Source organism: Pedobacter hiemivivus, assembly GCF_004331685.1.
GTDB lineage: Bacteria > Bacteroidota > Bacteroidia > Sphingobacteriales > Sphingobacteriaceae > Pedobacter > Pedobacter hiemivivus.
Genome location: NZ_SJSM01000001.1, coordinates 115,344 through 173,014, shown reverse-complemented (window position 1 = coordinate 173,014; position 57,671 = coordinate 115,344). Strand labels below are relative to the sequence as shown.

The window sequence follows — 57,671 nt, the reverse complement described above, 5'->3', positions numbered from 1 at the left end:
CTTGTCGAATTTTTTCGGTAGCCAATGGATACCATGAAATTGTGTTTGCTTAAAAGTCCAGTAAAATTCAGTCATAGGGTAAGCGTTTTATTGATTAGTCCATTGCTGGCAAGCCCATTGCAATCCATTCTTCTTTTGATGGTCCGTAAAGGCCTGGCACCGGTAAACCTAATATACGCATAATCACAGTCATTTGTCCACGATGATGCGTTTGGTGTAACAATAAGATTTGTAGAATTTTTCCTTTCATCCATTCATCACCATACATGGGCACTAGGTCTTCAAGTGAGGAGTCAGTCCATTTTAAACGTACCGCACGACAAAGTAGGCCTGAATTGGTCTTGTAGATTTCAGCTATTTCATTCATAGTCTCCGGAATAGCTTGATGCTCAAGTAAATCATCTGCAAGTAATCCGGCGCGTTTACCCATTTCCGTAATGGTTTGTGTTAAATGCCAAGCCAGCCTGTCTAATGCGCGCACATGCTCATGAACCTGTTCTGTTTTAGCCTCAACACTGATTAAACTAAAAATTTTTAAAGTAAACTCCTCTTCGTTTTTCCAGTCTTTCAGGAAGTCATCCATTTTCCGGTACATCTTAATGCGATTTTATTTGAATAGCTAATTTCCTAAAGATTAATCCTAACTGCAAATTTTTATATCAACAATGGTAATATTGAGATGGCTTGCCTATACGGTAATTCTTTCTATTTTTACAGATCACGATGTGATTATGCCAAACACCATTAGAATTGTACTGATACTACTTTTTATAATTGCTCAACCCAGATTTGTATTTGCTCAAAATAAAAAAACTGTTAATGGAAATGTGACGGATGCAAAAACCGGTGAAACCTTAATCGGTGCAAGCGTAAAGTTAATCGGTAGTATTACCGCCGGAGCGGTAACCAATGCTTATGGTTTCTATTCGATCAATACACAGGAGGGAATTTATGAGATTTCGGTCAGCTTTATTGGGTATAAAACTATAAAGCAAAATCTGAATGTAACTAAAGATACCAGGATTAATTTTGTACTGGAAGAAGATAACCAGTTAAACGAAGTGGTGATCGCTGCCAGCAAGAGAAACGAAAATGTAAGTAATCCGCAAATGGGCTTGCAAAAAATAGATATGAAAGACATCAACAATGTTCCGGTGTTATTAGGTGAACGTGATGTGCTTAAAACGCTGCAATTACTACCGGGAATAAAATCGGCTGGTGAGGGCAATAGCGGCTTTTATGTAAGGGGTGGGGCTACGGATCAGAACCTCATTCTTTTGGATGAAGCTCCTGTTTATAACGCGTCACACCTGCTCGGTTTCTTTTCTACATTTAATTCAGATGCGATAAAAGATGTGAGTGTGTATAAAGGTGGCATGCCGGCGCAATATGGGGGCAGACTGGCTTCGGTGTTGGACATTAAAATGAACGATGGCAATAGGAAAACGTATACTGTTGAGGGAGGTATTGGCTTGATCTCCTCAAGATTAAAGGCCGAAGGCCCCATTGTGAAAGATAAAGGTTCGTTTATGGTTAGCGCCCGAAGAACTTACCTTGATGCTTTTTTGAAGTTGTCACCCGATAGCTCGATTAACAGCAACACCCTTTATTTTTATGATTTTAATGCAAAAGCGAATTACCAGATAGACGATAAAAACACGCTATACCTAAGTGGTTATTTTGGGCGGGATAAGCTGGGTATAGCGGATACTTTTGGTTTTAACTGGGGCAATGCAACGGTAACATTGAGGTGGAACCATTTATACAGCAACAGGTTGTTCTCCAATACTTCTTTAATCTATAGTAATTACAATTATGTGATTCAGAATTTTATGGAAGAGAACGACTTCGAAGTAAACTCTTCTATTAAGGATTTTAATTTAAAGCAGGATTTTGAATATAGCTTAAGCAATAGTCATAATTTAAAGTTTGGGGTAAATGCGATTCACCATACTATAGCGCCCGGTAAACTTACCGCATCAGAAACTTCCAGTGTAAATCAAACGACTTATGAAGATCGTAAAGGCTTGGAATTGGCTACTTATATTTCGGATGAATGGACTGTCAATGATCGGATGAACATCGTTTATGGTTTGCGCTTAAGTAGTTTCTCGTTAATGGGGCCAGGCAATATCAAATCCTATAATGCAGAAGGAAACATCATTGATACTAAAGCTTATAAGGCGGGGGAGTTTGTGAAAAGTTATTTCAATCTGGAGCCAAGGGTATCCGCTAGTTATCAGTTAACCAATTCAAGTTCATTAAAAGGTGCTTATACCCGGAATATTCAAAATGTACACCTGATGTCGAACTCTACATCGACTTCACCTACAGATGTTTATATTATGAATAGCAACAACGTGAAGCCTGAAATAGCTGATCAGGTTGCTTTGGGATATTTCAGGAATTTTAACGACAATAGTTATGAGTTTTCTGCAGAAGTATATTACAAATGGATGCAAAATCAGATTGAATATCGTAGTGGTACCGATTTGCGGGGCAATGGGAATGTAGAGGCTGATTTGTTGTATGGCGATGGTAGGGCTTATGGACTGGAGCTATTTTTTAAGAAAAGATTTGGCCGCTTTAATGGTTGGGTAGGATACACCTGGTCGCGCACAGAGCGGCAGTTTGATGCGATTAACAATGGGAAATGGTTTTATGCGAAGCAAGATAGAACACACGATCTGTCGCTTGTTGGTATTTATAAAGCCAGCCAACGCTGGACCTTCTCGTCGGTTTTTGTTTACAACACAGGTAATGCAGTTACTTATCCAAGTGGTAAATACCAGATCAATGATCGAACCGTTTTTTATTATACAGAAAAGAATGGCTACAGGACACCTGCATACCATCGTTTAGATGTTGCTGCAACATTGGAAGGTAAACCTGGAAAGAGATTACAATCGAGTTGGTCATTTGGGATTTATAATTTATATAACCGACAGAATGCTTTTTCAATTGATTTTAAGGACAATCCGGATGACCCAACCAAAACTGAAGTGGTGAGAACCACTTTGTTTGGAATGATCCCTTCGGTGACCTGGAATTTTAAATTTTAGTAAGATGAGACCTATTTTATTTATAGTACTTTTTGCAGGAATGCTACTTAGCGGATGCGAGAAAGTGATTGAGCTTAAACTTGACAATTCGAATCCTGTACTGGTTATCGACGGTGGAATAAATGATCAGAACGAGAATCAGGTAGTCAAGATATCTAAGACTTATAGTTTTACCGAGCCAAATAAATTTAATGGGGTATCAGAGGCAAAGGTTGTAGTGACCAGACCAAACGGGTCAACCGTAACCTATACGGAAGTTTCGCCAGGTGTGTATCAATCTGTTAAAACTCGCGGTGTTCCAAGTAATAAGTATATACTGAATGTTACTGTCGATGGTAAAATATATACCGCAACCTCAACGATGCCAGCAAAGGTTGTACTGGACTCACTCACCTTTAAACAGTTTAATCTTTTTGGTAAATTAAGCACTTATATAGCTGTTAATTACAATGATCCTGTAGATGCTGTAAACCAATACCGCTATATTTTAAAAGCAAAAGGGAAGATAGAAGAAGATATGGTGAGTGATGATCGTTTTAATAATGGGAACAAAGTTGCTGACGCGATATTTTATAAGCTGGAGGATTTAAAACAGGGGGATAGTCTGGCGGTAGAGTTTCAATGTGTAGATCCTAATGTTTACCGCTATTTTTATAGTTTAAAGCAAAGTAGTGGCCAGGCTGGACCACCCGTGGCACCTTCAAATCCAATCTCAAATTTCAATAATGGTGCATTGGGGATTTTTAATGCCTATACAACGAGCAAGCGGACTGCAGTAATTAAGTAGGGGGATATTAATTTGTTTTACCAAGGAACAATGTTAACTTTATGGTATCTCTATTATGAATCTCATGGCTATACAAACAGATCAGGAACTGGTTTCCGTCGAAGAAGAAAGGGTTAAGGCCTTACACAGGTACGACATCCTTGATACTCCCCCAGACAATACTTTTGATAAATTAACTAAACTGGCTGCAAAGCTTATTAATGTTCCCGTAGCGGTGATTAGTCTGGTGGATACACATCGGGTTTGGTTTAAATCAAAGTACGGATTAGATGTACAGCAAATGGAACGTGAAGAGGGCTTATGTGCAAACGTAGTTTTAGCGGATGATTTTTATTTGATAGAAGATGCGGCTAATGATCCGCGCACATTGAGTCATAAACTAGTCGTAGGGCCCTTTGGATTGAGATTTTATGCTGCATTTCCACTTAAAACCAAGGACGGTTTTAACCTCGGATCTTTTTGTATAATAGATAAAATTCCAAGAACAATTTCTGCTGAAGAACAGGAAATTTTAAAAGATCTGAGAGACATTGTAATGGATCAGATAGAGCTGAAACTGGCTTCGAGGTTATCCTTGGCACAGCGCAATCAGATTTTAAATAGAACGGCTCACGATCTCAAAAATCCTTTAACTACTATCCCTGTTCGCGCGGATCTGATCAAACTTAAAAAAAATGATCACCTTGTGGTTGACGCGATGTGTGATCAAATCAAAATTGCCAGTTTAAATATGGTGAGTATCATTGACGAACTCCTGCAGTCGGGCAGCATGGAAGCCGGTGAGATTAGATTGCTGCTTATAAAATTAAATGTCTCTTACCTGGTGAGTAATGTGGTAGCCATGAATCAACCTTTGGCGGAAAGAAAGGGACAAGTCATCCATTTTACTCCTGAAATGGATATCTATATCAACGCAGATGAGGGTAAATTGAATGAGGTGATAGATAACCTGATCAATAATGCCATCAAATACGCACCCTTAAATACCAATATCTATGTACGGGTGAGTACCTTAAACGGTAAAGCTGTAATAGAGATTGAAGATGAGGGACCTGGTTTAACTGCTGATGATAAAATGCAATTGTTTCAGCGTTTTACTCGATTGAGTGCGCAACCAACTGCCGGAGAGCACTCAACAGGGCTAGGCCTTTCCATTGTGAAGGTTTTAGTTGAAGCTCATGGCGGTTGGATATTTGCCGAAAGTGAAGGCGAAAATAAAGGCGCTAAGTTTACGGTTCAATTGCCTGGCGTTAAATAATTAAAAACATTCTATTTCCCAACTTCTGCTCCAGGTTTTGCCTGGGGCCAGCGAGACTATTCCTTCTTTTTCTTCCAAATTTTGCTGATGATCAACACCGTCGGCAATGCCGCACCAAGGTTCCAGACAAACAAAGTCCGCATTTTTTGCTGCCCAGATGCCAAAGAATGGGAAGTCTTTAAATTTAAAATGGAGACCATGAGGATTCTTATCACAGGCAATAGAAATGCAATCACTTTTTAATGATTTAAAAACTAAGGCATCCTCATAGAAAAGCTCGTGCTGTAATGGTAATTTTCCGTCCTTTAGTTCAATCTCAACTGTTTCATTGGCAATGAGGTCTTCACTGATTTTATGGTAAGCCAATATCTGATCTTTATTAAATTTCAGAAAATAGTCGGTGTATTGTACATCGTCTTGAATTGGAACTTTAAATGCAGGGTGCGCTCCAATTGAAAACAACAACAAGTCATCCGCAGGATTGGTTACTTCGTAAGTGCAGGATAAGCCTAATTCAGTTAAGGTATATCGCAAATGGAGGACGAATCGGAAAGGGTATACTTTTAAGGTTTCGGCATTGTGTGTAAGTGTAAATACAACCTCAGTATTGCTTCGCATGATTGCCTCGAAATCATAATCTCTTGCAAAACCATGTCTGGATAGTTTGTATCCCTTATTCTCGAAATAATAGGTATTGTTTTTTAATGAACCTACGATAGGGAAAAGAATAGGACTAAACTTGCCCCAGTTGGTAGGATTTCCGTTCCATAGGTAATCTATGTTGTATTTTTTGCTTTTTAAATATTGTAGCTCTGCACCTTTATTGGCAAAGGAAGCTGTTAAATGCTCGTTTTCAAGGAAAATCATAGGAGTAAAAATATAAAAAACAAATTAGTGTAAAAAAAGTTTAATTAATACTATTAAAATAGTAGACTTTAATTACCTTGGCTTCCAATAAAAATATCCGGAATTTAAAAGACTCATTTTTGATATTACGTTTCATAAAATGTAATTTAGAGTTACGAATAGGATCTGTGGTACATAAACACTGGCGGATATTTATAGTTTTAATAAATAGGGACAAGGGATTCCTTTTGAAGTGCATTAATGGTAACTAATCTTAACATGAGCGATCAGGATCTACTGTCTTTATTCAAAGGCGGAGATACAGCTGCTTTTAAGATGATTTACGAGCGTTACTGGCAATTGTTATACGTATCAGCTTGTAAAGTTCTGAAGGATGAAGAAGAAGCTAAGGATGTAGTTCAGGAAGTTTTTATCTCTCTTTTAAATAAAGGTGCCACACTGGAAATCAATGTTTCTTTTTCATCCTATTTGTATACCGCGGTAAGGTATAAGGTGTTCGATTACATCAGTCGTAAGAAGGTAAGGCAGGACCATCTCGATACTTTGGATAATTATGTGTCGGCAGGTAACCTTTGCACAGATCATGCTTTGCTGGAAAAGGAGATCAATGACGAAATGGAAAAGGAAATTCAAAACCTTCCTGAAAAAATGAGAATTGTGTTTGAGCTGAGTAGAAAGGCTGAACTTTCTCATAAAGAGATTGCGGATATCTTAAATATCTCGGATAAAACAGTAAAGAAACAGATTAATAATGCGATAAAGCTGCTTAAGCCTAAGTTCATAAATCATTATTTTCTTCTTTTTTAACTTTTTTTAAATTCATCTACTACCAAAGTGCTTTTTGCCCGACATGTAGTAAATCAAAACTGTTTTTTGATGATTTAAAAAATGAAGAAACATATATCTAAAGATATTTTTGAACGTTATGCTGCTGGAAATTGCACTGAAGAGGAGCGAGCAATCATGGATGGTTGGTTTCTGAATGAGCTAAAGCAAAATGAAAGTAGGCCGGGGGTGGGACAATTGTTGTTGGCAAAGGAAGAGATGTGGAATAACATTAAGCCTAGGCGTAATATTGTTCCATTGATCAGATGGGCATCGATAGCCGCAGTAGCCATTTTAGCTATACTTTTCGTTTATAAATTTAAAAATAACACAACGTCTAAACCCGTTGTTGAGCAACAGACGGTTAAGCAACAAGGGACCGAAGAATTAAAAGATGAAGTGTTGTTTGCATCTAAGGTAGAGAACAGCATGGTTAAGCTACCGGATGGGAGTATAGTGATTATGCAAAAGGGAAGTAAGTTGACCATTTTGTCAGCATTTAATAAGAAGCATAATAGAGAGGTTGAGCTGGAAGGCAAAGCATTCTTTGATATTTCTCATAATCCTTCTAAGCCCTTCATCATTTATTCTGGAAAGGTGAGAACAACGGTCTTGGGAACTGCTTTTGATGTGACCGCTATTCCTGGGGATAAAATGGTAATGATTAATGTGATCAGAGGATTGGTGGAAGTGAAAAATATAAAGTCGGGTCGGATAACTTATCTGAAAAAGAACATGCAGGCCATAGTTGATGAAAAAACAGATAAGATTGCCCAGAAAAATATTGATGCTGAAAAAGAGCTGGCCTGGAACCATCAGGACCTTGAATTTAAAGATATTTCTATAGGAGATGCAAAAAGCAGGCTTGAGGATAAATTTGGCTATAAGATTTCTGTGCAGGATCCTGAACTAAGGAATGCGACTTTCAACTATTCAATGCGGGCTAATGAATCTGCAGAATCATTTATTAAAAGTATTTGTGCCTTTATAGGAGCATCTTACACGATAAATCATAAAAATAACACCATATCAATTCAACCTTTAAACCAATAAACAAATGAAGAAATTCTACTCAGACACTAAAAACTCAACATAAAAAAGGATAAGGTAATTGTTAAATATTGCGAGTATTCAACAATCTGCCTTATCCCGGGGCTATTCCATTTAGAATGGAAACCCATCATGTAATTCCAAGCAAAGAGTTTAGTAATCACATAAAAAAACTAAAATATGAATTTTTCTGCAAATGCAGCAAGATACGGAGATCCTATTTTCCGGAAATACCAACACGTCTTAATTTACTGTATGCGTATAACCTTACTTGTAAGCTTCGTTATATTGCTCTCACTCCAAATGGTCTATTCCTCATCGGCGAAGGGACAGGGTATGGAGAATATCAACGTAAGTATAAAATTAGAAAATGAAGACCTGATCGGTGCGATAAAAAAAATAGAAAAGCTAACTCCTTTTCGCTTTTTATACCGTACGGCCGATGTTAAAAGTATTGATAACCTAAATATCAATGCCAGATCGATTAGTGTAGCACATTTAATGGAACAATTGCTAGCGGGTACCTCCTTATCATTCAAGCAAATTGATGATAGAATCCTGATTACTAACCGTACCTCAGGGAAAGTTCCAAGCTTATCTGTACCCGAAAATAATGCAATTTATGCGGGGATAACAGGAACTGTTTTTGATGCTAAAACCAAAGATCGACTTGTCGGCGTTACGGTAAGGATAAAGAATGGTAGTACGAGGGCGCAGACTGATGCCAGGGGTAACTTTAGGATCAATGCGGAGATAGGGGATATACTTTTGATCAGTTATATTGGTTACGAAACCCAGGAAGTGACGGTAACTAAACCCGTAATGGAGATCCGTTTGGAAGAATCTGCACAATCACTGAAAGGAGTAGTTGTTACTGGTATCTTTAGCCAATCGAAATCTACATTTACGGGTGCAGCAAGAACTTTTAATGCCCAAGAGCTGTCTAAAGTGTCGAACAATAATGTGCTTTCTGCACTGAAGTCACTCGATCCGTCGTTTCAAATGCCTGAAAACCTGAATATCGGGTCCAATCCTAACATTCTTCCGGATGTAGTACTGCGTGGTGGAAATACACTTTTAGACATTAGCACGCCGGGAAACAGTAATCCTTTCAATTATCAGTCTGCACCAAATGCACCATTATTTATCTTGGATGGTTTTGAAACTACCCTGCAGCGGGTCAATGATTTGGATATGAATCGAATTGCAAGTGTAACCATCCTTAAGGATGCCGGTGCTACGGCTATTTATGGATCTAGGGGAGCAAACGGTGTAATAGTTATAGAACAGAACCGACCTGTAGATGGTAAATTGAGGGTAAGCTACAATGCCAGCATGACTTTTGAAGCGCCAGATCTAACGGGGTATAACTTGTTGGATGCGCAAGGGAAATTTGATTTGGAAGACCGTTCAAATGCTTTTATTACCAATTGGAATTACCAGCAGGATGAATTGGATCTTTACCGCGAATCACGGTTAAGAGCAGTGAAAGAGGGGGTAAATACGGACTGGATTTCTAAACCGCTTAGAACTGGTATTGGACAGAAACATAATGTTTATGTAGAAGGTGGTGCTGATGCCGTGTCTTATGGACTTAGTTTAACTTATGATCGGAATGTTGGCGTCATGAAATCTTCTGACCGGACCACCACCACAGCTAATTCTTTTTTATCCTACCGCATCAAAAACTTCCAATTCAGAAATGATCTGACCTTAAACTTTAACAAGGCTAATAACTCTCCGTATGGATCGTTTAGACAATACACGCAACTAAATCCTTATTGGAGTCCATACAATGTCGACGGTACTTTAAAGGTATTTCTGGAGACTATTATAAATCCGCAGACAGGAGTTAGGTTAGCTAATTTCGATAATTATAATAACCTGAATGATTATATAGGGCGACCGCTTAATCCCCTTTATAATGCTTCGTTAAATATAAAAGATCAAACTGCTTTTAGGGGAATTACCAATAATTTTGAAACGAGGTGGCAGGCTAAAGAATGGCTTCGTCTGACGGGTCGTTTATCTTATACGACCCAAAACGATGAGTCTGATATTTTTCTCCCTGCTCAGCATAGTTCATTTGCAGAAAAGCCAACCTTTGAAAAAGGATCTTATACGAAAGGATTGGGTAAAAACCAGCGTATGGAAGGGTTTTTGACTGCTGAAGCGAATAAGAATTTTGATAAGCATTTTCTCTCTGCTTCGGCTACGCTAAATGTAAAAGAAAACACATTCGATACGCAGTTTATAAGGGTAGAAGGTTTTCCAAATCCAACATTAGATCAATTGATTTTGGGTAATCAATACCCATCTGGCGGGAAACCAATCGGCACAGAAGGGATTTCAAGGTCTATCGGAACGCTTGCCCGTGTAGCTTATTCTTATGACAATAGATATCTTTTTGATGCAACTTTTAGATTGGATGGTTCTTCTCTATTTGGATCTAATCAGCGCTATGCACCGTTTTGGTCGTTGGGTGCAGGTTGGAACATTAAAAATGAATCCTACCTAAAAGATAATGATCAGGTAAATGAACTTCGGTTGAGATACACCATTGGTACAACCGGATCTGAAAGTTTTGAGAGCTTTAAAGGGGTAACCACCAGTCAGTATTATACCGATAGGGAATACCGCGGCGTTATCGCTACTTATTTACTTGGTTATGGAAATTCTGCACTGGCATGGCAAAAGACTTTTAAACAAAACATCGGTTTGGATCTGGCCTTGTTTAGAAATAGATTTTCACTAAATGCCAATTACTTTGTAGAGCGTACAAAAGGAAGTATTGCCTTTATTTCTAGTGCTCCATCTTCGGGTTTCTACGGTTATTATGACAACATGGGGGATGTGTTGAACAAAGGTTATGAACTTTATGGGCGCTTTAACATTATTGCGAACCCGGCAAACAGAAACAACTGGTCGGTATTTGCAAACGTATTCCATTTTACCAATACGATTGAAAAGGTTTCAAAAACAATTGAGGCATTGAACAACAGGTCTAATACCATCAACTCAACTACACCGCTACCGCGCTATGCCGAGGGGCAGTCTAAGAATGCAATCTGGGCAGTAAAATCATTAGGGATAGATCCAGCATCGGGCAATGAACTGTTTCAAACACTAAATGGAGAAATTACTACGGTATATAATCCTGCTGATCAGGTAATTGTAGGTGATGAAACACCAACGATGCAAGGAACCTTCGGTACTAATATGGAGATCAATGGTATCGGTTTTAACGTTTATTTGCGCTTCAATTTTGGCGGTGATGCCTATAACCAAACGCTGATAGATAGAGTAGAAAATGTAAATGTGAATTATTATAATGTGGACAGTCGGGTAGCCAACGACCGTTGGCAGAAGCCGGGTGATGTTGCCTTCTTCAAAGGGATTTTGGATTATACAGGAACACCGTTAAATAAACCTAGAACCTATGCTTCTTCCAGATTTGTGCAAAAGAATAATTTCATAGCTGGTGAAAGTGCATCTGTATATTATCGTTTTGCTGACAAACTAAATAAGCAACTTGGTTTACAAAATACCAAGGTTACTTTGTTTACCAGCGACCTGTTTAGGTTAGGCAGCATTAAACGAGAGCGTGGTTTGGATTATCCTTTCAGTCGCTCCTTTACCCTACAGTTACAAACCACATTTTAATTGGTAAAACACCTGAAAATTATGAAAAGTATAAAATATTTAATTCCTGTTTTATTTGGCTTAATGGCAGTGTTTAGTTCCTGCAAGAAATGGCTGGATGTGAGTCCAAAAACACAGGTGAGAGAAGAGGTGCAGTTTAGCACCGGGCAAGGTTTTATAGATGCATTGTTTGGTATCTATCAAACTTCGGCAAAAACTACAGGTTATGGCAGGAACATGAGTTTTGGATTTGTTGATATCCTGGCGCAGCAATATGCAGGCATGTCGGTGGGGTCGCCATTTGGAACCGTTGCTAGGTACAATTATACAGATACAGCCGCAGAAAAGAGGATTAGCGAAATATTTTCAAATAGCTATGGCGCTATAGCACAGGCTAATTATATCTTGAAAAATATAGACAATGGTGTGCTGGATCAAAGCAGCAAGCAGATGATACAAGGTGAAGCCTTAGGGATGCGCGGATTTTTACATTTTGACCTGGTGCGTTTGTTTGCTCCAATCTATAATGGCGGTGCGAACGCGTCTGTTTCGTCTTTGGCTTACCTAAAGGCCTTTACGGTAGTACCTCAGTCGAGACTCCCATTAAAGGATTACCTGGATTTAGTTGAATCAGATCTGAAAGCTGCAGAAGGGTTATTGTCTGCAAACCAGAATATAGATCAGATTGCAGGAAATCAAGGCAGCACAAGTTCGGATTTGTTTCTGATGTTCCGTCAGAACCATTTGAATTACTGGGCCGTAAAAGCTACACTAGCCAGGTTGTATCAATATAGGGGCGATAAGGTAAATGCCTTGAAGTATGCATTAGAGGTGATCAATAGCACCAAATTTAAGTTTGTAGCTCAGCCTACCCTAATAGTAGATCCGCTGGAAAAGACCTCAGATCTTACTTTTAGCTCAGAACATATATTTTCGTTTTATGTTTCTGGCTTAAAGAAACTGGCTGATGATTCCTTTAAGTCTTCTACCTCTTCAACTTTTTACGGAGATATACGTGATTTTTATACAGCTAAAGCTACGCTTGAAGCTACTTATCAGGGTGGGACAGTAGGTTATGGAACCGATATTCGCAAGGTAGGTGTTTCTAAAAGTTTATGGAATGAGATCAATACCAGTATAGTTTATACCAAGAAATATTATAGTGATAATGATAAGAGTCTAACTCAGCGGTTAATTCCAGCCATCAGGCTTTCGGAGATGTACTATATCGCTGCTGAAGCCGCACCAACGCTAGTGGATGGGATGAAATATCTGAACGTGGTAAGAGCTGCCCGCCTGATTCCTGAGCTTCCAACCCCCGCAAATCAGGCTAATCTTGAAACTGAGATTACGCTCGAATATCGTAAGGAATTTTATGCTGAGGGACAGTTGTGGTATTACTATAAACGTAAAAATGTATTGAATATTCCGAATGGTGTAGGTAACCCAATGAATGCTGCAAAGTATGTGTTGCCGCTTCCTAACGATGAATTGCAATTTGGAGCATCTGGTATTTAAATAAAAGAAAGAATTATGAAACTATTAAAATATAAAGGTTTATTCCTTTTCGCTTCACTGGTGATATTGGCCTCTTGTGGTAAGGACAAGCAATTGATGTTTAGTGAGCTGACTTCCGTGTATGTTGAGGCTTATGTAGACAGTACAGAATACACTTTCGCTACATCACCGATAACTGTAGTAAATGATACTATAGATATACCATTAAGGATTATAGGTACTGCCGCAACAACAGATCGTGAGGTAACTTTTGTACCAAAAGGAGGAGCGACTGCTAAAGAAGGTTATCATTATAAAATTGGTAAGACAGTGATCAAAGCAAATGAATTTAGTGCCACTGTCCCCGTGTATGTTTATCGCAAACCAGGTTTAAAGGATAGTGTGGTAAGGGTGGTCTTAGAGCTGAAGAAAAATGCTGATTTTAATCTGGGTTTTTCCGACCGCTTAGATTACAAGATTACTATTTCTGATATTTTATCGAAACCAACATTATGGGATGCTGTATGGAGTGCATATTTTGGGACCTACTCTGTAGTGAAGTTTAGGTTTTTGTTGCAAGTTACCGGAAGAACAAATTGGAATTCTTATCCTTTTCCTGCCGATACCCGTTTCATGTCGCAAAGAGCTAAAAATGCTTTACTGGAATACAATCAGGCACATGGTGACATGATTGATGAGTTTGGTCAAGTGGTGGTGTTTCCTTAATTAATGTTATTTAAAGATCAACAGATGAAAATGATAAATAAAAAGATTTCAGGTGTTTTGCTATTAACAGGAATGGTATTTCTGAGCAGCTGTTATAAAGATAAAAGCACACTGGCTTTAACCGAATTGAACAAGGTAGGACTCTCAGATCCTAAAACTTTAACTACCCTAAACGTTTTCCAGGGACAGGTATTGAACCTTAAGCCTACATTGTCGCAGTCGCTAAGTGATAAAATGGATCAGCTTGAGTTTGAATGGAGTGCTTACGATAACTCTACGACCAGTTCCTATGTAGTTCCGGAAGCAATTATTTCTAAGGAATATGAATTGAAATATCTGGTAAACGGTGACCCGTTTACACTTGGGCAGCGTTACCTGCTGCGCTTAACGGTAAAAGATAAATCTACAGGTTTGAAGTCTTTCCTAAACTATAACCTACTCATCGGCAATAGATACGGTACAGGTTGGTTGGTGTTGGAAGATAAAGCGGGGAAAGGTGACTTGTCGTTTGTATTTACCGATAATGCGGTGGAGCATGGAATCTATTCAGACCGGAATACAACACAATTGATTGGCCCTAAAAAGTTAGAATTGACACCTTTTGCCATCACTGATGATATTTCTGCTTCTGGAAAACGGTTATACATTTTAGCTGATAATGGAAGTCAGGAATACAACTACCTGACTATGGTGAAGAAGTTTGATTACGCCTTTGAGTTTTTTAGTGCACCCTCAATTATCAAACCCCAAGTGATGACCTGGACCAGTCCTAGTACCAATAGCGCCAATAGATCAGGTGGACTGGGCGTTGTTATCAATAACGGCAAAATGCACTCTAACTTGATTGGTGGTTTCCCTGGTATAAAAAAATGGGGAGATGTAGCCCTTAATCCTGAGGGAAATACCAATTACAACCTGGCGCCTTTTGCAACAGGGGGTAACAGCTATCCGGCCATCGTTTATGACAATACAGCCAAACGGTTTTATAACGTCAGGGGATATAGTCCTACACCGATTGCAGGTTCATTGGAAGCTTTTCCTTCGGCGGCAAGTACTGAGTTCGATATGAATAATGTAGGGATGACCATGATCTTTCAGGATTCAGCAGATGTGGTGAAGGAATTTAATGCGGTCATGAAAGATGGTAACAATCAGGCTTATCTGTTGAGGTATAAAACGGAGAAAACCGATCTTGCACCACGCATTACGCTTAAGAAAGAGTTGATGAATGCACCCGGTATTTTGAATTATACCGCTGCATCAGGATCAACAAGTACTCCTCACATTTATTATGGAAATGCCAATACGGTTTCCCGGTACGAAACCAGTTCCAATGTAGTTGTGGAGACATATAGCTTTCCGGCGGCCGAACAGGTGACAAGCATAAAATACGCTAAATATACTGCAGGAAGTACAAGCGCCAGGTTATTAGTAGCTACCTGGAACGGAACAGAGGGTAAGCTGTATTATTTCACCATCACTAATGTAGGTGGTATGGGCTCTTATACCAACGTGTTTAACGGCTTTGGTAAGATCGTAGATCTGGCATATAAATACTAATCACCTAAACTTTATATAAAAAACACTCATATGAAAATAAAAATAATGAAATACAAGCTGCCGGCTAAAGTACTTTTAGCGGCTTTAAGCCCATTTGCATTGATAACTGCTGTATGCGCACAGACGGTAGGTTCCTACCAGATAAACGGCCATATTGAAGGATTGGGGGATCAAAAAGTATACCTAAGTAGAAGTTACTCCGGTAAAGATTTAACTGACTCCGTAGTGGCACAGAATGGTGTTTTCAGTTTTAAAGGGACTAGCCCAGGTACCTTAATCTACGGTCTGCGTTTAGGAAAGCAGTTTATGAGCGTTGCTATGCAGTCCAACGAGCACGTCAAAATTGAAGGCGTTTTGAGCAAATTAAACGAGGTCGTAGTAACTGGAGCTAAAGAGCAAAAGGTATGGAAAGAGTGGGGGCAAACCTGGAGCGTAGTATCTGGGCGTGCAGGACAGCTTTATAAGGCATTGGATAGTATTGGTGAAAAGGGGGATAGAACCGCTGTGAATGCTGAATTTGAAAAACTTAGTTTAAGACTGATTGACTCTGTAGAGCATTTTGTTAAAAGACATCCTTCCTCGGCAATTAGCCCTTATGTTATTACAGATCGTTTTGTGACTTATCCTAATCCAGAAAAGGCACAGAGTACTTATGCCTTATTAACTGTGGCGGGTAAAAATTCCATTTACGGTAAGGAACTTGGTGATGCTTTAAAAGTTGGAGCCAAAACTGGGATGGGCGTAAAGCCTGATTTTACCATACCTGATCAAAATGGTAAACCAATCAAACTATCATCTTTAAAAGGTAAAGTGGTACTGGTAGATTTTTGGGCTTCATGGTGTGGCCCATGTAGAAAAGAGAATCCAAACCTGGTAAAAGCTTATGCGAAGTATCATGATAAAGGATTTGAGATTTTAGGTATTTCTTTAGATGATAAAAAAGACAATTGGTTGAAAGCTATAGACGCTGACAAATTAACCTGGTTGCATGCTTCCGATTTAAAAGGTTGGAAAAGTGATTTGGCTCAGGAGTATGGTATCAGGTCTATTCCAATGAACTTTCTGGTAGATGCCAACGGAAAGATCATCGCAAAAGATCTTCGTGGAGAAGAGCTGGAAAAGAAACTTTTGACGGTATTTAAATAAGTATTAAAGTATTTATAACACAATAAAGCCCGGGCATATCATATGCCCGGGCTTTATTGTTTCCTTTAGAAAGTAGCTTTTCTTTATTTCCCGCCTGGAGGACAGTACTGCTGTAAGAATTTGGTGTAAGTAAGTGCCAAATGCGCTGAGGTACCTTCACCTTCATTAATGCTGTGTGTTCTGTTAGGATATGACATCATTTGGAACATTTTTCTGTTTTTGATCAGTTCATTGATCAACATTTCAGCGTTCTGATAATGAACATTGTCGTCGCCAGTTCCATGGATGTATAATAAATTACCTTTTAGGTTTTTTGCATAAGTAATAGGAGAACCTTTAATGTATGCTTCTTTTGTAATTAGCGGAGAACCCATGTAACGTTCCTGGTAAATATTGTCATAGGTTAATTGGTTGCCTACTGCCGCAATGGCAATGCCGGTCTTATAAATCTCAGGATACTGGAACATCAGATTTAAGGTTGATGAACCGCCACCGCTCCAGCCCCATACTGCAACGCGGTCTTTGTCTATAAATGGCCATTCCAATATCTTTTTTGCAGCCATTGCCTGATCCCGAATATTTAATGTGCCTATGTTCTTGTAAATGCTTTTGCGCCACTCACGTCCTTTAGGAGCAGGGGCACCTCTGTTTTCAATAGAGATATAAACGTAACCATCTTTGGGCATATCGCCAGCATACAACCAATTTCGACCAGCACCATAGGTATCGGTAACCGTTTGCGAAGCAGGCTCGCCATAAACATAAAATACAACCGGATATTTTTTAGTCCGATCAAAATTGTCTGGCTTTTTCATCCAACCATCCAGCTCAATTCCATCTTCTGTTTTTATTTTAAAAAACTCCACTTTGTTTTTTTGTGCTTTTATTTGGCCAAGCTGATTGGTAACGCTACCAGCCATGGTAAATGGATTTAACGTAGTTAGTTTCATCCATTCTGTAAGAGGGGGTACTGATGCACTTGTATAAGTATGACGTGCAAATACACCATTTGGTGAGATTTCGTAAGTATGTGTGCCTGGTAAAATAGAAGGGGTCACCATTTCGGGTTTGCCACCACCATTTAATTTAGTTTTAAACAAGTATTTCTGTGTGGCATTTAAAGGGGAAGCCATATAATACAATAGGTTGTTTTTTTCATCAACCAATGAATTTTCTATAACGTCAAAATCTCCTTTCGTAATCAGCGTTTGTTTCTTTCCATCTTTGCTGATCAGATAAGCATGGCGCCATCCGTCTTTTTCGCTCATCCAGATAAATTCTTTTCCTTCATTTACCCATTGCCAATCTTTTGCCGCATCAATCCAGGCTTTGTCCGTTTCTGTGTAAATATTGCCTACCGCACCTGTAGATGCATTGGCTACAAATAGTTTGCTTACATTTTGCGCTCTATTCAATTGCTGTAAAATCACCTCATTGGTATTAGGAATCCAATCCATCCTAGGAATATAGTTCTGAACTTTATCACCTGGCACATTTAACCATTTGGTTTGGGCACTGGCAATATTAACAATACCTACTTTGCAAGATGAAGGATCTTGTCCAACTTTAGGATACTCAACAGGAACTGTAAAAGCATAAATAGAATCCGTATTGTTGATCATCAGGAAGTTTCTGATTTTGGTTGCATCAATTTGCCAATAAGCGATAGACTGTCCGTCAGGACTCCATCTAAAACCATCTCTGCAATCAAACTCCTCTTCGTATACCCAATCAAAGGTTCCATTGATCATTCTAGCTGTTCCGTCAGTAGTTAAGGCCTTAGTTGTTTTAGTCTGTAGGTCATCCACGTAAAGATTGTGCTGACTTACATAGGCAACTTTATTGCCATCTGGCGAGAATTTAGCAAACATTAGTGACGAAGCAGGTCTATCTTTTCCCACTTGGGTAAGTGTATTTGCTTTTAAATCGGCGACAAAGTAATCACCTCTGGTTTCATATCGCCAGACTTTTTTGCTGTTGCTATAAATCAGTACTTTGGTGCCATCTTCAGAAAGGCTGAAATCTTTAATTACGCCAGGGTTAGTGCCGCTGGAATACAGTAGATCACGACTTACAATTGTCTTGCGCTCATTTTGGGGTAGGGAAATAGAGACCAGCTCAGCATCTATCATCTGATAGTAAGCATTGCCATCTTTTGTCCACTTAAGTTCGGGCTTACTTTGTGCCTGAGTTTTTCCGTAAAAGCCAATTAGTACGACTAATGCCAGGTTAAAAATGATGTTTCTGAAGTTCATTTTATTAAAGTTCTATAAATTGACGATATACATTTTGCAAGTATGCTTTCGCATAATCAAGCGTTTTAGAGGTGTGTATAGGATCTTTTTCATTGCTGTTGTACAAGACCATTTTGCCTACATTATCAAAAGTAACACATTGCTGGTTATCAATAAAGCCCATTCCATTGTCCCAGCTAAAAAAAGCAAAAGGTTTGCTGTAAGGATTTAATAGGTTTTTACTCCATTCAAATTGCTTTGTAGGTAGATCTAGTTGAGCCAGTAGGGTAGCTGCTATATCAGTCTGACTGCCAATATTATTGAATTTACGACCTTTAAATTCATCTTTAATTACATCCCCATAAAACAACAAAGGGATATGGTAACGTTGCGGCGTAGAAATATCGTGTATGTTTTTAGGCAGTAAATGTCCGTGATCAGCCACAAATACAAATAGTGTGTTTTTATACCAGGGCTGTTTTTTGGCATTAGTTAAAAAAGCATTGATGCAGGAATCTGTGTAATAGGCTGTGCTTTTAAAGTTGGCTATATTATCGGCTTTGCCAAATTTTGAAGTTCCAGGGAGGTCGTAAGGCTCGTGATTGGTTAACGTAAGGATAGTCGAAAAGAATGGTTGTTTCTCCTTATTTAGGTCCTCAAGCTGTTTTTGAAATACCAATTCATCAAATTTTCCCCAGCGCGATTTCATCTCATTGCCCGTAAAATTGTTCTTATCGATGAGTTTCTGGTAATCATGACTTAGGATAAAGGCTTTGTAGTTGTCAAATTCTGACTCTCCACCATAGTAGAAGGAAGTTTTATAGCCACTTTTGTATAAGGGCTGAGAGATAGCTGGTATCTTTTGCATTTTCTCTGGCCATTTTACAATACTTCCTGTTCCAAGGGTAGGGAATCCGGCGAGTGTAGCGATTAGGCCTTTGTCTGTACGATTTCCCGACGAATAAATTTGACTAAAAAGTACACCTTTGTTAATCAGGCTATCAAAATGTGGGGTAATGCCATTTTCATTGCCTAGAGTTTTGGTAAGGTCGGCCGTAAAACTTTCAATAATAACCAGTACTATATTTGGACGTTTTGTTTGGAGTATGTTGATGGTCGTATCCTTTAACGGACTATACAAAGCTTTAACATCCGCCTCAGCTAGTTTGCTATCCAAGTACTGATAAGGATTGTTTTTGGTCATTTTAGCGGAGATCAAACTTGATATCAGATTCCACTCCGTATTTACTGAGGCATGATTTAATACTTGCTCTTTGGAGAAGTAGGCCCTACTTTGGGTGATTGGAGATACACCCATACCACCTCTGATCAATAGAAAATTTGCCCCCACTAAAACTACACAGAGTGATATTCTAGCCCAAATTGGGTTAGCCGTAAAAGTTAGTTTTCTAGATACGACATAATGCTGAAGGAAAAGTCCTAATGCCGTAAGCAGGATTAATAAAGAAATGGATAAGCCAAGTGGTGAGGAAGCGCTAGATGCCATGGCCTCTTTAGGGGATGAAAATGCAAAACCAAGTGCTTTCGAATTCACCTTGCTACCCCATTCTCTGTAGATGTTGAAATTAACAACAGAAAGGATGCTACAGATCAGTACCAGGATGGTGTTGTAAACTGATACCCATTTTAGTTCTATGATTTTGCGGCCATTTAAAAGCCAATAAATATAACTTAAAAGTGGAATGACGGTAATGTAAGCCGTCATGGATAAGTCTAAGGGGAGGGCGTAATAAAATGTTGCTGCTGTTTCTTTGAAGGAAACAGCAGCAAGTTTTTGATGATTAATGAATATAAATATCAGGCGGTCAATAAAAAAGAATAACAGCCAGAATAAGAAGAAGCGGATAAAAAAAAACAGACTTTTTAACATTTTACTATAGGGTTATCGGCCACCCCTCATAGCTTTTAATTCAGCCATAGTCTTTTCTTCATAACCCTTAGGTATGTCCAAAGAGAAAGGACCAACTTTTCCTTCTTTTACATTTTTTAGCGTGAGCACTGTTTTATAGCCATCCTGTGTATTGGTGAATTTGATAGCTGTACCTTTTAATTCTCCAAACCCACGAGGGTTGGCACCTACAGGTAATTTAATTTCTGTTGTAGCCCATAGTTCATAATCAGCTCCATTATTATCCTTATAGGTATATTTTTCTGCATTGTAACCGGCAATGGTTTGTTTTTCTCCGGTTGCTTTAAACCCTGTGAATTTTAAAGAGCCTGATTGCTGCTCAATGTCTGCTTTTGACATTTTTGCTGCATACTGTTTTTGCATCATTGGAATATCTACAAGGACAAGGGCATTATTGATGGCTCCATCATTAATTATTTTTAACATCGCCATACCCATGTCTACTTGCACTTTAGACATATTTCCATTAAACTCTACTTTACTTTCTGAAGGTAATACAGATGGGTCTACAGCTTTTTTCTGGTCATCAGTTAAAAGGTATTCAACCCCATAAGTGATTGTTCCTGCATCAATTGCCTTTTGGGCTTTAGCTATAATCGCAGTTCCTATTAAAATAATTGCAAGGACTCCTGTTTTGATAGATTTAAACATATTTTAATAATAATTTAGTTTACCAGTTAATTTTCTCTTTGCTGATAAAGGCAGCAACCCCTTTTCTGAAATCTTCACTTTCCCTCACCCGGGCATTGATTCGCACAGCTTCTGACAAGCTTTTATCCAATTCGGGATTGGTGGTTTGTCCGATGAGCTGCTTTGTAACCATTAACGAGTTAGCAGAAGCTTCATTACACAAACTTAATGCAAAATTATTTACATTAAGACTGATATCGGCTTTGTTTGTTACAAAAGTGATCAGGCCATAGTTTAAAGCCTCCTGTGCTGAGAATAATGCACCGGTAAATAATATTTTTTTGGCGATAGTTTCACTTGTTTTGCGCAGTAAAAAGCAGGAAACAATGGCAGGTACGAAGCCTAGTTTTACTTCTGTATAACCAAAACTGGCCTCAGGTACAGAAAATATAATGTCGCAAACTGTTGCTAAACCACATCCACCAGCAATAGCATGACCTTCAACCTGAGCAATCACTACTTTTGGCAGGTAATAAATTGTGGTAAATAAGTTCTTTAGGTTTTCAGAATCAGCAAGGTTTTCTTCGTAAGTGTTTTGCTGAAGCTGCTGCAGGTAGGCTAAATCGGCACCTGCACTAAATGTGCTACCATTAGCCTTCAATATAACAACTTTAACTTCATCATCTGCCGAAGCTTTTACAAATGCTGCGGTTAGTTGAGCAACCAGTTCAGGGTTTAAGGCATTGCGCTTTTCCGGACGGTTAATAGATATGGTAGCTATACGCTGGCTTATCGAGTATAAAACCAATGGTTCAGTCATACAAATATTCAGTTATTTGACCAAATATAAGATATATCTTATCAAATCTGTTCTCAATATGGGTTTAAGCTTGGTGAAGAAGCAATGGCTTCTCTAAATTGAATTTGCGTTACTTTATGCTGGTCGAGTGCCGGTTTAACAAAATACTTGAAAGCCTTGCTCTCTGAATTTAAATCTGTAAAAAGAATGGCTTTGTGTGAGTGGATCAGTGCGACCGCGTAATTTTTCTTTAAGGTAAACCTAATTGTGCTTTTTTGATGAAAGGCTAGTAATTTATCATAAGTCATAAAGCTCTGCAGGCCTACAAATAGGGTAACTGCGATAATCAGTGTTTGTTTTTTCGCTTCACTTATTGCCATAATAAATAGCATTAAGGCTATACAGAGCACAGTTAACTCCATTTTGCTGATCCAGATCGCAGATATACCAGAAAAGGGTAATTTGGCAATTCGATCTAGTCCAAGATTTGTAAAAGTGATGAGCCATTCAAATAGCGGCCCTAAGCTATCTAATTTGAAAAGAAGGATAATGAGTCCGATGTACATTATTAAGGCTGTAGGAAGCGTGATAAATAGGTTGCTGAGTAAAAAGTAGAGCGGGAACATATGGAAGTAGTAAACACTAAAAGGGTAGGTGGCCAGTTGTGCAGCTAAAGACATGGCTATGGTGCTCCAGATTTTATTTATCCATGAGTTTTTTGGATGGAACCAACATTCAATTTTAGGTTGCAGATAGATCAACCCTAAAACAGCAAGAAAAGTAAGTTGGAAGCCTACATCCCATATTAGGAAAGGGTTATAAACCAATAAACAGAAAGCTGCAAAAGCAATGATGTTATAACTATTAGTAGTTCTGGTGAATAGTTTGGCTAAGATGTATGCCGAAATCATGATTGCGGCGCGGAGCACAGAGGGGGAGAAGCCAGTAAGCAGTGTGTAAAACCAAATCAGGCTGAGAATTAATATGGTTTTGATAAGTCTGGTCGGTTTCTTTTTGTCAAGGAAATACAACAGCCAATTCAGTACAAGATAGATTAGGCCTACATGCATTCCCGAAACGGATAAGGCGTGTATGGTGCCTGTTTTCGAATAAATATCAAGCATTTGAGGACTTAGATCAGCTCTATACCCCAGTATCAAGGTAGATGCAACGGCAAATGCATCGTCATTTTTGATAAGCTTACGGTATACCGCTACTTGCTTTGTCCTTAATTCCAACGCAAACCGAATGAGTTTGTTTCCTGTATTGGTATTTAGCCTGACTAACTCATGCTGCTTTAAAAAGATTTGATGGTAAATGTTCTGGGTTGCCAGCCATGCTTTGAAGTCAAACTCGGCAGGGTTGAGTGGGGCTGGGATTTCAGTAAATCTGCTATGTATGATAAGCTCCTCACCATACTTTAAAGTAATTGGATTGGTGTCATTGACGAGGATAGATACCCTTATTTTTCCAGAAGCCCTATAAAAAAGACGAATATCGTGTTTTTTGCTTGTTAATGAGGGTTTTTGGGGGGTGGATTTGGTCACGATAGCGCTAAACAGAATTATATTCTGTTTCTTTTTAGGTTCTTCTGTAATTCTTATTTTTAGGTATTTTGAATCTTTAAGTATATAATAATCAGTGTTTGTGTGGTTGTTATATAAAATTGAAGATAAGCTTCCTGAGACAAATAAGAAGCAATGAAGTATTACTCCGTTAATGCCTATGTGTCGATGAATATTTCGCTTGTTGTAGCTGATGTTAATGATGATTAAGGATGTGAATAAACACAGGTTAAGGATAAGGAGGTAGTAGAAAAGGAAGTGTGTCTCGCGGCTATAAAAACTAAGTATGCCCAATGCAAATGGGATCAATATCCTTACGAAAACCATGTCAGTTTTGACTATGTCCTTAAGGCTGTCCATTAGAACTGGTATCTAAGCTGTAATTTGACCTCTGTTTTTCTATTTCCTTCTATTTCATCCAGTCCAGTGCCGATGGTTTCTGTATTTCTGTAGATGGAGAGCCCATACTTAAGCCATATGTCAATTTTTTTGAGCGGACGGTATCGGACGTTAATAAAACTCCGGATGCCATTGCCGGAGTAAATCCCAGAACCGGAACCATATAAAACATCATTCTCGTAAGCGTAAATTCTGCTGTTGTATGAGGCGGTTTTGATATAAGCCAGACGTATATTGCCTGATAATTTGGACGCTGTTGGAGTATAATCCATGTCCGTGTAAACTAATATTCCTGATTCTTTTTTATTTATACCTTTTTGATATAGAGTTATTTCTGTTTTTTGTTGAAAGTTATACTTTTGATTCGGTTTCCAGCTGGCTTCCAGGCGGTAGCTTTGCTTTAGTACTTTTTCCAAGCCATGAAAAATACTACCCGCGTCTGGATTTTGTTGTTTTTGTTCTCTTTTAAATCTCAGTGCAGATTTAAAAGTTTTTCCTCTTTTGTAAGTTAGTTGACTAAGGAGTTCATAGCCGGCAGAAGCCGAATCAACTCGGTACTTTAACCAGGGGAATTTGAAGTAGTCGCCATAGACCGACCAACTCAGGTTGCCCGGCAATAAATAATTCAGGCCCACATACCAGCCTTTTTCATTATTGGTTTCAGCACCTTCGCCAACAGCTCTGCTAAAGAAGTTGTGGTAGTCTTTGTTGTAGCTTCGGTGCAGTAGTACAGCAGATAACTTACGCGAAAGCGTTGCCATAGCGCCATTAACCAAGGCATGCCCCGTGCCGACGCTTTGAGCCAGTTCCCCATAAAAGTAAATATTTCTAAAAGTGTAGTTGTAGTGCAATCCGATATTGGTCAGATGTTTGCCTGTAAAACTATACTTGTTGTATAGCTGTGTCCCAGTAATGAATTGGTGTTGGTAGTTGGATTGATAAGCGACAAATCCGACATTCAGGTTGTCGGTAATGTACTGCAAAGCTCCCCCATACACGATTTGTTTCAGGGATTTTTGGTTTTTAAGTTCTGTTTGAGTCCGATGTAGGCCGCTTATGCCAATGTTAGAAAGCGTAAATTTGTTGTCTGCTGTAGCTTTTAAACTTGCATCAAGTTGTCTGTAGGAAATGAAGGGGCTGAAGTGGATGTTTCTGCCAAGGTTAATGGTGCTTGCTATTCCACGGAAGAAAGAGGATTCGTTAGCTGAAGTATAAGGTTTTAAGCCCACATCTTTGGCGGCTACACTGGTCACATCCGGACCTTTGCCAAAAGCAAAGCCCGACCATAGCGTTAGCCCTTGACCGAATTGTAAGCTGTAATCGCCAATAACCAGTTTCTCAACGCGTCCAAGCTTAAATAAGGCTATGTTGGCCGAAAGATGATCTAATCCTGTGTTGCGGTTGAAAAATCGCTCTCCTGCGTCCTTTTCCATTACCAGCGCGCCGGATAGAATATCATGATAGTTGAATCTATAACGGAGTAATATTTTTTCGGGACTACCGAGGTATTTACTACCTGGTAAATCCCTAAAGCCCTTTTGTTGTTGGAGTAGGCGCGCGTATCTTAAAATCAGATCATGATTAGCGATATGGGTCAGCTTTTTTAATTTTATCTGCTCGTAGCCTTCTAATGTGCTAATGGTTATGTAGGGGAGTAGTTTATTGATGGTTTCTGGATCAAAACCAGGTATGGCTTGCAACTCTAAAACGTCTAGGAGCTTAGCGTTTGCGATATAGGCAAAGAAATTGCTGATTTGGAGTGGAGAAAGGAAGATTAGTCCTTTTAATTCTTCCGGAGAGGTTTTATGAAGGTTTATGGGGTGTTTACGGAAGAAGGTTAGCCGATCTGTTAATTCCGACAAGTCTTCCTCTTCAGGTGAGTTTTCGGCAAGGCCCTCGATGATGTCCTTGATCTTTTCTTCTTCCTGGGCTATAGCACTCATTCCACTTTGCAGCAGAAATAGCAAACATAATATTCTCATTTGATCGGCTTAAATTGGCCAAATCACTGTAGAATTTACGGGATAAAAAAATAATTAAGAAATAATTAAATTCCTTCGTTCAGCTTTAGTAAGAAGTCCTTTAACTTCTCAAGTGAAGCGATGATTTTTTGGTTTTCTTTAACCTCACCACTGTTGGTTTTTAAATGCTCTTTAGCACCTTTTAGTGTGAAGCCTTTGTCATCTACCAAATGGAAAATGATTTTTAAATTTTCAATGTCTTCTGGAGTAAATAACCGATTGCCCTTTTTGTTTTTCTTGGGTTGTAACACATCAAATTCCTTTTCATAAAAGCGGATCTGAGATGCGTTTACACCAAACATTTCGGTTACTTCACCCATGGTGTAATACATTTTGTTTATTTCCCTTTCTTTGTAAGGCATATTTTTGTGTTGATTATTAGTTGATTATGGGTTTTATTTAAAGTATTCAAACTTAGGAAAAGTTATGCAAGTATCAATGGGTAGATTGAAAAAAAATATCACAATAATATGTTAATTTTGCTCAAAACAAATCAAGAGAAGGATGACAGCTAAGGAAATCAGACAGGCATACTTAAAATTTTTCGAATCGAAACAACACCATATCGTTGCATCTGCACCAATTGTAGTTAAAAATGATCCAACCCTGATGTTTACCAACGCAGGGATGAACCAGTTTAAGGATTTATTTCTGGGCGAAGCCCCTATAAAATACCCACGGGTTACCGATACACAACGTTGTCTTCGTGTTTCAGGGAAACACAATGACCTGGAAGAAGTAGGTATTGATACTTATCACCACACGATGTTCGAGATGCTTGGCAACTGGAGCTTTGGCGATTATTTTAAAAAAGAAGCCATTGCCTGGAGCTGGGAATTGCTTACTGAAGTTTATAAAATACCAAAGGATAAGCTTTATGTGTCTATTTTTGAGGGGGATGAAAAAGAAGGTCTTCCAAGAGATACAGAAGCTTATGAGCTTTGGAAGCAATATGTGCCAGAAGAGCGCATTATATTGGGTAATAAAAAAGATAATTTCTGGGAAATGGGCGATACAGGACCATGTGGACCATGTTCTGAGATCCATGTAGACTGTCGCTCGGAAGATGAGCGTAAAGCTGTTGACGGTAAGTCGTTGGTTAATGCCGATCATCCCCAGGTAATTGAGATTTGGAACAATGTATTTATGCAGTTTAACCGCCTTAAGGACGGTTCATTGCAGCCATTGCCTGCCCAACATGTAGATACTGGAATGGGCTTTGAACGTCTGGTACGTGTATTACAGGAGAAATCATCGAATTATGATACTGATGTTTTTCAACCCTTAATTCAATTTATTGCTGCCAAAGCAGGGATTGAATACGGTAATGATGAAAAAACTGATATTGCAATGCGTGTAATGGCCGATCATATTCGTGCTATTTCCTTTGTGATTGCTGACGGACAGTTGCCTTCAAATAATAAAGCAGGTTATGTAATCCGTCGTATTTTACGTCGTGCTGTACGTTATGCTTATACTTTCCTCAACTTAAAAGATCCGTTTTTAAATGAGCTTGTTCCGGTTTTGGCTGAACAGTTTAAAGGAGTTTTTGAGGAGTTGGCTTTACAGCAGGACTTTGTACAAAAGGTAGTTTTGGAGGAAGAAATATCCTTCTTAAGAACTTTAGCTACGGGCATCCAACGCTTTGATAATTACACTAAAAAGCAAGGCGAATTGTTGATGGCTGAGAATGCTATTGAGCTTGAAAAACCATTTGAGGATCAATGGGTGTATAGCATCCTGAAAGACCAGATGGTGATTTCTGGAGAGTTTGCTTTTGAACTACAGGATACTTATGGTTTCCCGATAGATCTGACAGAATTGATGGCCCGAGAGCAACGCTGGATCGTTGATATGGAAGGTTACAATAAAGAGTTGCTTAAGCAAAAAGAGCGCTCGCGTGCAGCCACTGCTATAGATACGGGCGACTGGGTATTGGTTAATCCTGATCTGGAAGTTGAGTTTGTTGGGTATGATGACTTTGAAGCCGAAACGCAGATTATTAAATATCGTAAGGTGATTGCAAAGGGCAAGGAACAATACCAGATTGTGTTGAGCAAAACTCCTTTTTATGCGGAAAGTGGTGGACAGGTTGGTGATACAGGCCGTTTGGAAGATCATAGCCGCCTTTTCTTTGTTGAAATTACTGATACTAAAAAAGAGAACGGCGTAATTGTACATTATGCTGATACTTTACCTGAAGATGTTGAAGGACATTTCTGGGCGGTTATAGATGAAAATAAACGCTTGCTTTCGCAGGATAATCATACAGCAACACATTTACTGCATGCAGCATTGAAAAAGGTGCTTGGAGCCCATGTGAATCAAAAAGGATCATTGGTAAACGCTGATAATCTACGTTTTGACTTTTCGCATTTTGCTAAGGTTACAGATGAGGAGTTGGCTCAGATAGAGCACCTGGTGAACCAGAAAGTGAGAGAGAATATCCCATTGAAAGAGCAACGATATGTGCCTTACGACCAGGCGATCTCAAGCGGAGTAACGGCTTTGTTTGGAGAGAAATACGGTGATCTGGTGCGTATCATTACGTTTGATGATCATTATTCTAAAGAACTTTGCGGGGGTACACACGTTAAGGCTACTGGTCAGATCGGTTACTTTAAAATCATCTCTGAAGGTGCGGTAGCGGCAGGGGTAAGACGTATTGAAGCGATCACTGCTGATAAAGCCGAAGCATTTGTTTTAGATCAAAACAAAGAATTGAATGAATTGCGTGCTTTGTTAAAGGGCAACAAGGATTTAACGTCAGCAGTTTCTGCCTTGATCGAAGAGAATAATAAGTTGAAAAAGGATGCTGAAAAAGCGGTGTTAGAACAGTCTGCTAACCTTAAACATGAAATTGTACATCACCTTAAAACCATTAATGGTATTAATTTGATTGCTACTCATGTTGATCTACCTAATGCAGATGCGGTTAAGAATCTGGCATTTGCCGTAAAGGATATGGTTGATGACTTATGTTTAGTATTTACGACTCTGATTGATGATAAACCGGGGATTACCGTAATGTTGTCAGAAAATCTAGTAAAAGATAAAGGCTTGAACGCTTCGAATATAGTACGAGAATTGGCTAAAGATATTCAAGGTGGTGGCGGTGGACAGCCTTTTTATGCTACAGCTGGTGGTAAGTATAAAGATGGATTGAAGCTAGTTCTGGAGAAAGCTCAGGCTATTTTAGCTTAAGGCGCAATTGGTATTTTATTTAGCCTTTCAGTAAAGAGATACAAAATCTATTTATTGAAAGGCTTTTTTTATTGTTTCTTTATTATTGAGCGTTCTTTAGATATACCTCTAGGATGTTTTTTAGGTAGATTTCAGGCTTAGGCATCGTAATGATAGTGCCAGGTTCTTTATCCTGAGATTGTTTGATGTAATTGGCTTTAATCTTTCCCCAGTCTTTCGAGTAAAGTTGAATAAACATGTCAACAAACTGTTTATCAGTATAATCTTTTGGAAGTTTACTAAGCACAACTTCAATTTTCTCTTCTTTTTTATGTAATACTGCCATGAGGATCTTTTAATGTTGCTCCAAAGCTACAACAATTTGTGGTATAATCAGAAATGGTTGTTTTAACTACTTGCGGGCTAAAAGCTCTTCAACCATCATTGGAACCCCAATGGTAGCAGGTTGTTCAATCTTTTTTAGCTGATTGCTACCTGATATTGCTGGTATATTTACATCAACCACATACCTAATTGTTGATTTTGGTACATATTCTGTTAAGCCAGCTGCCGGGTATACCTGTAAACTCGTGCCTATGACGGCAAATACATTCGCTTTACGACAAAGTCGGGTAGCGATTGTCATATTGGGTACAGCTTCACCAAACCATACCACGTGTGGTCTCAACGGTTTTCCGTGGGCACAAAGGTCCGTAAAACGCAGCTCCCAGCCAGATATAGGGTAGGTTAAGTCTGGTTCAATATCCGATTGTGAGCGGGTAATTACCCCATGTAAATGCAGTACGTTTTTTGATCCGGCACGTTCATGTAGATCATCAATATTTTGAGTAATGATTTGAACATTGTATTTGTCCTGCAGTCTGGCAAGTGCCTTATGTGCCTCATTAGGTTGTGCTTCCAGTACTGATTTACGGCGCTCATTGTAAAACTGTTGCACCAGTTCCGGGTTACGCAACCAGGCTTCGGGGGTAGCAACGTCTTCGATGCGATAATTCTCCCATAAACCATCCGAGTCTCTAAATGTTTTGAGCCCACTTTCTGCACTAATTCCAGCACCTGTTAATATGACTATGGTTTCCATTTTTACAATTTTATAGCGAATATAATCAACTGTATTTTGGTTTCGATACCGTTTAATGGCGCATTTATCATCAATATGGCTAAGTGTTTTTTTTATTTCAAAAAAAGTATACCTTTATTATATGATTAAATGCCTCTCTTTTATGTTGTTAGCAACGCTTTTTTCCTCTTGCGAGTGGAGCTCAGCATCTTCAAGCTCCGCTGTCCCTATACCACTGGTAAGGAAAAAAATAGCCTATAAAAAATGGTTAGAAGTGGCCAGGGAAGATTTCAGACTCTCTCCGAAATATGGTAATGGTGTTAAAATGCAAGAACAGATCAATGCTGATCAAAACTTTTTAAAGACGGTCATAGCGAAGGCTGGTACTTCAGACTCTGCATCTAATCACTATTTTATGAAAGCATGTGATTACCTCAGTTATGGTGATTTGCAAACTACTATGTACAGGCTTAATCAGGCATGGATGTTAAATCCCAAAAACCCAAATGTATATAGGGGGTTCGGATGGGTTTACAATCATTTGGAAGAATATCAATTGGCTCTTGAGCAATTTAATGAAGGCTTATCTTTTGATCCCAAAAACAAAGAACTCCTTTTTGAGAAATCAATTGTCGAAAAAAGGCTTAAAGAGATAAATCGGGCTACTTCTTTGTAAAGTCACCTATTAAATTTGCCTTAATATATCCAGTTATGGAATTTGGCTTTCATGTGCATCATCTTTTTGAACTTAAAACAAAAGATTATGGCCGAATTAAGCGTTTCCTCGAACAGAAGAGCGGTTCCTAAAGTTGATTTAACCGCTATGGTTGATCTTGCATTTTTGCTGATTACCTTTTTCATGCTCACCACATCGTTATCTAAACCAGTAGCAATGGATGTGGTAAAGCCAGATGAGCCCATTGTGGATATACAAGAACCTGTTCCTGCTTCCCGTTCAATGACTATTTTGCTTGGCAAAAATAATAAAGTAGCCTGGTATATGGGGGAAGCTGGCAAAAGCCAGCCTGTTATTGAAGGATTTGAAGGGATAAGACAATCTATTTTGAAAAATAAGCTGAAAGTCGATGCTGCAAATGCCAATAACCCTAAAAAGTCTCTATTTGTGATCATTAAACCCACAACAGCAGCGAACTACAAAAACTTTGTAGATATTATGGATGAATTAAAAGTAGCTGGCATTACCGCTGCTCCTGCAATAGATGATGATCATATTACTAAAGAGGAGCAAGATTTTATGAAACAGCAGCAGCTACTTTAGTAGCTGCTTTTAATACCGCTGACGTTCAAACTCTGCTTTCAGCTCATCTTTGACGCTTTTGGCTTTTTCCATCCATTCAGGAGCTTTATCTTTAAGGTCGTCTACTAAGGAGCGGCCATTGATGTCTTTTTTTGTGATATATTTAATAGCGCCGTATACTGCGGCGCCTATTAATGCTGTTTTTAATAGTCCCATGTTTTAGAGTTTGATATAACTTAGAACAAGTCAGATTGATAAAAGTTTAAATTTACTTATTGAAAAATATTATTTTCAACGGTATACTATTGGAAAATAATATTAAAATGCTTTTGGCTACTCATTTTTTTTTATACTTTGTGCTGCCAAATAGATCGAATAATGAATAGAACGCTCTGCTACTCAGTTGTTTTCTTGATTTTTATGCACGCTACTGTGTTTTTAAGGGCTCAAGATGTAAATGGTCAATTCCCATTAATTCCTTATCCAGCTTTTATTCAGTCAGATGTAGGCGCATTTCAACTTAGTAAAACTACTTTACTAGACTTTGATGAAGCAATGGAAGCGAAGGATGTTGAAGGCTTTCGACAACAGATTCGTTCATTTTTAGGGTATAGTCTGGGAAAGACAAAAATAAAAGCCCCTGCTGGAAATTATATCCGATTTAAGATTGATCGTCTTCGTAATGAGTATGATAGTGTGTTGAAAAACGCAGAAGGTTATACCTTAATCTGTACTCAAAATAACATAGAGGTTAAGGCTTCAACGATTAAAGGATTGTTCTATGGCTTGCAGTCCCTTATTCAGCTTATTCAAAAATCAAGTACCGGTATTCTTAGTATAAAAGCTTGCAGCATAAAAGATTATCCACGTTTTTCTTATAGAGGGATGCATCTGGATGTAAGTCGCCATTTATTTCCAGTTCATTCACTAAAGAAGTGGATCGATCTGTTGGCTCTATACAAGATTAATACCTTTCACTGGCATTTAACGGATGATCAGGGCTGGAGAATTGAGATTAAAAAATATCCTAAATTACAGTCTGTCTCTGCTTATCGTAAGGAGACTATTGTTGGACATAAACGAGCTGATCCGCATGTTTTTGATGGAAAGTCTTACGGTGGTTATTATACGCAGGAAGAGGTAAAAGAGGTGGTTCGCTATGCGATGGAAAGACATATTACTGTTATCCCAGAAATTGAGATGCCAGGCCATGCACAGGCCGTACTTGCAGCTTACCCTGAACTTGGTTGCACCGGTGGTCCTTACGAAACTGCTACTTTCTGGGGTGTTTTTGAAGATGTTTTTTGTGCGGGTAAAGAGCAAACTTTTACGTTTTTAACTGGGGTAATAGATGAAGTTTTAACAATTTTCCCTTCATCCTACATTCACATCGGGGGGGATGAATGCCCTAAAACAAGATGGAAAGTATGCCCTAAATGTCAAAATCGTATTAAATCCGAACATTTAAAAGATGAACATGAACTGCAAAGTTACTTTATCAGAAGAATGGAAAAATATTTAGAAAGTAAAGAACGAAAAATAATAGGCTGGGATGAGATCTTAGAAGGTGGATTAGCGTCATCAGCAACAGTAATGAGCTGGCAAGGTTTGGAAGGCGGCATTGCTGCAGCAAAAATGAAGCACGATGTGATCATGAGCCCTGAGAAGTATGTTTATCTCGACTATTATCAGTCCTATCAGGATGATGAACAAATTGCAGCAGGAGGTTTTACGCCATTAAGTAAAATATATGGATACGAACCTGTGCCTGAAGTGCTCAATGAAAAGGACGCTGTTTATATCAAAGGTGTTCAGGCGAATTTGTGGTCCGAATATGTAAATACAACAGAAAAAGCGGAGTACATGATGTTTCCGCGGATAATTGCCTTAGCAGAGATAGCCTGGACTCAGAAAGACTTAAAAAACTACGAAGGGTTTTTAACGCGACTAAGGCCGCAAAGTGAAATGTTACAGCGACTTAAGGTTAATTATTTTAAAAATTACGACGAAATAATAGGAGATTCTGAACTAATTAATGGCAAATCAACCTTATTGTTGCAAACAACTCTACCTAAAGGCATCATTAGGTACACCACCAATGGTAAAGTGCCGGGTATAGAAAGTTTAGTTTATAAAAACCCATTAGTTATTGATCGTACACAGCAAATTAAGGCAGCTGTCTTTAATAACGGAGCCGTCGTTACACCTGTATTTAAAAAGGATTTTACTATTAGCAAAAGTACAGGGAAAAAGATCACTTTAACTTATCAACCAAAAGGTAACTATGCGCCTAAGGGAGCAGCTTCGTTAATAAACGGCATCAGTGGTAGCCAATTATACAATGATGGTGAATGGAGTGGTTTTAGTGGAGAAAATCTGGAAGCTGTGATTGATCTGGAGCAGCAGCAACAAATATCTCAGTTAGGTATAAACATCTTAAAGCATCATTGGCAAAGGATGTGGGAACCCGACTTGTTAAAATTTGAAGTCTCTGCAGATGGCACAAACTATACTGAAGTCTATAAACAAAGCAGTTTTACAAAAGAGGGCATCAATGAAATTAGGGTTACAATTAAGCCTGTTGAGATTAGATATGTTAAAGTTACCGCAATAAATAAGGGGATTATTCCTAAAGGAGGATATGGTGCGGGTGGAAAAGCCTGGCTACTGGCTGATGAAATTTTTATTAATTAATTTATTTAGCATGACCATTATTATCGTTCTATTGTGCATTATCTTGCTGATTGTTCTGATTTCGGCCTTTAAAGTCAATACATTCATCTCCTTTCTTATCGTATCGATACTTGCTGGTATCTGGCTAGGCATTCCAATAAACAAGGTTTCGAGCTCTGTTGAGAAGGGAATCGGGGATGTATTGGGCTCATTGGCAGTGATACTTACGGTCGGTGCCATGATGGGTAAACTCGTTGCTCAGAGTGGTGCTGCTCAAAAAATAGCGTCGTCCATGATGCAGTTGTGCGGAGAAAAATATATACAGTGGGGAGTAGTCGCTACCGGCTTTCTGATAGGTATTCCCCTGTTTTACGGAATAGGTTTCGTGCTCATGGTACCTTTAATCTTTTCTATCGTTTATAAGTACAAACTACCCGTCATTTATATCGGCTTACCCATGTTGGCTGCATTGTCCGTTACCCATGGCTTTTTGCCACCTCACCCTTCGCCTTCGGCTTTGGCTATACAATTTAATGCGAATATGGGATTAACTTTATTGTATGGATTAATAGTGGCCATTCCTGCTATCGTGATAGGTGGACCTATTTTCTCCAGGGCATTAAAAGGTATTCCTTCTAAGCCCTTGACCGCTTTTGTCTCTGCTGATCTACCTGAGGCAGAACTACCGGGCGCATTTAATAGTTTCTTTACGGCGCTTTTGCCTGTATTGCTTTTAATCGGCGCAACTGTATTTACACTTTCTCCCGATCAAGATCCTGCGCTTGTCCATTTCTTCGCTTTCGTGGGGAGCCCGACCATTGTGATGTTAATCGCCCTCGTTGTTGCGACGTTCAGCCTGGGCGTTTTTCAAGGAAAGAAGCTAGTCGATATCATGAATATTTATATAGAAGCGATTAAAGATGTAGCCATGATCCTGTTAATTATTGGAGGCTCAGGTGCTTTAAAGCAGGTTTTGGTAGACAGTGGAGTGAATGGACAAATTGCAACGCTTTTAAAGGATATGGATATGCAACCTTTATTTCTTGGTTGGTTAATTGCCGCAATAATTCGTTTTTGTGTAGGCTCTGCTACTGTGGCTGGATTAACTACTGCGGGAATTATCTTACCTTTAATGGTATCTGCTCATGTAGATCCTAACTTAATGGTGTTGGCTGTTGGCGCAGGTAGTTTAATGTTCTCACATGTAAACGATGCTGGTTTCTGGATGTTTAAAGAGTATTTTAATTTAAGTATGAAAGATACTTTTAAATCATGGGCCGCAATGGAGTCTATTGTTGGGGTTGTAGGGCTGGCAGGGGTACTCTTATTAAATCAATTCATTTAAATGATATAGCTATGGAAACTTTTAATGCAGACGAGCAGTTTGATAAATTAGGATTAACCTTACCACCGGCACCAAAGCCTTTGGGGGTTTACAAACCGTTTTTAATTGATGGTAAGTACCTTTATTTATCTGGTCATGGACCTGTTAACGATGATAAAAGTCTAATGATTGGACGCATCGGTGTCGACCTTGATAAAGAAGACGGAAAACTAGCAGCCAGACAGGTTGGCTTAACTATGCTGTCTACCATAAAGACAAATCTAGGTAGTTTAAACCGGGTAAAAAGAGTAATAAAGGTGTTAGGAATGGTAAATTGTTCTCCTGATTTTGAAAAACATCCCTTTGTAATTAATGGCTGTAGTGAGCTTTTTGCCCAGGTGTGGGGTGAAGAAAATGGTATCGGCACCCGGAGCGCAGTTGGTTTTGGTTCGTTACCAGACAATATCCCTATCGAAATAGAAGCCTTATTTGAACTCCATGACTAGCGTTGAAAGACCTTCAGAACGAGATTGGTTTAAGATAGATAACGTAAATGAGCTCGATTCTCCGGCTTTGGTTTTTTATCCCAATCGTATTGCAGACAATATAAAACTGCTATTAAACAGCATTGATGCGGTAAATAGACTGCGTCCCCATGTAAAAACACATAAGTCGGCAGAGCTCACCACATTAATGATAAATGCCGGAATCACTAAGTTTAAATGTGCCACAATTGCCGAAGCCGAGATGTTGGGGCGTTGTGGAGCTGCCGATGTCCTCCTGGCTTATCAGCTAGTTGGCCCAAAAATAAACAGGTATTTGTCACTTGTAAGCGCTTTTCCGTCCACAAAGTTCTCATCCTTGGTTGATAACGCATATTCATTAAATGAGCTTTCTCAGGCAGCCAAGCATGCCGGTTTGGAGATTAACGTATTTCTGGATTTGAATTTAGGTATGAACAGAACCGGGATATTGCCAAATGAAAATGCTCTTGCTATTTATCTGGAAATGAGTGTTAAGGAGGGGATTAAAGCAATCGGGCTACACGGCTATGATGGACATATCCACGATAGTTCATTAGCAGAAAGAAAAGCACGTTGGCAGCTGGCCTGGAATTCCATTAATAATTTAAAAGATCAGATAATAGCTAATGGTTTACCTGCCCCCATAATAGTTGCGGGTGGTTCACCAACCTATCCCTTTTATGCCGAACTAACCGATGTAGAATGTAGTCCAGGCACTTTTGTGCTATGGGACAAAGGTTATCATGATGCCTGTGCCGAGCAAAAATATGCTGTTGCTGCAGTTTTAATTACCAGGGTAATTTCTTTGCCAGATCAGACCAAAGTGAGTCTGGATTTAGGACATAAGTCTGTTGCTGCAGAGAACGTATTGGCTAAAAGAGTATACTTTTTAAATGCACCAGAGGCTAAAATAATTGGACAAAGCGAGGAACATCTGGTATTGGAAATGCCTAAGGGACATGGTCTGAAAATAGGAGATGTTTTGTATGGCATACCCATTCACATTTGCCCAACTGTAGCCTTGTACGACTTTGCTGCAACGGTAGAAGAGCACAAGGTTGATGGTGCCTGGGAGATTATTTCAAGAAAAAGAAAAATTAATATATAGTCTATGTTTGCAATCGATGCCCATTTGGATTTAAGTATGAACGCGTTGGAATGGAACCGCGATTTGACTTTACCGGTTTCTTCCATCAATAAAAGAGAAGAAGGATTAATGGATAAGCCTGATAGGGCTAAATGTGTTGTTTCCTTGCCAGAACTGAGAAAAGGGAAGATTGGATTGGTTGTGGCTACTCAGATTGCACGTTTTGTAGCGCCAGGAAATAATTTGCCAGGCTGGCACTCGCCGGCACAAGCTTGGGCGCAAACTCAGGGACAGCTTGCCTGGTATAAAGCCATGGAGGAAGCAGGAGAGATGGTACAGATTAATCGTCTGGAGATCCTGGAAAACCATCTGGCTTTATGGAAAACAGACATTGATGATACTAAGAAACCAATTGGCTATATCTTAAGTCTTGAAGGTGCAGATTCTCTGATAACCGTCCATCATTTAGAAAAAGCGTATCTCAGTGGATTAAGAGCTGTAGGCCCGGCACATTACGGGCCGGGAAGATATGCTCAAGGTACAGATGCAACTGGGTTTATGGGGCATAAAGGGCAAGAGCTATTAAAAGAAATGGAGCGGTTGAATATCATTTTGGATGCTACACATTTATGCGATGATAGTTTTTGGGAAGCGTTGGCGCACTTTAATGGACATGTATGGGCTTCGCACAACAATTGTCGTGCTTTGGTAAACCATAACCGTCAGTTTAGTGATGAGCAAATTAAGGTATTGATAGATAGAGGTGCGGTTATAGGTGCTGCTTTAGATGCCTGGATGATGGTGCCTGGCTGGGTTCGCGGAAAGTCCGATCCAAAAGCCATGAATTGTAATCTTGAGGTGATGATAGATCATATAGATCACATTTGCCAGCTCGCAGGAAACGCAAATCATGTAGGTATAGGCTCGGATTTGGATGGTGCTTTTGGAAAAGAGCAATGTCCTTACGATCTGGAAACTATTGCAGATCTTCGAAAAATCCCTACATTGTTCAAAAATCGAGGGTACTCAACTGCTGATGTTGAAAATCTGATGCATGGCAACTGGCTTCGTTTTTTAAGAAAAGCGTGGGGATAGAAATATTATTTAATGAATTCAACAGATACATTATTAATTAAGCAAGCGAGGCTTGATTCAAACAGTTGTATAGCGAAAAAAGACGTAGATGGCGTCTCCAAACACTGGATGAAAGATTTTGTGCAGATTGCCGGAGACGGTAGTTACACCATTGGGAAAGCTGAAATTGCTGCCGATTGGAAATATATGTTTTCAAACAGTAGCCCATTGTTTGAGCGGATTCCTGACACCATCACCATAAGTAAGAGCGGGGATACTGCATGGGAAAGTGGTACGTGGAACTATAAAAATGATAAATATCATGGTAATTATGCCGCTACCTGGCGTAAAATAAATGGAACTTGGTTAACGCAGAACGAGCTTTACGTTTCTTTGAATTGATTAGCCAAATGATGTAAATAAGCTAAAAAAACAGAAAAGCCGCATTTGCGACTTTTCTGTTTTTTTATGGGTTTGTAGACCAAAGACTAACATCTTTTACCAATGCGCGGTTTGGAAGTTTTAAATGCGCAACCAGTAGTTCAGCAAAATCTTCTGGTTGAAGTGTTGAGTCTGGATTGCCATCTGTAAGCTTATTGGCTAGCGCCAGATCAGTAGCAATAGTACTTGGAGTGAGCGTAAATACACGTACGTTAGACTTTCTTGCTTCAAACATCAATGATTCTGATAAGCCGATCAGTCCAAACTTGGATGCACTATAAGCACTTGTTAAAGGAGAACCTTTAAGTCCTGCTGTCGAAGAAACGTTAACAATATCACCACTCTTGCGTTCCAGCATTTGGGGCAAGATTTGTTTAATAAAGTAGTAAGGACCAAATAAATTGGTTTTTACAATACTTTCCCAGTCGCTGACTTCCAGCTCCAGAAATTTGCCAAATTTGGCAATACCAGCATTGTTTACCAGGATATCTATGTTGCCGATTTCAGCTGTAATTTTTGCACAGGCAGCAGCTACCTCATCAAGGTTAGCCACATCTGCTGTTGCATACACGACTTTAATCGCAGGATTAATTTGTTTGGCTTGCGCACTTACCTTTTCAAGATCACTTGCCGTTCTTGATACCAAGGCTAAGTTTACACCCTCTTTTGCAAGTGTAAGTGCTATTGCTTTACCTAAACCTTTACCGGCGCCAGTAATCAGCGCTGTTTTGTTATTTAGAGTTTCCATATATGTAAATGTATTAATATGATGAAGCCGCTCGATAGAAACAGCCTCTTTGGCAAAATTACAAAACGGGATGCAATTTAGGGCTCAAAAAAAAACATCCACCTGTTAGGGTGGATGTTTTTAACAATTTATAAATATTTTGATTAGCTAATCTTAACATTAATTGCGTTCAAGCCTTTTTTACCTTGCTCGATGTCATAGCTTACTGAATCATTCTCACGAATGCTATCGATTAAGCCAGATGAATGAACAAAAATTTCAGCGTCACCATTAGCTGGTACGATAAATCCAAAACCTTTTGTCTCATTGAAGAATTTTACTGTTCCTTGTTGCATTGTATTATTATTTAAATATTTAACAAAGGTAATGTAATTTATTGTAAATCAAAATATTATTTATTGATGTGACTGATTGCTAGCATAAAGGCTAGCTTAAACGTTCCACTATTTGATCACCCAATAGCCCAACGCAAGCCATATCAAGCCTTTAATCAGGAAAAAGAGGAATCCCCATACCCCAACTTTTCTCAGCCATTTTAATAATGCTGTTTTTTTTTCGGATGTAGATTTGGTGGTCATAATGCAAAAATAGTTGATTTACAGATAAAATTATTGCGAATTTATATTTAGTGAAACGTTCCTTGGAATAAAAAAGTGTTTCAATGTTCTTGGGTTGGTATACACGTCTGAGTTGATTTCAAACACGTCATAAATATTTTTGGAGCTTAATACTTCGGCGGCCGTACCATCATACCACTTCCTGCCATTTTTTAGCATAATAATGCGGTCGGCATACTGCCCCGCCAGATTAATGTCATGCAAAATACTAACCACCATAAAGCCTCGTTTGCTTAGCATTTTGGCTATAGCTAATGTTTGCTGCTGATATTGTAAATCTAAACTGGCTACAGGTTCGTCCATGAGCAACAATGCATTGGGCACATCCCAGATCTGAGCAAGCACTCTAGCCAACTGCACCCTTTGTTGTTCGCCGCCTGATAATGTTAAGTAAGAACGGTCTGCAAAGTCGATAACACCGGTTAGCTCCATTACCTGCTGTGCTATTTCTATGTCTTTTACTGCGGGACTGTTGCTATAATGCGGATATCTGCCCATCATTACGATCTCCATGACCGTAAAAGCCATATTTACGATGTTCTGCTGGTTAAGCACACCACGTTTTAAGGCAAGTTCTGCAACCGTATACGCAGCGATTTCTTTTCCATGTAGTTGTATGTGGCCACGCGTAGGCATTTTCTCTCCACTTAGCAGGCGGAACAAGCTCGATTTTCCTGCTCCATTGGCACCAAGAATAATGAGCAGTTCACCAGGACGGATGCTAAAAGAAATATCCTTTACCAGCGATCTTTTACCTATTTCAAATGTCAACGAATCCGCGATCAGCATTTTATAAAACGAGTTTCTTTTTATCCTTAATTAAAATATACAAAAACAGAGGGGTACCCAGTAAGGCCGTGATTACGCCAATTGGGAGTTCAATAGGGGCAATGATGGTTCGGCACAACATATCCGCCAGTGTAAGCATTAATGCACCAAGCAGGGCAGATGCCGGTAGCACATGTTTATTGTCTACACCTATAAAGAGCCGGATGGTATGTGGTACAAGTAAGCCTACAAAACTAATGATACCTGAGACTGCTACCGCTGCGCCAACGCCCATGGTGGCCAGTACGACTACATTTCTTTTGATCTGGTTTACTTTTAAGCCAAGTTGTGCCGCTTGTACTTCACCCAGTGAAAACGCATTTAGGGCTTTACCCATGCGCGGCAATAACAACACCGGAATTAAAACAAAAGGCGCTATGGCCAGTACTGTTTCCCATGTAGCTCCGGCCAGACTGCCTAACATCCAAAATGTAATATTCCGCAATTGCTGATCATCTGCTATATAGGTGATCAATCCTGTTAATGCACCAGCCAGCGCATTGATGGCAATGCCTGCGAGTAGCATCGTGGCTACATTTGATTTACCATCCGTACGCGAAATTTGGTAGACCAGCATCGCGGCTATTCCGGCACCACTAAAAGCACCGAATGCCAGTAGATAATAACCCAATAGGTTACTTAGACCAGCAAATAGTGCTACTTCAAGCACAATAATAATAACTGCCATCAGGGATGCCCCGGCAGAAATCCCGATCAATCCCGGTTCTGCCAATGGGTTTCTAAAAATGCCCTGAACAGCAGTTCCCGAAATGCCAAGGGCTGCGCCAACCAGCAGACCCATTGCTACGCGGGGCAGACGTACAATATTTAAAACACCTTCATATTGGGCTGAGACGGGGGTATCGGCAAACAATCCAATTTTTTTTGAAAGTATGATTAATACCTCTTTGATAGGGATTTTAACGGCACCTAAGCCCATCGAAAAGGCTGACGCTATAAATAAGGCAATGATTAATACAAGGTATAACAATACTTTTTTACTCACCACTTGTCATTTAGTTGTGTAATTGCCTGGGCTAGTCTGGTCGAAAACCCCGTTAATAGCTCCCCGTCCATTTCTACTATCCTTTTGTTTTTACCGGCATTGGTTAAGGAAACGCCTGGCATTTTTAAGATGCTTGCAGCTCCACCAAGACTTTTATAGCCGAAATCGAACATAAGTATGATGTCTGGATTAGCATTTACCAAAGATTCAGTAGTATACGGTTTAAACTTAGAGAATCCCTGAGCTGCATTTTTGCCACCGGCCAATTTAATGATTGCATCAATATTGGTGTCTTTACCGGCTACCATCATTACTCCGGTTCCTCGGGCATAAATAAATAATACTTTAGGCGATTTCGGATTTTCCTTTACAAGGGCTAGTGCCTTATTTACTTCAGGTTCAGTTTTCTTAACCAGTTCTTCGCCTTTTGCAGTAGCACCAAGAGCGGCAGCCACTTGTCTGATGAAGGTAGATGCTCCTTTAGCGGAAAACTCCTGTTTAAGGATGACCACCTTAATACCTGCAGATTTTAATTGAGATTCGGTCGCTTTCGATAGCCCTCCTTCGGGGGATAAAACAAGATCAGGACTAAAAGAGATGAGTCCTTCTGTAGATACGGTCCGGTTCTGGCTTACTTTAGGAAGCTTGCTTGTGTAAGCAGGGTAGGTGCTGGTCACATCAATGGCCACGATCTGTGGACCAAAACCTAGCGCATCAACTGTTTCGGTAAGCGCAGCACTAAGCGTGATGATTCGTTTTGGGGCAAAGCTTGCGTTGGTAGATACGCTGTAGCCCAGTAAAATCAGTAGTAAAATGTATAAGGATTTCTTCATATTATAATTGTATTAGGTATTCTATAACGATGCAAAGGAAGCTTTAATTAAAATGATTCCAAATAGCTTAGCTTGGATTGTCGGTATCGGTATTTTATCATTTTCAAAGTTTTACTTTAGCATGTGTTTATTTTTTTTAGTTTCTATCTTGTTGTTTATTAGTGTTTTAATGTGTTGTGTTTTCTGTGGTCTCCTCGCGCTATCCAGTTAGTTATCCAATGAGATAATCCCGATTTCGTTAATTCAATCCCGAAATAGTCAAAAATAATCCCCCTCACGTTGCTTGATTATTGGCAAATGTAAGCATATTTGTAATCTTATTTAGATTGATTAAAAATAACTACTAAGTATAAATGTACAATTCAGTAACCTCAAAATATTCTCTTAGCCTCGTATTTCTACTACTTAGTATTTATGGTTTCGCTACTGGTATTAAAACCGGACTGACTGGGGTAATTACAGATGGAGAAGGTAGGGCAATATCGGGGATTACGGTTGTACTACAACCGGATAATAAGAGAGCGGTTACAGATGGTAATGGAAAATTCACTATCAATAATTTGTTTGCAGGTACTTATAATTTAACTATAAAGGCCATTGGTTTCGAAAAGTATGCTAGTGATATAGCAATAGAAGAAGGTAAAATACAGCATCTCCATATTAAACTAAAGCAAGGTGACAACGCGCTTAACGAAGTAAATGTTAGTGCTGCGCATCATAATCCAGATAATTTTATTGACATGACACGTACCGCTATGCCCAGTAAGGTGATCTCGCGAAAAGAGATAGAAATGATGGGAAGCAGGAGGTTGGATGAGGTTTTAAAAGAGCAAACGGGACTGGCTATTGTGAGTGATATAGGGGCTGGAAGTAGAGCAGTTGGCTTACAAATGCAAGGTTTTGGCAGTGGTTATACCATGATTATGATCGATGGGCAACCGATGGTAGGTCGTAACAGTGGTAATTTTGATTTGTCACGGATTACAGTATCAAGCATAGAACGCATAGAGATCATAAAAGGAGCTTCGTCTTGCTTATTCGGAAGTGAGGCACTGGCAGGTGTTGTTAATATTGTAACCCGGAAAAACATCACACATCCTCAAGGTATGGCTGCATTAACTTATGGCAGTTTTAATATGTTGGATGCCACTTTAGAAGGTGAAACACCTTTTGCAGGCAAAAGAGGATCGGCCTATTTTTCTGGTAATTATTACCGTACCGATGGTTTCAACGCCAATCCTTATCTAAATGAAGGTAAAACGGCACCACCGTTTAATAGTTTCGCTTTCCAAGGCAGGGCCAGGTATTCACTAAGTGATAAAAGTACTTTGAATTTTAATGGGAGATATGTAACCCGGTATTCAGAAAATGAACTTTCTTATGGGGTGAAACCGAGCAAAGATGTATTAGATGAACATGATTTAAATGGCTCCATTGCTTTAAATAACAGCTTCAATAATGGACTTAGACTAAAGAGTCAATACTATTTAACACGTTATCAAACCGCACAGAACATTACAGATTTGAATAGTGGCGTCGTGATACCTGGAAATCGGTTTGAGCAATATCTGCATCGTGCAGAGGTTCAGGCTACCCAACGTTTCTCTGATGTGCTTGAACTTACCGGTGGAGCAGGGACGGCTTATGAAGTGTTAGACAATACGGCTTATAGAGGCCATAAAAATATGGCAAATTACTTCGGTTACGCTCAGGCCAGCTGGCAGGCAGCTGATCAGCTGTCTGTTACTGCTGGTGCAAGATATGATTACCATGATAAATATGGCGCTAAATTAAATCCAAGCCTGGGATTGCAATATAATTTGAATGAAAAACTTACACTAAAAGCAGCAGTTGGGACGGGTTTTAAAACCCCAAATTTCCAACAATTATATCTTGTGTTTACAAACCTGCAAACAGGTTATACAGTGCTGGGATCGGCGGAGTTTGAACGAGAATTGAAGCTGCTGCAGGATGCAGGACAGATCATGAGTGTATTGCCGATCGCTAAAAATATAGGCAATTTAAGACCTGAACGTTCTGTTTCTTATAGCGGGGGCTTTAACTATAATCCTTTTACAAGTTTAAAGCTGGATGTTAATGTATTTTATAATGATATGAAAGACTTTATCAACTCAGAATTGGTTGCAGTTAAAACCAACAATCAGCAGATCTTTTCGTACATAAACATTGCCCGGGCATACACTACGGGCACAGAAATAGGTTTAAGCTGGTCGGCAACGAAGTCTTTAAACCTCTCTGCCGGTTACCAGTTGCTTTATGCGGTAGACAAAGGTGTGGTCGACTCCATAAACAACGGTACCGGTTTGTATGGATCTATTTACGATACTGATATCAATGACGTTAGACGTGCTACACGTAAAGATTATGTGGGGTTAAATAACAGGTCGCGTCACATGGCTAATCTAAAAATTAGCTATGCACATGAAAAGACGGGTATCACAGGCACATTTAGAGTGAATTATAGGAGCAAATACGGTTTTATGGAAGATAATAAGGCCAACAATTTTTTAGATCCCTATGATACCTATGTTCGGAGTTTCTTTCTCTTGAACGCTGCAGTACAGAAAACATTTTATAAAAAGCATTTACAGTTACAGCTTACAGCAGATAACCTGATGAACTATCGGGATCAGTTGATGCCTGTACAACAGGGGCGAGCTATAGTCGCAGGTATTAGCTGGCGATTTTTTAAAGATTAAGCATAAAAAAAAGATATGAAAAAGAGTAAACTAATACAAGGAATGGTCATGCTGGTAGTTGCCATCAGTTTTGGTGCCTGTACTAAGGATGAAATTAAACCACAATTGGAAGATGGGAAAAGTACCATTGTCAAAGATTTGCCTGGGGATGTAGGAAATACAGTAGGTGGTGCAAAACCATTTGAGATTTTTTATTTCAGCTTAAAGACAAGTAATAAGGTTGATAAAAGTAAGCTGCTTACCGCCGACTGGGACATCGCATTTGCCAAAGAATACAATTCTTATGTGTCTGTAAATAATGGCACGAATGATCAGAGTTATGGTTTTGGTGGCCCTGGAAAAGCTGCGATGGTGGTTGTCAATCAAGCTTATGATGCTGTAAAAACAGCACCCTCAGATGATGAATTTGAAAAAAATGGAGTGAGTGCGGTAGGATGGGACCCCGGAAATGGCAATGGCTGGTACTTCTATGAACTCAACACCCATATCGCTGTACCTGTAAAAAACAGAACCTATGTTTTAAAGACTGCCGATGGTCAATATGCAAAATTACAACTGATCAGCATGTATAAAGGTGCGCCCGCTACAGTGAGTGACCTGAACTGGCCAGCTCCCTATTTCACATTTAGGTATTATGTGCAGCAGGATGGTAGCAGAAATTTAAGTACGAAAGATTAATTATTAAATAACATAATGAAAACAAAACAACTTCTAACGAAAATCGCAGCTGTCGTGTTTACGGTGATGCTGCTCGGCGCCTGTTCTAAATCTAATGAACCAAAACCAGACGAAGAGTTACCCCCAGAGTCGGCCAGCGTGCCTTTTTATAAACTTCATCGAGTAGAAAATTTTGCTGTTGAAACTGATGATAAAAACCCTACAGAAACAAAGGCTGCGGCTTATTTTAGTTTGGAAACTAAAGCCGAAGCACCTGCAAAATACGCTAAAACAGCAAGATGGGATATGGGCTTTAACGGGCTTTACAATAGTTTTATCGCTGGGAATTCCGGTACAGATGGTTCTAATCTAGGATATGGTGGTCCAGGAATTGGTGGTATTCTAATCCTTGAGAAAGCCTTTGATGAAGTAGTGGATGTTCCTTCAGACGCACAGTTTAAAACAAAAGGAACGATAATAGGGACTGATGAAAAGGGTGATTTCGGTGTTGGTACAGGCTGGTATCTTTATGATTTTGGTGGAGGTTTGATGAGTAATTCAAGTTTTGATAAGCAGCATGTTGCTTATGCGCTTCCTGCTCCCATGACTATGACAAATGGAACAACGCTTTCGGCAAGAACAATTGTTGTACGGACAGGCAAAGGGAATTATGCGAAAGTAAAAATGATCAGCTGTTATAAGGATGCTTTTACACCTGATAAATGGTTCAGAACTACACCGCATATGTTTTTCACATTTGAATATGTGCTGGTACCAAAAGGGAGCACAAAATTTGAAATTAAATAATATATACGACAAGTAATGAAATCGAGATTAAAATCCTTTAGCTGTGCAATATTTGCTTTAGCTGTTTTATTTGGCTGTAAAAAGACTATGGACCTGCCACATCAGTCCGATAGTAAAATTATAGCGTACAAAGTGCCGGTGTCAGACGGCAGCATCAGCGGTATAATAGACGAAACAGATAAAACGATAACAATATACCTTCCATTTTATTATAATCTGGATGTAATTGATCCAGAGATTAAGTTGGCTAGTGGAGCAAAACTTTCAGGTGAAGTGCTACCTGTAGATGTATTGGATGACAAGACAACCTATACCGTGACGGGTGCTGATAAAAGTACCGTAACCTATAAGTTAGTGATAAAGATGCAGCAGATTTCACCATTAAAGGTGAATGAGGTATCTACTGAAAGTAAACCTGTTGTATGGGGCATAGGTTATTACATGATTAATTTTTCCGGCAACTTTAATACACTTGATCCGACCAAAATAAGAATATTTCTTGTTGGAGCTGACAATACGGAGACTGAAATGTCATATGTTACTGGTTATGGGCCAGCAGCCGTAACTGTGTTGATGGGTGCGACCGAAAAGGTATATTCTATTGGCTATGTAGGCGTACCACAGACCCTTAATCCTGGACTCTATAAAGTAAGGGTAAAAATACAATCATTGACCACAGATTTAAAATATCCGGTTAAGTTGGAATATACCTTGCCTCAAGTGGATTATGTTTCTATAATTGCGAAACAGGGTGATACTTTCACCATAAAGTCAAGCGGCCCTGTATTTAAAGACCTAAAATTGATAACCATTAAGGTCGCCGGACAGGATGTCTCACTTCCTGTTCTTGACTATACCAGAACATTGGCTACGGTAAAGATTCCTGAGACTGTACCAGTGGGAACCTATTACCCTTCCATATTATTTGAGGGATTCCCAATTATAAATGCATTCTGGCCAATAACTGTAAACGCAAAATAGAAAACAATGAAATCAATATATTTATACATTTCCATCTTTTTTTTATTCAACTTAAGTGCTTGTAAAAAAGAATATCCTGCCCTTCCGTATACTGATATACTTGCATTTTCTGTTAAAGATGCTAATGGAGCACAATTAAAGGCTGTAATTGAAAACAATGAAATCATTTTATACTGGCCAGTAGGTCAGGCTGTCCCTCAGGAAATTACGCCTTCGATTACAGTTGCTGATAAAGCAAGTATTTTACCACTGGCAGGCACAAAAGTATCCTTTAATGAGTCGGTAACTTATACTGTGACTGCCGAAAATGGAGCAGTTACGACTTACAAATTGAAGCCAATTGTGAATAGTCTTATACCAATGATCAGCGCATTTTATGGGCCTGATATCTATAAAAATAAAAGATTTTTAAGATCAAATAAGACGGCCCAGTTAAGTGGTGATTTGTTTGATGTTGAAGAAGGTAAAACTAAGGTGTTCTTTGTTAACACCAGTGGACAAGATATTCCTGTTAAAATCAATAAGATCACGCCTATTGCTGTGATTTTGGATCCCGATTTTGCAATTGGTAATTATCAAAGCGTTAAGGTAATTTCTGGTAATAAAACAGTTCTTTTTAAGGATACTTTTGAAGTAATTGCAGATCCTAAGCCGGTAGTCCTAACTGAAATCTCTGTTGCTTCAACAGTTAAAAGAAATGGGCAGTTCACGATCACAGGTGGCGCAAATTTGGATAAGGTCAATGCTGTAGTATTATATAATTCGATCACAAAAACCTTTATTCCGATAACTCTGAAGTCCACAACAGCAAACAGTTTGACCTTGGAAATCCCTGCGGATTTTCCTTTAGGGGATTGTAACAGGATCAGGTATTTTTACCCTGACGCAGACTATTATGCTGCTGGATATGGTCAGCTGGATTTTTTGAGTTTCCCCATTAAGGTTGTTGAGTAATATTTTAATAGTCAAAAGAGCTACAAGAAATAACAATTCAATATTTAATAGACTAATTTATTATGAATCATTTAAGACCAAAAACTGCTAAAATATGCAGCTTATTACTCCTTACCACGCCTATGCCATTTTTTACGTTCGAATATGTAATTGTGCCAAAAGGTAGTACCAAATTTGTAATTAAATAATTTAATTTAACACCATAAAATATACAAACACATGTTAAGTAACAACATTAAAGAAGCCACTAAAGAAGCTCACCTTACGCTTGAGAAAAAGGTAGTACAAAAAATGAAAGCTATTCGTAGCGATGCAGACTACGCTGATTTTTTAAAACATTTTTATGTTTATTTTAATCAGGTTGAACAAGCTATTGCGCCTTATATAACAACAGATTTATTACCTGATCATGCAGAACGTCGCAATTCGGCTTACCTAAAACAAGATATTGAAGCGCTGGGATCAAATGTAGATGAACTTCCACAAGCAACTGCTCCGGATATCAATAATACGATACAGGCGCTTGGCGCACTTTACGTAATGGAAGGTTCGATTATGGGTGGACCAATCATTGTAAAAATGCTTGAGAAGTTTGGCATCACTAAAGGAGTTTCTTTCTTCTCTGGTTATGGTGAAGCTACAGGTCAGATGTGGGGTAAGTTTACAGCTGTATTAAACGCGCAAGCCAATAACGAAGCTGAAGAAGCACTTGCTATTAAAACTGCAAATGATACTTTTTCCAATTTTGGAGAAGTGTTTGGCGAGGTTAGCGTTGCCTAATGAAAATCAAATCTAAGATAGAAGGCTCGGACGATTGGTTGTTTATCGAAGAAATTTCTGAACATTACACGCCAAATACGCCGCTTTCAGAAAAAAATGTAAACATTAAAAGTCTGCCTGCGCAGAAGCTGGTTAATTACCAGCTTAGCGCTGGTGGATTGTTTCTTGTTCATGCCACCATGCAGTTTAATACTGGTGTCAAGGTGCTTTCAGAAGTGGAAGGTGAAACCATCACTTCGCAATTCATATTTTATGGGACAAACCCGAATGCGGAGAAAAAGGAAAGTAAAAGTAGTCGTAGGGAAGGTAGTCGTCACAACATCCGCTACATTCCTTCTATAAAAGGAAAATATCAGATGTTGCCTGATATAGAGTATAAGTATTTTTTATTGGTGTTGTCTAAAGCCTATTATTTTCATCTGATAGACCAACATTCCTTATTACATACTGATTTTGTAAAAGAAATTTTGAAGGGGAAATATACCTCATTTGCAGCTAAGGACCTTCCGGTGACAACGGAAATGAAGAGAGTCATTAATGATATTTGCGAATGTAAAAGAACAGGTGAGCTAAAAAGATTGCACACCGAATCAAAGATTCTGGAATTGTTGATGTTACAACTTGAACAAATGCAATCGGGGGTTGAGGTTGAAAAATATCTGATCAAACAAGATGATCTGAAAAAGATAGAACATGCCAGGGAGATCCTTGATGCGGAGTATAGCTACCCGCCAACAATTATAGAGCTTTCCAAACAAATAACCTTGAATGAGTTTAAACTGAAGCGGGGCTTTAAAGCATACTACGGAACTACCATTTATGGTTATGTAACCCGGTTAAGGATGGAAGAAGCTCGTCGACTCATCCTTGAGGAGAAAAGAAGTGTAGGGCAGGTGGCTACAGCTGTTGGTTTTAACCATCAAAGTCATCTTACAGATGCTTTTAAGCGTTATTTTGGAATCCTGCCAAGTGAAATTAAAGCCAATGAAGATTAAGCAAAGACTAGTCTTTGCTTAATCTTTTAATCGGTTTAAGTATTACTTTTCTAAATTCTACTTCCGAACCCTCTGCTTGTAATGCGATTTGTCCACTTTGGGCGGTGCAATTGCTGCCATGATTTGCTAGTTTATCATTTACCCAAACTTTCACCTGGTCGTCCAGACATTCAACTACCATTTTATTCCAGTCGCCAAGCGGTTTTTCCAAACTGTCCACTAGCTTTTTTATTCGGCGCTGTTTCTTGCCATTTATTCCCCAATTCTCTTTTGGTCCCCGCCTGGCTTCCATGTCAGGTACTGTAATGTCTTCTTCAATACACCAAAAATCACCTGCATTTTTATGCTGCATTTGTACTTCAATCGATTTTGGGAACATCTCATAAAGTGCCCTTGGTGTAGATGCATGTACCAATACCCCACAGTTTCCTGGTTTTGCCGAAAAACGATACTGAACTTCTAATCTGTAATTTTTATAGTTTGCATCGGTAATTAGGTGGCCACGCGGATCACCCAAGCTAACTAATAAGCTATTTCGTACAATAAATGAAGGTTTTATATCAGGGTTTTTGTCTTTATCCGGGACATCGCTATGCCATCCTGTTAAATCTTTTCCATTGAATAAGTCCTTAGTTTGTGCAAAGGATATAGAGCTGGTTAAACATAGTAGCCCTATTAGTAATGTGCTGGTTATATTTGGTTTCATAAGCTAAATATAACATAACCCAATATAACCTTGGAATAGAATTGAAATTTTATTTATCCGGATTTTTATACAAATTTAAAAAACTGGTGAAAGTTTCCTTTTAGTTAACCTTATAGAGCCTTCTGGAAATTCTACAGTACAAGTTGTCATATTAGATTCTACAACTATTACTAATGATATTAGGGAGTTGTTTGATTCTTTAGGGTGTTCTAGTGAGAAAGCCCATGAAGGATACTTTGTGATTGATGTTCCTTTCAACTTGGACTACACTTCTGTTCAGAATAAGCTAATTGAATTAGAAAAATCAGGAGTTTTGAATTACGCAGAACCTTGTTTATCTGAAAAGCATAGTATTGTTTAATATTTAAAAGATTTTATTTCTTAACATCGCCATATCAGCACCAACTTTAATATCCAGTATTTTTAGTGTAATGTTGTACTAGAGAGTACAGCATATTAAAATCAATTTTATTCGGGTCCTGGGATCGATTCTGTCAGGATGAGCTGATCTTTCTGATCATAATAAGTGCAGGTCATCAATGATAAATTCACTATCCATCTATCGATTCCTGTTTCTGCACAATGTTTGCAAAAGCTGAGGTAATCCGTTTGCCCTGCCTGATGCATTTTCAAATACTTCGCAAACTTTTTCTTATGACTTACAGCAGCGACGACTAAAGGTTCATACTTTGCCTTGGAGCTTAGTTGAGGGCCATTATTTCTAAAATACTGGGTATGGCTATCAGMTACATAGGTCACAAATTCTTCTACGCCTAACTTTTTGATCGCTTGAATGTACTGGGGGAAATCTGCTCCACTTTTTACTTTTTCATGTTCCTGCTCAATCGCTTTAAGTGCTATTTTAGGGCTATTAAAAAATTTAGAATCCCTCACCAATTCGATATCATCCCATTTTTCTGTCTGTTCCTGATCGACTGTCCCATCCGCTATTACAGCTCTGAATACAGCAACAGGATTGAAGCTTTTACTATTGATGATCAGGTTACCAGAAAATGTCTTTTGTATAAACTGAAATGAAAACATAGAAATACATAAACAGCCTGGTTCTATTTCAAAACTAAGTTCCTGAGCTGGCATAACGCTATCTTTTGAACCATTTGGAATTTCAATCGACTGAATCGGACACATCGTTCTATTTCCATAAGTAAGGTCAAACATCCCCACAGCAATGTTTAGCAAGCAGGAAGTCGCTTTTGCTGGAAATTTCATATCCTTTGAAACAAGCATTTCCGGTAACTTGATGGTCAGGATATTTCCATTGATGCGCTGCTCAGGTTGCACAAAGAAATTATCCATTACCGGTGAATCCGCATTAAATTCAAAACCATTGAGCCGATCAAAACTGTTGGCTGTAAAATGATAAGTTTCAGATTGAGCGTCGAATGCTTGTTTCAAGGCCTTTTGTACATCCGTTCTAAAGCGATAAACCATTGTTCCATCATAAAAATCTGTAATGATCTCCGTTGTAACGCTCCGGAATTGTTCTGCCAGGGTACTGGCGATCCCAAATTGAGTTGCTGCTTTGTGTGTGTTTTCAGTTTGCTTCTCCTTTGTCAACCTGGATTTGCCTGTAACCAATTGCATATTGCGATACTTCTTAAAAACAGCAGGTCCTATTACACCTGTCAGGAATTTTCCGTCAAATTTTGCCATGATCTATATGTTTTTTATAAATAAACAACTGATCTAAGATAAGGTTTGGATAGCATACTACAAAATTTCAAGTTAAAAAAAATCAAACAGTAATCAAACTCTATGTTTTTTATGGAAAAAGTTGGAGTATAGTTGGAGTATAGTTGGAGTATACTTGGAGTATTATACTACTAAGACCGATCTCTGTCTTATCCGTATATAGCTTTTTTAGGAATCGACATCAAGCAATATGAGATTGATTCTTGATTGCTTTTAGGGTGGTTGATTGATTTCTTAACCTGTTGTTAACGTTGTTCTTGCTAGCTTTGCCCACACTCAGGGAACTTACATTGAAACAGCAGGCAAAAAAGCAATACATTACCGATATGTACAATAAGTTCTGGAAAGAACTTTACATCGTTGCCTTTCGTCGTTTGCGGGATGAAGCGCAAGTAGAAGATATGCTCCAGGACCTGTTTCTTTCTCTGCTCGAGGGAGATTATAACCTGGAAAATGAAAATGCTGTGCGCGCTTTGCTTCATACCCGTCTGAAAAGCCGGATCATTGATTTTTTCAGAAAAGAGCTTTTGAAGATCAACTTCGAAAACCATGAAGCTGCAAAGTCTCAGGCTGATCCGCATTCCAGCGACGACCATTTGATGGGCCGGGAACTGGAATCTGTTGTGATGCGGGAGATCAACAGGCTGCCTGAAAAAATGAAAGAGATTTTCCTGCTCAGCAGGGAGGAAATGCTTTCCAATGAGGAAATAGCCAGCCGTTTGAACATCTCTGGTAAGACAGTAAGGAACCAGTTGAGCACCGCCTTAAACCGCATCAGGTTTGCTGTGCGGCAATACGGTTCTGCCGAACTCAGACCTGCCTCGGTCACGGTTATCATTACCATAGCAGCCTTGATGTTAACAGATCGTTAACAAAACATACTGATCATATTAAGTTTCATTTTGGTCTGGGACAACCTGTGCCTCCGTTCGGTTATATAGCCAAAGGACATTATAATGGATGAGCAGGAAAAGAAAAGATTAATAGATCACTGGTATGCTGCTTTTGACCATTCGGACGAAGAATTGAAAGTTTTTGCCAATGCTGAACACGAAGAAAAAGTACGTCTCAGACTGCTCAGCAGGATTGTTTCCGGAATTCCGAAAACTGGCCCAGGGCGCGATATCTTTTTTCTTCAGCAGGCAAACTGGATGAAAATAGCTGCCGTACTGGCCTTTTTTTTAATCAGTATCCCTTTATACCTATATCTGGCTAACCGCGGTGTGCACCGCATCGAAGATAACGCCACATGGATGGTCAGCAGGGCGGGAACGGGGAAAATGCTGAAAGTGATGTTAGCTGACGGCTCAGAAATATTGCTCAATTCCGGTGCTGAACTTAAGTATCCCCGTCATTTTACCGGAAAAAAACGGGAGATTTCTCTGGATGGGGAGGCCTTCTTTAAGGTAGCCCATAATCCTGAAAAACCCTTCGTGGTAACCACTGGAAAGCTGAAAACGATCGTACTGGGTACATCCTTCAACATCCGGGCCTATTCTGGGCTGGATAGGATAGTGGTAAGTGTCGCTACAGGTAAAGTTGGTATTTCCGCTTCGGGCAAAACACTCGCTTTACTGCATCCCGATCAGCAGATCACTTTCCAGGTAGCCAGTGGAGCATTTGATGTTACCGAATCGAGTGCCGAGCGGGCTCGGTCATGGCAGGATGGCAGGGTCAGTCTGGACGGTGCATCGTTTTCTGAACTGGCGCTGGTGGTCAAGAATACCTGGGGCCTTACACTTGAGACCAAGAGTGAAAGACTGGCCGCGGCAAGTTATAAAACTACATTCCAAACAAACAATAAAATCACACAGGTTATGAAAGCAATCAGTAAAATGACGGATGCGAAATACCGTATCAGGGACCATATCATCACACTCTATGAATAGATAAAGACAAAAAAAGAAACAGCGGCTAACTCCCCGTCGAAAGTTTGTTAGTCCCGCTGTGTAATTAAAGGCATAACCATTTAAAAACAATCAAAAATAGGAAACCTATGTGAACTGGCAATATAATGCCGGGATTAATTCTCAAGCCGGCTTCCTACCTTTTGAGCAATAACAAAAACATGAAAAAAAAACTCACGGCGATTATGAGGATCTCGACCGTTGTATTAGGATTATTAATCGGTTTCAGCAGTTTGATCGTGGCCAGGGAAACCAAGGCCCAGAACTTAAATGAAATCAAGGTTACTATCAATATCAAAAATGAAAATATGGCAGCTGTGCTGTCCAGAATTGAAAAAAGCACAGGTATTGCTTTTTCTTATGACAAAAATCTACTCAGTAAATTAAAAGTACCCGCACAGGTTTATCGCGGAGAATCCCTTCCGCTGGTACTTGGTAAGCTGCTAAGGCAGACAGGGTATGATTATGAGGTGATCAATAACAATGTGGTGATTGGCAGGTCAAGGCCTGCTCCCAGGCCTGCCGAACCTGGACGGATCTCGGGAAAAGTCGTCGATAGCAAGGGCGGGCCACTTCCAGGTGCTTCCATACGGATTCTGGAGCTCAACCAAACGGTTGCCAATGCGCTGGATGGCGGTTATAGGATTTCTCTTCCTCCGGGAAGCTATACCCTGGAGGCCAGCTATATTGGCTTTCAGTCCAAAAAGGTCACAGATGTAAAGGTATTGTCCGGCCAGAATACGCCTTTGGATATCGTACTCAAAGAAGATTCGAAGAGCCTGAATACTGTGGTTGTCACCAGTTCTTATAAGAAGGCCTCGGTTGAGGGCTTATATGCCAAACAGAAGAATGCCGCTACGGTGAGCGATGGGATCTCTGCAGAGCAGATTAGCGCCACTCCGGATAAAAACATTGGTGAAACTTTAAAAAGGATTACCGGAGTAAGCACGACCGATAACAAGAACGTGGTGGTACGCGGCGCGGCCGAAAGGTACAATGTGGCACAGTTGGATGGTGTCATGTTGCCCAGTACGGATGTACAGAGCCGGAATTTCGACTTTAGCCTGATCCCGAGTAATCTGGTGGAAAGTGTGGTGGTGAGTAAGTCTGCTACACCGGACATGAATGCCGGTTTTGGCGGTGGGCTGATCCAGGTAAACACCATTTCCATTCCGACAGAAAATTTCCTTTCTTTCAGTGCAGGGGCTTCTGTGAATTCCAGGACAACAGGTCAGGATTTTTATGGGTATCAGCGTGGGAAATACGATTACCTTGGCTTTGATGATGGGAGTAGGGACCATTTCCCAAAAGGACTGAAAGATGTTTCCACCTTTAATCCAAAGGCAACCAATCCGGCCGATATCAAAGCTGTTGAAGTAGCCGAACAGAACCGCAGGATAGGGGGGACTGAGCGATTGGGCAGCCGGATTTTTCAAAGCAGGCCTTCCCAAAACTACCAGTTCAGCCTTGGAAGAAGTTATGATTTGTCTAAGCAGGTTGCACGGAAAATCGGTTTTGTAGGCTCATTGAGTTACCGCAATACGCAGAATATCGAAAACATTGATAACATCAGGCGTGGAACCTGGCAGATCATTTCCACCCCCGATGATCCTGAAAACGTCAATACCGGATACCTGTATAATTTCAATACCACCCTGGGGGCATTGCTGAACGGGGGGTATCGCGACGGCAAGCACCAGATCATTTTCCATAATTTTTATTCGAGGGCTTTCAGTGAGCAGCTGGAGCGGGTCAGTGGATGGAGTTATGCTAATCCCAAAGATGATGGGAACAGTAAATACCCCATCATCAAAGAAGATGACCGGCCGGTGTTTACCGATCTTTTACAGAACAAGGTTAGCGGGGAGCACCTGTTGGGCAGGGTAAAACTGGATTGGAGTGCGGCAAGGGTAGCGACCAATGCCCGTGAGATCGATGCCATTACCGCAACGCTGCGAGCTGAGGAAATGGCAAATAAGGTGATTTATAAATATACGCCCGGTCAGGGAACCGTTAGTGGCGGGGGTGGTATGTTGGAACGTGATAAGTTTGCCTACAAGGAACGGAACCTGACTGTGGCCATGAACGCCGCAGTTGATTTTAAGATCGCGGGTCAAAAGCAGATCTTCAAAACGGGGGTTTTCTATCTGGACAGGCATGCGAGCTATGAGTGGACGATGTTGCCCATCGTAAGTTTTGTAACCGTAAATAACCCTTATGGTTACCTTCCCGTACAGGATTATGGCAACTATATGGGGATGGAACATCCGCTGACTGATATCCTGTACATGCCTTCTGCATTCCAACTTAATAGGTATGAGGGTAAGGATGTGAACAAGGCGGTATATGCAATGCTTGATAACAGGTTGACCAAAAATTTAAGATTGGTGTGGGGCGGCCGATTCGAATACTTCAGGTATGACAGTCTGCAGAACAGTAGCAATATGCAGAACAGGCCAGCGATCACCCTCGCCGACAGCGTGAGGTGGAAGTTTATGCCTTCTGCCCACCTGACCTATACGCCTGTTAACAACCTGAATGTCCGTTTCTCTTATGCCAAAACCGCCGTAAGGCCGTCGCTGATGGATAATTCCAGGTTCTCCAGGTACAATACCAATTTTGGCAGGATGCAGGTCAACCTTGGTCTGGAATCTTCGATCATCGATAATTATGATCTCAAGCTGGAATGGTTTCCGGGTGCGGGGGATATCATTTCGGTTGGCGCATTTTATAAGTATTTTGATAAGCCTGCAGAGTTCTATGCCGTTAATTCGGT

50 protein-coding genes (2 of these 50 cut by a window edge) are annotated in these 57,671 nt (G+C 39.5%); 30 read left to right on the top strand and 20 right to left on the bottom strand.

What is annotated here, in order from left to right; translation table 11 throughout:
• A protein-coding gene (locus tag EZ444_RS00745) for an alpha/beta hydrolase (protein WP_131606248.1) crosses the window boundary here: on the bottom strand, positions 1 to 75 show its 5' portion. 738 nt of this gene lie to the left of the window's left edge; 75 of the gene's 813 nt are visible here — the first part of the coding sequence; its start codon is at positions 73 to 75; its stop codon lies off the left edge, out of view.
• Between the two features lie 19 nt (positions 76 to 94).
• Positions 95 to 595 carry a DinB family protein gene (locus tag EZ444_RS00740; RefSeq protein WP_131606246.1) on the bottom strand — a complete coding sequence of 167 codons (501 nt, stop codon included), beginning with the start codon at positions 593 to 595 and terminating at the stop codon, positions 95 to 97.
• A gap of 136 nt (positions 596 to 731) precedes the next feature.
• Here EZ444_RS00740 and EZ444_RS00735 point away from each other — a divergent pair, with 136 nt between their 5' ends.
• The 3 genes from EZ444_RS00735 (at position 732) to EZ444_RS00725 (ending at position 5,107) form a co-directional block, all read left to right on the top strand.
• Complete coding sequence (locus EZ444_RS00735) at positions 732 to 3,062, top strand: TonB-dependent receptor (protein ID WP_131607178.1); 2,331 nt, start codon at positions 732 to 734, stop codon at positions 3,060 to 3,062.
• Positions 3,063 to 3,066: 4 nt separating this feature from the next.
• The gene (locus tag EZ444_RS00730) at positions 3,067 to 3,849 is read left to right on the top strand and encodes a DUF4249 domain-containing protein (RefSeq protein ID WP_225874584.1); all 783 of its coding nucleotides are present in this window, start codon (positions 3,067 to 3,069) and stop codon (positions 3,847 to 3,849) included.
• Between the two features lie 64 nt (positions 3,850 to 3,913).
• Positions 3,914 to 5,107 (top strand): GAF domain-containing sensor histidine kinase, encoded by a 1,194-nt coding sequence (locus EZ444_RS00725; protein ID WP_131606244.1) that lies wholly within the window; start codon positions 3,914 to 3,916, stop codon positions 5,105 to 5,107.
• On the opposite strand, the gene EZ444_RS00720 is transcribed toward EZ444_RS00725, so the two are convergent.
• Positions 5,108 to 5,974: an aldose 1-epimerase family protein gene (locus tag EZ444_RS00720; RefSeq protein ID WP_131606242.1), complete on the bottom strand. Its 867-nt coding sequence runs from the start codon at positions 5,972 to 5,974 to the stop codon at positions 5,108 to 5,110.
• A 240-nt stretch (positions 5,975 to 6,214) separates the two neighbouring features.
• Between EZ444_RS00720 and EZ444_RS00715 the strand changes: the two genes are divergently transcribed.
• From EZ444_RS00715 to EZ444_RS00685, 7 genes are all read left to right on the top strand, one after another.
• Complete coding sequence (locus EZ444_RS00715) at positions 6,215 to 6,781, top strand: RNA polymerase sigma factor (RefSeq protein WP_131606240.1); 567 nt, start codon at positions 6,215 to 6,217, stop codon at positions 6,779 to 6,781.
• A gap of 81 nt (positions 6,782 to 6,862) precedes the next feature.
• Complete coding sequence (locus tag EZ444_RS00710; protein WP_131606238.1) at positions 6,863 to 7,852, top strand: FecR family protein; 990 nt, start codon at positions 6,863 to 6,865, stop codon at positions 7,850 to 7,852.
• A 177-nt stretch (positions 7,853 to 8,029) separates the two neighbouring features.
• Positions 8,030 to 11,512, top strand: coding sequence for a SusC/RagA family TonB-linked outer membrane protein (locus EZ444_RS00705; RefSeq protein WP_131606236.1), 3,483 nt, complete (start codon positions 8,030 to 8,032; stop codon positions 11,510 to 11,512).
• A 21-nt stretch (positions 11,513 to 11,533) separates the two neighbouring features.
• A complete protein-coding gene (locus tag EZ444_RS00700; RefSeq protein WP_131606234.1) occupies positions 11,534 to 13,009 on the top strand; it encodes a RagB/SusD family nutrient uptake outer membrane protein in 1,476 nt (491 codons plus the stop codon).
• 15 nt (positions 13,010 to 13,024) lie between these two features.
• The gene (locus EZ444_RS00695; RefSeq protein WP_131606232.1) at positions 13,025 to 13,714 is read left to right on the top strand and encodes a DUF4843 domain-containing protein; all 690 of its coding nucleotides are present in this window, start codon (positions 13,025 to 13,027) and stop codon (positions 13,712 to 13,714) included.
• A 24-nt stretch (positions 13,715 to 13,738) separates the two neighbouring features.
• Positions 13,739 to 15,274: a PKD-like family lipoprotein gene (locus EZ444_RS00690; protein ID WP_165503484.1), complete on the top strand. Its 1,536-nt coding sequence runs from the start codon at positions 13,739 to 13,741 to the stop codon at positions 15,272 to 15,274.
• Between the two features lie 30 nt (positions 15,275 to 15,304).
• On the top strand, positions 15,305 to 16,420 hold the full coding sequence (locus EZ444_RS00685) for a TlpA disulfide reductase family protein (protein WP_131606227.1): 1,116 nt from the start codon (positions 15,305 to 15,307) through the stop codon (positions 16,418 to 16,420).
• A gap of 83 nt (positions 16,421 to 16,503) precedes the next feature.
• On the opposite strand, the gene EZ444_RS00680 is transcribed toward EZ444_RS00685, so the two are convergent.
• From EZ444_RS00680 to EZ444_RS00650, 7 genes are all read right to left on the bottom strand, one after another.
• Positions 16,504 to 18,675: a S9 family peptidase gene (locus EZ444_RS00680; RefSeq protein ID WP_131606225.1), complete on the bottom strand. Its 2,172-nt coding sequence runs from the start codon at positions 18,673 to 18,675 to the stop codon at positions 16,504 to 16,506.
• A 4-nt stretch (positions 18,676 to 18,679) separates the two neighbouring features.
• Positions 18,680 to 20,545: an LTA synthase family protein gene (locus EZ444_RS00675; RefSeq protein ID WP_131606223.1), complete on the bottom strand. Its 1,866-nt coding sequence runs from the start codon at positions 20,543 to 20,545 to the stop codon at positions 18,680 to 18,682.
• 12 nt (positions 20,546 to 20,557) lie between these two features.
• Positions 20,558 to 21,235, bottom strand: coding sequence for a hypothetical protein (locus EZ444_RS00670; RefSeq protein WP_131606221.1), 678 nt, complete (start codon positions 21,233 to 21,235; stop codon positions 20,558 to 20,560).
• A gap of 19 nt (positions 21,236 to 21,254) precedes the next feature.
• Positions 21,255 to 22,034 carry an enoyl-CoA hydratase/isomerase family protein gene (locus EZ444_RS00665; protein ID WP_131606220.1) on the bottom strand — a complete coding sequence of 260 codons (780 nt, stop codon included), beginning with the start codon at positions 22,032 to 22,034 and terminating at the stop codon, positions 21,255 to 21,257.
• A gap of 53 nt (positions 22,035 to 22,087) precedes the next feature.
• The gene (locus EZ444_RS00660) at positions 22,088 to 23,905 is read right to left on the bottom strand and encodes a ComEC/Rec2 family competence protein (RefSeq protein ID WP_225874615.1); all 1,818 of its coding nucleotides are present in this window, start codon (positions 23,903 to 23,905) and stop codon (positions 22,088 to 22,090) included.
• A gap of 32 nt (positions 23,906 to 23,937) precedes the next feature.
• Entirely contained in the window at positions 23,938 to 25,959 is a 2,022-nt protein-coding gene (locus EZ444_RS00655; RefSeq protein ID WP_131606216.1) for a type II secretion system protein GspK, read from the bottom strand.
• Between the two features lie 65 nt (positions 25,960 to 26,024).
• Positions 26,025 to 26,360, bottom strand: coding sequence for a MerR family transcriptional regulator (locus EZ444_RS00650; protein WP_131606214.1), 336 nt, complete (start codon positions 26,358 to 26,360; stop codon positions 26,025 to 26,027).
• 142 nt (positions 26,361 to 26,502) lie between these two features.
• Here EZ444_RS00650 and alaS point away from each other — a divergent pair, with 142 nt between their 5' ends.
• Entirely contained in the window at positions 26,503 to 29,202 is a 2,700-nt protein-coding gene (gene alaS / locus EZ444_RS00645; RefSeq protein ID WP_131606212.1) for an alanine--tRNA ligase, read from the top strand.
• Positions 29,203 to 29,284: 82 nt separating this feature from the next.
• Here alaS and EZ444_RS00640 read toward each other — a convergent pair whose 3' ends face one another.
• Together EZ444_RS00640 and EZ444_RS00635 are read right to left on the bottom strand one after the other, a co-directional pair.
• Positions 29,285 to 29,527, bottom strand: a complete 243-nt coding sequence (locus EZ444_RS00640; RefSeq protein WP_131606209.1) for a hypothetical protein — start codon at positions 29,525 to 29,527, stop codon at positions 29,285 to 29,287.
• A 66-nt stretch (positions 29,528 to 29,593) separates the two neighbouring features.
• On the bottom strand, positions 29,594 to 30,283 hold the full coding sequence (locus EZ444_RS00635) for an SIR2 family NAD-dependent protein deacylase (RefSeq protein WP_131606207.1): 690 nt from the start codon (positions 30,281 to 30,283) through the stop codon (positions 29,594 to 29,596).
• Positions 30,284 to 30,404: 121 nt separating this feature from the next.
• Here EZ444_RS00635 and EZ444_RS00630 point away from each other — a divergent pair, with 121 nt between their 5' ends.
• Positions 30,405 to 30,938, top strand: a complete 534-nt coding sequence (locus tag EZ444_RS00630) for a tetratricopeptide repeat protein (protein ID WP_131606205.1) — start codon at positions 30,405 to 30,407, stop codon at positions 30,936 to 30,938.
• A gap of 87 nt (positions 30,939 to 31,025) precedes the next feature.
• Positions 31,026 to 31,541 carry an ExbD/TolR family protein gene (locus EZ444_RS00625; protein WP_131606203.1) on the top strand — a complete coding sequence of 172 codons (516 nt, stop codon included), beginning with the start codon at positions 31,026 to 31,028 and terminating at the stop codon, positions 31,539 to 31,541.
• Between the two features lie 9 nt (positions 31,542 to 31,550).
• Here EZ444_RS00625 and EZ444_RS00620 read toward each other — a convergent pair whose 3' ends face one another.
• Positions 31,551 to 31,736: a YtxH domain-containing protein gene (locus EZ444_RS00620; RefSeq protein ID WP_131606201.1), complete on the bottom strand. Its 186-nt coding sequence runs from the start codon at positions 31,734 to 31,736 to the stop codon at positions 31,551 to 31,553.
• 162 nt (positions 31,737 to 31,898) lie between these two features.
• Here EZ444_RS00620 and EZ444_RS00615 point away from each other — a divergent pair, with 162 nt between their 5' ends.
• The 6 genes from EZ444_RS00615 to EZ444_RS00590 are packed head-to-tail and all read left to right on the top strand — an operon-like array spanning position 31,899 to position 38,604.
• A complete protein-coding gene (locus EZ444_RS00615; RefSeq protein WP_131606199.1) occupies positions 31,899 to 34,214 on the top strand; it encodes a family 20 glycosylhydrolase in 2,316 nt (771 codons plus the stop codon).
• 10 nt (positions 34,215 to 34,224) lie between these two features.
• Positions 34,225 to 35,538, top strand: a complete 1,314-nt coding sequence (locus tag EZ444_RS00610) for a gluconate:H+ symporter (RefSeq protein ID WP_131606197.1) — start codon at positions 34,225 to 34,227, stop codon at positions 35,536 to 35,538.
• 11 nt (positions 35,539 to 35,549) lie between these two features.
• Positions 35,550 to 36,023: a RidA family protein gene (locus EZ444_RS00605; protein ID WP_131606195.1), complete on the top strand. Its 474-nt coding sequence runs from the start codon at positions 35,550 to 35,552 to the stop codon at positions 36,021 to 36,023.
• Positions 36,016 to 37,149, top strand: coding sequence for a D-TA family PLP-dependent enzyme (locus EZ444_RS00600; protein ID WP_131606193.1), 1,134 nt, complete (start codon positions 36,016 to 36,018; stop codon positions 37,147 to 37,149). The genes EZ444_RS00605 and EZ444_RS00600 overlap by 8 nt, the downstream gene beginning before the upstream one ends.
• 3 nt (positions 37,150 to 37,152) lie before the next feature.
• A complete protein-coding gene (locus EZ444_RS00595; protein WP_131606191.1) occupies positions 37,153 to 38,223 on the top strand; it encodes a dipeptidase in 1,071 nt (356 codons plus the stop codon).
• Positions 38,224 to 38,235: 12 nt separating this feature from the next.
• Positions 38,236 to 38,604 (top strand): YybH family protein, encoded by a 369-nt coding sequence (locus tag EZ444_RS00590; RefSeq protein ID WP_131606189.1) that lies wholly within the window; start codon positions 38,236 to 38,238, stop codon positions 38,602 to 38,604.
• Between the two features lie 64 nt (positions 38,605 to 38,668).
• Here the strand turns inward: EZ444_RS00590 and EZ444_RS00585 are convergent, their stop codons facing one another.
• The 5 genes from EZ444_RS00585 to EZ444_RS00560 all read right to left on the bottom strand — a co-directional run bounded on the left by EZ444_RS00585 (position 38,669) and on the right by EZ444_RS00560 (position 42,675).
• Positions 38,669 to 39,391 (bottom strand): 3-ketoacyl-ACP reductase, encoded by a 723-nt coding sequence (locus EZ444_RS00585; RefSeq protein WP_131606187.1) that lies wholly within the window; start codon positions 39,389 to 39,391, stop codon positions 38,669 to 38,671.
• Between the two features lie 143 nt (positions 39,392 to 39,534).
• The gene (locus EZ444_RS00580; RefSeq protein ID WP_084292065.1) at positions 39,535 to 39,726 is read right to left on the bottom strand and encodes a cold-shock protein; all 192 of its coding nucleotides are present in this window, start codon (positions 39,724 to 39,726) and stop codon (positions 39,535 to 39,537) included.
• Positions 39,727 to 39,999: 273 nt separating this feature from the next.
• The gene (locus EZ444_RS00570) at positions 40,000 to 40,797 is read right to left on the bottom strand and encodes a heme ABC transporter ATP-binding protein (RefSeq protein ID WP_131606185.1); all 798 of its coding nucleotides are present in this window, start codon (positions 40,795 to 40,797) and stop codon (positions 40,000 to 40,002) included.
• A 1-nt stretch (position 40,798) separates the two neighbouring features.
• Positions 40,799 to 41,842, bottom strand: coding sequence for a FecCD family ABC transporter permease (locus EZ444_RS00565; protein WP_225874583.1), 1,044 nt, complete (start codon positions 41,840 to 41,842; stop codon positions 40,799 to 40,801).
• Positions 41,839 to 42,675, bottom strand: a complete 837-nt coding sequence (locus EZ444_RS00560) for a heme/hemin ABC transporter substrate-binding protein (RefSeq protein ID WP_131606181.1) — start codon at positions 42,673 to 42,675, stop codon at positions 41,839 to 41,841. Before EZ444_RS00560 ends, EZ444_RS00565 begins: the two co-directional genes overlap by 4 nt.
• A gap of 353 nt (positions 42,676 to 43,028) precedes the next feature.
• Between EZ444_RS00560 and EZ444_RS00555 the strand changes: the two genes are divergently transcribed.
• From EZ444_RS00555 to EZ444_RS00525, 7 genes are all read left to right on the top strand, one after another.
• Positions 43,029 to 45,395, top strand: coding sequence for a TonB-dependent receptor (locus tag EZ444_RS00555; RefSeq protein WP_131606179.1), 2,367 nt, complete (start codon positions 43,029 to 43,031; stop codon positions 45,393 to 45,395).
• Between the two features lie 15 nt (positions 45,396 to 45,410).
• Positions 45,411 to 46,073: an HmuY family protein gene (locus EZ444_RS00550; protein WP_131606177.1), complete on the top strand. Its 663-nt coding sequence runs from the start codon at positions 45,411 to 45,413 to the stop codon at positions 46,071 to 46,073.
• Positions 46,074 to 46,088: 15 nt separating this feature from the next.
• Positions 46,089 to 46,859, top strand: coding sequence for an HmuY family protein (locus EZ444_RS00545; protein ID WP_131606175.1), 771 nt, complete (start codon positions 46,089 to 46,091; stop codon positions 46,857 to 46,859).
• A 15-nt stretch (positions 46,860 to 46,874) separates the two neighbouring features.
• On the top strand, positions 46,875 to 47,840 hold the full coding sequence (locus tag EZ444_RS00540) for a hypothetical protein (protein WP_131606173.1): 966 nt from the start codon (positions 46,875 to 46,877) through the stop codon (positions 47,838 to 47,840).
• 6 nt (positions 47,841 to 47,846) lie between these two features.
• The gene (locus EZ444_RS00535) at positions 47,847 to 48,794 is read left to right on the top strand and encodes a hypothetical protein (RefSeq protein WP_131606171.1); all 948 of its coding nucleotides are present in this window, start codon (positions 47,847 to 47,849) and stop codon (positions 48,792 to 48,794) included.
• A 219-nt stretch (positions 48,795 to 49,013) separates the two neighbouring features.
• Complete coding sequence (locus EZ444_RS00530; protein WP_131606170.1) at positions 49,014 to 49,574, top strand: biliverdin-producing heme oxygenase; 561 nt, start codon at positions 49,014 to 49,016, stop codon at positions 49,572 to 49,574.
• Positions 49,574 to 50,569 (top strand): helix-turn-helix transcriptional regulator, encoded by a 996-nt coding sequence (locus EZ444_RS00525; protein WP_131606169.1) that lies wholly within the window; start codon positions 49,574 to 49,576, stop codon positions 50,567 to 50,569. Before EZ444_RS00530 ends, EZ444_RS00525 begins: the two co-directional genes overlap by 1 nt.
• 7 nt (positions 50,570 to 50,576) lie before the next feature.
• On the opposite strand, the gene EZ444_RS00520 is transcribed toward EZ444_RS00525, so the two are convergent.
• Complete coding sequence (locus EZ444_RS00520; protein ID WP_131606168.1) at positions 50,577 to 51,275, bottom strand: 3-keto-disaccharide hydrolase; 699 nt, start codon at positions 51,273 to 51,275, stop codon at positions 50,577 to 50,579.
• Positions 51,276 to 51,387: 112 nt separating this feature from the next.
• Here EZ444_RS00520 and EZ444_RS27820 point away from each other — a divergent pair, with 112 nt between their 5' ends.
• On the top strand, positions 51,388 to 51,636 hold the full coding sequence (locus EZ444_RS27820) for a DUF4265 domain-containing protein (RefSeq protein WP_131607174.1): 249 nt from the start codon (positions 51,388 to 51,390) through the stop codon (positions 51,634 to 51,636).
• 107 nt (positions 51,637 to 51,743) lie between these two features.
• Here the strand turns inward: EZ444_RS27820 and EZ444_RS27550 are convergent, their stop codons facing one another.
• Complete coding sequence (locus EZ444_RS27550) at positions 51,744 to 52,949, bottom strand: DUF1398 domain-containing protein (RefSeq protein WP_225874582.1); 1,206 nt, start codon at positions 52,947 to 52,949, stop codon at positions 51,744 to 51,746.
• Between the two features lie 305 nt (positions 52,950 to 53,254).
• Between EZ444_RS27550 and EZ444_RS00505 the strand changes: the two genes are divergently transcribed.
• The 3 genes from EZ444_RS00505 to EZ444_RS00495 form a co-directional block, all read left to right on the top strand.
• A complete protein-coding gene (locus EZ444_RS00505; RefSeq protein WP_165503483.1) occupies positions 53,255 to 53,860 on the top strand; it encodes an RNA polymerase sigma factor in 606 nt (201 codons plus the stop codon).
• Between the two features lie 84 nt (positions 53,861 to 53,944).
• Positions 53,945 to 54,877: a FecR family protein gene (locus tag EZ444_RS00500; RefSeq protein WP_131606166.1), complete on the top strand. Its 933-nt coding sequence runs from the start codon at positions 53,945 to 53,947 to the stop codon at positions 54,875 to 54,877.
• A 179-nt stretch (positions 54,878 to 55,056) separates the two neighbouring features.
• A protein-coding gene (locus EZ444_RS00495; RefSeq protein ID WP_165503482.1) for a TonB-dependent receptor crosses the window boundary here: on the top strand, positions 55,057 to 57,671 show its 5' portion. Its footprint extends 709 nt past the window's final position; only the first 2,615 of its 3,324 coding nucleotides appear in the window; the start codon lies at positions 55,057 to 55,059; its stop codon lies off the right edge, out of view.

Bases quoted from the DNA above. Each gene is read 5' to 3' on its own strand.
- EZ444_RS00740 (WP_131606246.1), bottom strand. From the start codon at position 595: ATGTACCGGAAAATGGATGACTTCCTGAAAGACTGGAAAAACGAAGAG.
- EZ444_RS00735 (WP_131607178.1), top strand. From the start codon at position 732: ATGCCAAACACCATTAGAATTGTACTGATACTACTTTTTATAATTGCT.
- EZ444_RS00730 (WP_225874584.1), top strand. From the start codon at position 3,067: ATGAGACCTATTTTATTTATAGTACTTTTTGCAGGAATGCTACTTAGC.
- EZ444_RS00725 (WP_131606244.1), top strand. From the start codon at position 3,914: ATGGCTATACAAACAGATCAGGAACTGGTTTCCGTCGAAGAAGAAAGG.
- EZ444_RS00720 (WP_131606242.1), bottom strand. From the start codon at position 5,974: ATGATTTTCCTTGAAAACGAGCATTTAACAGCTTCCTTTGCCAATAAA.
- EZ444_RS00715 (WP_131606240.1), top strand. From the start codon at position 6,215: ATGGTAACTAATCTTAACATGAGCGATCAGGATCTACTGTCTTTATTC.
- EZ444_RS00710 (WP_131606238.1), top strand. From the start codon at position 6,863: ATGAAGAAACATATATCTAAAGATATTTTTGAACGTTATGCTGCTGGA.
- EZ444_RS00705 (WP_131606236.1), top strand. From the start codon at position 8,030: ATGAATTTTTCTGCAAATGCAGCAAGATACGGAGATCCTATTTTCCGG.
- EZ444_RS00700 (WP_131606234.1), top strand. From the start codon at position 11,534: ATGAAAAGTATAAAATATTTAATTCCTGTTTTATTTGGCTTAATGGCA.
- EZ444_RS00695 (WP_131606232.1), top strand. From the start codon at position 13,025: ATGAAACTATTAAAATATAAAGGTTTATTCCTTTTCGCTTCACTGGTG.
- EZ444_RS00690 (WP_165503484.1), top strand. From the start codon at position 13,739: ATGAAAATGATAAATAAAAAGATTTCAGGTGTTTTGCTATTAACAGGA.
- EZ444_RS00685 (WP_131606227.1), top strand. From the start codon at position 15,305: ATGAAAATAAAAATAATGAAATACAAGCTGCCGGCTAAAGTACTTTTA.
- EZ444_RS00680 (WP_131606225.1), bottom strand. From the start codon at position 18,675: ATGAACTTCAGAAACATCATTTTTAACCTGGCATTAGTCGTACTAATT.
- EZ444_RS00675 (WP_131606223.1), bottom strand. From the start codon at position 20,545: ATGTTAAAAAGTCTGTTTTTTTTTATCCGCTTCTTCTTATTCTGGCTG.
- EZ444_RS00670 (WP_131606221.1), bottom strand. From the start codon at position 21,235: ATGTTTAAATCTATCAAAACAGGAGTCCTTGCAATTATTTTAATAGGA.
- EZ444_RS00665 (WP_131606220.1), bottom strand. From the start codon at position 22,034: ATGACTGAACCATTGGTTTTATACTCGATAAGCCAGCGTATAGCTACC.
- EZ444_RS00660 (WP_225874615.1), bottom strand. From the start codon at position 23,905: ATGGTTTTCGTAAGGATATTGATCCCATTTGCATTGGGCATACTTAGT.
- EZ444_RS00655 (WP_131606216.1), bottom strand. From the start codon at position 25,959: ATGAGAATATTATGTTTGCTATTTCTGCTGCAAAGTGGAATGAGTGCT.
- EZ444_RS00650 (WP_131606214.1), bottom strand. From the start codon at position 26,360: ATGCCTTACAAAGAAAGGGAAATAAACAAAATGTATTACACCATGGGT.
- alaS (WP_131606212.1), top strand. From the start codon at position 26,503: ATGACAGCTAAGGAAATCAGACAGGCATACTTAAAATTTTTCGAATCG.
- EZ444_RS00640 (WP_131606209.1), bottom strand. From the start codon at position 29,527: ATGGCAGTATTACATAAAAAAGAAGAGAAAATTGAAGTTGTGCTTAGT.
- EZ444_RS00635 (WP_131606207.1), bottom strand. From the start codon at position 30,283: ATGGAAACCATAGTCATATTAACAGGTGCTGGAATTAGTGCAGAAAGT.
- EZ444_RS00630 (WP_131606205.1), top strand. From the start codon at position 30,405: ATGATTAAATGCCTCTCTTTTATGTTGTTAGCAACGCTTTTTTCCTCT.
- EZ444_RS00625 (WP_131606203.1), top strand. From the start codon at position 31,026: ATGGCCGAATTAAGCGTTTCCTCGAACAGAAGAGCGGTTCCTAAAGTT.
- EZ444_RS00620 (WP_131606201.1), bottom strand. From the start codon at position 31,736: ATGGGACTATTAAAAACAGCATTAATAGGCGCCGCAGTATACGGCGCT.
- EZ444_RS00615 (WP_131606199.1), top strand. From the start codon at position 31,899: ATGAATAGAACGCTCTGCTACTCAGTTGTTTTCTTGATTTTTATGCAC.
- EZ444_RS00610 (WP_131606197.1), top strand. From the start codon at position 34,225: ATGACCATTATTATCGTTCTATTGTGCATTATCTTGCTGATTGTTCTG.
- EZ444_RS00605 (WP_131606195.1), top strand. From the start codon at position 35,550: ATGGAAACTTTTAATGCAGACGAGCAGTTTGATAAATTAGGATTAACC.
- EZ444_RS00600 (WP_131606193.1), top strand. From the start codon at position 36,016: ATGACTAGCGTTGAAAGACCTTCAGAACGAGATTGGTTTAAGATAGAT.
- EZ444_RS00595 (WP_131606191.1), top strand. From the start codon at position 37,153: ATGTTTGCAATCGATGCCCATTTGGATTTAAGTATGAACGCGTTGGAA.
- EZ444_RS00590 (WP_131606189.1), top strand. From the start codon at position 38,236: ATGAATTCAACAGATACATTATTAATTAAGCAAGCGAGGCTTGATTCA.
- EZ444_RS00585 (WP_131606187.1), bottom strand. From the start codon at position 39,391: ATGGAAACTCTAAATAACAAAACAGCGCTGATTACTGGCGCCGGTAAA.
- EZ444_RS00580 (WP_084292065.1), bottom strand. From the start codon at position 39,726: ATGCAACAAGGAACAGTAAAATTCTTCAATGAGACAAAAGGTTTTGGA.
- EZ444_RS00570 (WP_131606185.1), bottom strand. From the start codon at position 40,797: ATGCTGATCGCGGATTCGTTGACATTTGAAATAGGTAAAAGATCGCTG.
- EZ444_RS00560 (WP_131606181.1), bottom strand. From the start codon at position 42,675: ATGAAGAAATCCTTATACATTTTACTACTGATTTTACTGGGCTACAGC.
- EZ444_RS00555 (WP_131606179.1), top strand. From the start codon at position 43,029: ATGTACAATTCAGTAACCTCAAAATATTCTCTTAGCCTCGTATTTCTA.
- EZ444_RS00550 (WP_131606177.1), top strand. From the start codon at position 45,411: ATGAAAAAGAGTAAACTAATACAAGGAATGGTCATGCTGGTAGTTGCC.
- EZ444_RS00545 (WP_131606175.1), top strand. From the start codon at position 46,089: ATGAAAACAAAACAACTTCTAACGAAAATCGCAGCTGTCGTGTTTACG.
- EZ444_RS00540 (WP_131606173.1), top strand. From the start codon at position 46,875: ATGAAATCGAGATTAAAATCCTTTAGCTGTGCAATATTTGCTTTAGCT.
- EZ444_RS00535 (WP_131606171.1), top strand. From the start codon at position 47,847: ATGAAATCAATATATTTATACATTTCCATCTTTTTTTTATTCAACTTA.
- EZ444_RS00530 (WP_131606170.1), top strand. From the start codon at position 49,014: ATGTTAAGTAACAACATTAAAGAAGCCACTAAAGAAGCTCACCTTACG.
- EZ444_RS00525 (WP_131606169.1), top strand. From the start codon at position 49,574: ATGAAAATCAAATCTAAGATAGAAGGCTCGGACGATTGGTTGTTTATC.
- EZ444_RS00520 (WP_131606168.1), bottom strand. From the start codon at position 51,275: ATGAAACCAAATATAACCAGCACATTACTAATAGGGCTACTATGTTTA.
- EZ444_RS00500 (WP_131606166.1), top strand. From the start codon at position 53,945: ATGGATGAGCAGGAAAAGAAAAGATTAATAGATCACTGGTATGCTGCT.